Below are 57,671 nucleotides of genomic sequence, written 5' to 3' on the forward strand. Positions count from 1 at the left end.
TTCAGATAAATCATCAACCATGACACAACCCTCACTCACGTTTCGCCCCATGCTGGAAAGTGACCTGGAACAGGTCAATGCCGTGGAGCAACAGTCAGCAGAACACCCCTGGCGAAAAGCACACTTTTCCGCCAGCCTGTCCTCCGGCTATACCTGCGAACTGGCAGTGCTTGATGGCAGAATTGTAGGACACTGCGTCATGATGACGGTAGCCGGCGAAGCCAGCATTCTGATTCTGACGGTGGACAAATCTTTTCAACGGCGAGGTATCGGTCGGCAGCTATTGCAACACATGCTGCAGACAGCAGGACAGTCTGGCTGCAACACCATTCTGCTTGAAGTCCGCCGCTCCAATATCAAAGCCTTCAACCTTTATCTTCATGAAGGCTTCAGCGAGATCGGCATCAGGAAAAACTATTACCCCATGGGCAGGGGTTGGGAAGATGCCATCGTGATGGCAATGGAACCTGATACTTTCCTCAGCTGACAACAACTGACAACAACTGAAAACAACAGCTGCTCTGGAAGCGACTTATTCCTAATAAACTCGTCAAGTTACCGCATTAAACGACAATTGCATCGTATTAGCGCAATGGGTCTTCGTGTGAACGATAAAGTCATCGACCAGGCTTCAAAATCAAACCGGACATCGTAAAAAAAAACTACAAAATACGAGCTTTCCACCCCTGCACAGGGATAAATTGACAGGTATAATCGCGCCCCTGTTTCAGTCACAGCAAGGTCTTAAGCGTTGATTATCTTTACCGTCACCAACAAAACCACCTCTCAAGTCTATGTTGGGTCAACCCGCAATGACCTGGTTGACCAATGGGAAAAAATGGTGGCTGCAGCCGAGCAGAATCTTGACTACCCGCTATACCAGGAGATCCGTGTACACGGCAGGGATGGCTTTGTCGTTGAAGAGTGGGATTTCGTAGAAGACCGCAATGAGCTGAACGCGCTTGAACAGGAAGCCATTGAAACGCTGGGTGCTCGCAGTCTCCGTGGCTATAAAACCAGCACCGTCAAGATCCAGCCTAAAAAGAAAACACGAACCCGCAAGTCCAGCGTGGAAAAAGAGCTTGCCAGCATCTTTGACGAGTTCGACGGCGACATGGATGACTTTGATGAGATTTCTCCAGAGCCGAAAAAGCAGACGGAAGAGAAAACCGCAACACCACAACAGCCCGGCATTGCACAACCAGTGACGCCTGTTTCTGTTGAACGCGTCAGATCACCGGACATCAAACTGGATGTTTCTACCGCACAGGAAAACGCAGCAGAGGCCCGGAAAGAAAAGCTGGTGGCAAAACCGGAAAACGGCTCTCAGGTGAATGCCGTTGTGCAAATGAACAACATCTGTCTCAGCGACGACATTTCGGCCCAGCTTGAAGCCATTCAGGCAGCAGCCAACGCCGTCCTGTCAGGAGACAGCAATGCGGTTGAACTCCTCAACAGCAAACCAGCCGCTCCCGTAACGGTTGAGATCGAAGTGGCTGAACCGCAGCCTGAGCCAGTGAAAGCGGCTGAACCAGAGATCATTATTGAGCTTGACCCACGGGAACAACGCATCCGCGAAGCCATTGAGCGGCACCGCAAAGCCAGGGCCCAGAAGACGTCGGATAGCCAGGCATCCGATCGCCAGCAAATTGAACAACTGCTGGCAGAACTCACCGCAAGAGCCATGGGCATGAATAGCCAGAGCGTGGCTGTCGCTGCCTGATTCCTTATACCGGCATTTTCTTCCCCTGAACGTGCCGGCCACCCTACCTCACATCTATACTTGGGCTATGAACAAGCCCAACGATCGCTCACTTGAACATCTTCAACGAACACTTCCTGACAAACTCCGGGCAGCCTGCCATGTTCTGCAACGATTTGAGCAGAGAATGATTCTGATCAGCCATCGCAGTGATCAAATCGCCTTAAAAATGCAGCAAATCCGGAAAGACATCCAGCAGTCAATGCATGGCCACTCAAATCAATCATAAACCACGCTTCACGCCCATGCTATTACGGCCCATAATATGGGCCGTTTTTATTTGATCACGAGCGCTATGTCCCTACCAACAGTCCAACCCGAAAGGTATGAACAGCAACTGGCCCAAAAGGCCAGCAGCATTTGCAGCGAGTTTGCCGAATTCAATATGCCTGAACTGGAACTTTTCCGCTCCAGGTCGGACCATTACCGGATGAGAGCAGAGTTTCATGTCTGGCATGAGGGCGATCACTGCTACTACCGAATGTTCGACCCAAAAACCAGACAGCCCTTTGAAGTCACCTCTTTTCCCAGTGGCTCCGAAACCATTAACCGGTTAATGATGCCTTTGATGGAGGCCATCATCACCAGCAGCCATCTGAAGAAACGGCTTTTTCAGGTTGAATTTCTCACCACCCAGACAAAGGAAGCCCTGGTGTCACTGATCTATCACCGCCAGCTGGATGATCAGTGGAAGCAGGAAGCGACAGCACTCCAGGAACAGTTTGGCATTGCCATTATTGGACGTGCCCGCAAACAGAAACTGGTGCTGGATAAAGACTATGTCACTGAAACTTTGACCGTGGATGGCAAACCATTCCATTACACCCAAGTAGAAAACAGTTTTACCCAGCCTAATGCCAGTGTTAATGAGCACATGCTTGCCTGGGCCAGTGGCACCGCACGAGCGATTACGTCCGACCGTAGCAGTGATCTGTTAGAGCTCTATTGCGGAAATGGTAATTTCACCTGCGTGCTTGCCAGACATTTTACCCGGGTACTGGCCACTGAAATTGCCAAAACCTCAGTCCATTCGGCCCGGGAAAACTTTAAGCTGAATAATGTAGAGAACGTAGAAATCGCCCGTCTATCCAGTGAGGAGTTGACCCAGGCCATGAACAGGGAACGGGCATTTCGCCGCCTGAGTGAGATCGACCTGGACAGCTATGATTTCTCAACCATTCTGGTGGATCCTCCCAGGGCAGGTCTCGATGAAGGAACAGAAAAGCTGGTGCAGAATTTCGACAATATCCTGTACATTTCCTGCAACCCTGAAACGCTCAGGAAAAATCTGTCAACCATTTGCCAGACCCATAGAATCGAAAAAATCGCCCTTTTTGACCAGTTCCCATACACTCATCATGCTGAAATGGGCGTTCATCTGATTCGGAAATAGTCAGATTTACACTCCCCGGCGGGACTCCTACTTTGATTCTTAGGAAGAAAAAGTTTTAAGGAAGTTCTCCGGGGTAGCCTCACGTGAAAAACAACAAGCTGAAATATCTGCCAGCATCCATCATTTTCTCTGTTTTCTGGCTTTTCTTTGCACCGACTTCTTACAGCAGCGATGCGGACTATATCAAAACTGCGGTATTGTTCGTGGCCTATGACCAGGGTGAAAGCAACGCATTCCTGCGTATTCAGGAAAAACTGAAAAACGCCAATATTCCCTACCGGATATTGGCGATGGGTCGTGCTGCTGAAGTCTTCAAAAATGACCCGGCTCTGATTCCATTCGATAGATTGACCCACAACGAAGCGCTGTATGAAAATCGCGACCATCTGCTGAACCAGAAGCTGGTTTACCAACTCGCTGAAAGCATCTCCACCAAAATTGTCTATACCGGTATGGCAAGTCGGGCACAGGCTCAGATTGCCAATATCTGGGAGAGAAGAGGTGCCAGGGTCATCGCATTTTATGATAATTTTGAGCCAGTTGATTCCATCAGCTATGTACAGCCTTTTTTAGAAGAGCTGAGCTACCTGGACGAGTTCCATGTCCCCAGTAAAACCACCGCGCTTAGCTTTCAGAGCATCGCTGCCTCCCTGGGAGCAGCAGTGACCGTTACCGGACAGCCCGCACTGGAAGACTGGGACAAAGTCTATGATGAGACCGATATTTTCCTATTACGCGACACCCTCAATATACACCCGGAGCAGCCTGTAGTGTTGTTTGCCGGTGATTACAGCAGCAGCTATCCCAAGGCTTTTCAAACCTTTATTGCAGCAACAAGGAAGCTGCCCAACATTCTTTTTCTGGTTTCATATCACCCCAAGTTTGATGGTGAGCTTGAGCGCAGGATCATTGAGGCTCAATCGGACGGCAATGTCCATCTGTTACACCACGGCACTTATTCCACCGCATCACTGAGCACCATTGCCTCTGCGGTTATTGTCCATAAATCATCCGTCGCCCAGCAGGCCATCTACCGGGGCAAGCCGGTCATCTATGTGGCTGATGAAAACTATCAGAACCTGATGCTGACCGAACAGCTGGCCATTCGCGCATCAAACCCGGATCCTTTGGCCGTCATGATTTATGCTCACATCAGGGGCTTCAGGCCACCGGCGGTTGCCGAAAGCCTGGGCATACCGGATGCGCCCAGCAAAACCATAACAAAGCTGATGATTGATGAGCTAAGACGAATGTCTGATTAAAAATAGAGAGTTTTTTGATTCACTGGCTTTATAGAATGTACGCAATGTGATCTACTCAGGAATGATGTGACTCGCATTGAAGGTATACGATGGGTGTCCGAATACCCCATGTACTGATTTTTGTCAGGCTGGCCATTCTCTCTACCATTGTCTTGCTGGCATTGACTGTACTTTGCAACTTGATGGTGGCCAGGGCAACCAATAACGCCCTGTACTCTAACCTGAGCAAGCTCCCCTATAATCAGGTTGGTGTTTTGCTGGGTACCAGCAAATACTCTCGCCTGGGCGGCTTTAATGACCACTACCGGCTCCGGCTGGAAGCAGCCTTCCAACTCTACCAAGCGGGTAAGATTGATTACATTCTCATCAGCGGCGATAACAGCACCCGTTTTTACGATGAACCAAGCACCATAAGGCGTGACCTGCTCAAGAAAGGCGTCCCTGCAGAACGCATATATCGGGATTATGCCGGTTTCAGAACGCTTGATTCCGTTCTCAGGGCACATCATGTTTTTGATTTGGATAGCTTTACTATTATTTCCCAGGCTCCACACAATAAGCGGGCTCTGTATATCGCCATGAATCATGATATTGACGCCATTGCCTTTAATGCTGGCGAGGGCTATGACATTGATATCAGCAATAGAGCCAGAGAGATGCTTGCCAGAGTGCTGGCTGTGCTGGAGGTACATTTTCTCAATACTGGCCCTAAATTCCTTGGCCCGACCATTGAGATTGGTGTTACGCCCCCTACCTGATAAACAATACCGTTTTCATCTATCTACGGGACAAAACACTACCAGCAGAGCCCCTTTGATATTTCACTGTGTGCTACGACAACCTGTTTGATGACGCAGATAACCAAAGGGAACACAGCCCCTAAAGGTCAATATTAAAGAACGAAGATTTTTTAACGTAATTTCTGACTTTCTGCATGGCATTAGGAAACCAGTTGTCCAGGCGACGGGTTTCCCGGCAAATTTCATCCGCCAGACGAGGATTTAGAAAATCATTATAAACAACACCTACTAATGACACATCATGCTGGGTCAGCCTGTCCAGTGCTGTTTTGAATTGTGTTTGTCGAGTCACTCCAGCCATGACGATCATGATTGTTCCATCAACCATGGCACAAATGGACTCTGCGGGAATATTATTACGATTCCTGGCATTTACCGGGGAGGTATCAAAAATCACCGCGTCATAGTTTTCCAGCCAATGCTCCATAAGCTTGCTCATGTTGGTAATACTGCGAAATCCAAGCACATCCGTATCACAAGGAGCCGGCAGTATATCCAGGTTCACATCGTCCGAACGCATAATACAGCCATCAGCAGACTGAGGATTGGGCAACCAGTCGGTATGAATATGCCCGGAAATATCACCCAGTTCAGGGTGCAGCATGTTCACTTCCACCAGTAACGTTCGCTTGCCATCGATTTCACTGCGCTGACTTAACGCATAAGCCAGGGTACTGCAGCCCTCTTCCGCATTGGCGGAAGTAATAGCGACCGAACGCAACCCTTTACCAATACTGTTGCCATATACCTCTTCAATCTCCAGATAGTTAATGGGTAGCTTGATCATGGCGTAAACCATCCCAGATTGGTGAGGAATTGAATTACCGTCAAAACAGCGGCCGCATCAGCAACCAGCCCCATGAGAACATTCCAGTTTGATTGTGATAATTCTGGCACAAAGACCGTATCACCAGCCCTTAACACCGGTAACCGTGAAGCATCCGGGTCTTTCATAAATTCCACCAGATCAAATGTCGCCGTCCGGTTCTCACAACAGGAACTGTTGACTATGAGTATTTTCTCAACATAAGCGGTCTCCTTTGGTCCTTTCGCCTCTGCCAGTAAATCCAGAATGGTCATGTTATTGGTAAATTCATAACGGCCTGAGACAAAAACAGCACCCATAATCCTGACCGTATCTTCAGGTTTTTTCTCAACCCATTTACGTGCTCTGGATGGGAAAAAGATAGAGTCACCGGGTTTCACTTTTGGTAGCAAACTGTCATCACCCGTTTCAAAATATCTCACAAGGTCAAACTTGGTGACTCTGGGAGCTCCCTCATTGCGATGAACGATTCGAATCTGGCTCAGGTCTGCTTCTTCTGAAGGTCCTGAAGTAGCACCGACTATATCCAGAAAGCCCATTTCATTGTTAAAAGCGTAGCGCCCCGGTGTTTTAACAGCACCCATAACGTAGATGGCATTTTCCTTTGGTAACTTAACCCAGCTGGAAGTATTGGCTGATGGGTTCTCCGGCAACTCGGGAATAACGATCGTTGTACCACCCGTCAGTTGAGGCATATCTGACCATGACCCACCAACTTCAATAAACTCCTGCATATTGAACTCAATGATATTCCGCTGATCATTGGGGCCTGGCTTAATAACTTTCACATGGGCGAGGTCTGCTTTATCAGTCGGGCCACCAGCGTTACTGATATAATCCATAAAATCTACCGAAGGTGCCCACTCATAGCGGCCGGGCTTTTTAATAGCCCCGAGTATCTTCAGTGAGTCATCAGTTTCAAGCTTGAGCCAGGACTTATCATCCTCAGGACCTTTTTCGGGGAAAAACACCGCATCGCCCGAGTCAATCGAGGGTATGCTGCTGGTTCGTCCTTCGGTAAAATCCTGAAAGTTAAATGGTACTACTGTACCATTATTTTTCAAAATCCTGACCGAACGAATATCGGCATATTGGGTAGGGCCCCCTGAGCTAGCGAGAATATCCAGAAAACCAACGCCTTCAGATGTTTCGAATGCACCGGGCTTCTGAACCTGTCCCATCACATACACTTTACGCGCGCCACCAGAAACAGAATCAACCTGCTGAGCAACATAGATGGTTGATCCCGGCTCCAACATTGGTAAATCTTCATCTTTTCCACTGTCAAGAAACTTCTTAAGGTCAAACAGCTTGGGCTCTGTACCAGAAAGCAACCGAATCTGTTCAACATTGGCATAGCGGGTAACCCCCCCGCCTTTCAAAATGGCATCCACAACATTAATGCCTTCCTGGTAAGGAAAGCTAACGGGCTTCAGCACTTCACCAAATACCTTGATCACGGTCCTGTCAGAAACAGAATCAAGCGCCTTATCATCTACGGCTCTGGGCTCTCCGTGCACACTGCTCAAACCAGGTGAGGTAGGCACAAAAATCTCATCCAGAGACTTTATCTCCGGAAGAACAGAGGGGTCCCCGGTATCCAGATAGCGTTTAAAGTTAAAGACGTTTTTCTTACCATCCCTTCTCAACTGAAGCCTATCCAGCTGGGCACCATCAACGAAGCCCCCTGCCTCGGTAATCGCCATTTGGATATTACCGGTACTGGGCAGTTCGACCTCACCCGGGTTGTTGACAAAACCCAATACAGTGATCAGTAGCCGTTTTTCCTTCAAATGAATGGTCAGTTTATCAAGCCCGAGAAACACATCGGACAACGCCGTATAAATGGCTTTATCTGCAGCCCTTAACGTAAGGTCGGCTACTTTCAACTGCCCTACTTCAGGCAGGTGGATAGTCCCATCTCTGCCAATAAGGAAGTTCGTATTAAACCCCTCTTCCCCCGGCAGCCCTATAACCAGAATATCCCCTGACTGCAACTGATAATGTACAGGGTCTCTCGTCCGCCCTGATGATTTATCAACCTCAACGCCTGATACGTCAGCTACTTCCGGGGTAGCCACCTCCGCAGTCGCCGATTCTGGCCCCGTCAGAACAGTCTCCTCTTCGCTTACCGGTGCAGCCAACATGTGAGCTTCTATGCCAGCGCTTTGATTGTTTTTCAAACCAGGTTGAGGTGAAACTTCTTTTTTACTGCCCGTCTGCTTCTGCGGATCAACTGTTTTTTCAGGAGTTTTCTCCCGTAAAGAAATCAGCACAGCATCATCGGCTTCCAGCTGCCATTCCCCTGACTGTGCGGCTGGCACTTTAATATGCTGGCTGTTCCTGATCAGGGTAAAATCTGCATCAACATCAGTATCGTCAAAAAAAGTGTGGTACGAATTAAGACTGGTTAACAATGAGTCAATGGGAAAAGGGTACTTCCCGGGATTTTGGATATCACCGAGGATGGCAATGTTGATCAAACGTTCCGGGGCAATATAGTTTATGCTCTCTACATTATAAGATTCACCAGTTTTACTGAGTATTTCAGAGGAAGCAGCCTCTTCATCCATTCCCATCAAATTGAGAACCATTCCATCAGGAAAAGTGACTGCCACCGCCTCATCAACTCGAAGAAGCGGCACAGATTCTCCACCATCACTCAGCTTTATGAGGAACACTCCACCTTTTTCGATGGGTGCATTGGCAAGTACTCCGCCAGAATAGACGACGAATAACAGGAGAACTGCCAGAGTCTGCAATAGCCTGCTGCAAATACCTGTGCAATGGAGAGTCTTCATTGAGGCACCCGCATAAACAGCCATAAATTTACAGGTCTTGGCCAGTCTGAAAGCCCCAGAACAGAGTCTTTCGACCGTAATGGTTTGTGGCCCTCTTGAATCAGCCCTGAAGCATACTGTAAAGGGCATCCGCCATCTTCAGCCATCGCCTCCATGATCAAACGAACCTTTTCCAGGGCCACAAATGATTCACTGAGTTGATGACTGGCATCGCCCAGAAGGTCACCATCAATCTCATGCCTGATAAGCCGATGCTTATCATTGATTAAGCTCATCTGCCCGGGAAGGCAATATTCACCACCAGCGTCTTTGAGCTCAATATATCTGGATTGGCTGATATTCAATAACTTAATCACATGAGACCGGTTAATATCCCTGATATTGCGTTTTTCATCAACTGTAAGGCTAAAATCACGGTCAGCATGAAATGGCCATAGAAATGAGCATGAGGAGAGTAAAGGAAATAAAAAACAAACAAACAGATACCCGGCAGATTTACCACCCGATATCAAAATAGAAAAAAATAAAAATAATTTATTTTTTCGACAGATACTCTTCAATACTCTCATATTGCTTGATCGTCTGGTTAATCCTGAGCATTGTCAATAACTCGTCAGGCTTTCCATTAACACCAAGCAATCCAAGATTTCTGCTCTCAGTCTTTAGACGCTTATAAAGAAAAACCAGCGCACCGATGCCTGAAGAATCAAGTTCATTAACAGAACTCATATCAACAAGGACATCTCCTGCACACTCTTTAATTAAATGATCAAAGTGACCTCTAACCTCATTCACTGTCTCTGCATTGAATTTGTTATGCAATTCAATAATATCACAGCTGCTGGCTTGATAAGTCGCGTAATCCATTACCTGTTACTCCCAACTTCAATACTTCTTATTATTTACCTGATAAAAGTAAAACATAATTTTACACAACACACATTCAATTAGATTAGACAAAAGAACAGAGATGCATTCTGTAAAAGTCATATTTTAAAGAAAAGAGCAAAAGATCATGAAATAGTCTCGGGAATTAAAAAATAATTAAAATTTCATTTTTTTATAAAACACAAATCTGAGCAAACCCTATAGTTAATTCGTAAGGCTGTAAAAAATACCAACCAGACAACACGCCTTAATGCATTCAGACATGAAGCTGTATCCAAATAACTCTGAATCGATGGCTAATTATTAAAGTTATTTTTATGGATACCCAGAAGGGCGTGCATTCTGCAGAACACTTATCCATCAAACTGCTTAAAGCGGTCCTTCTCTGTGCCTGCACATTAGGCATATTACTAAGCCTTGTGCAGGTGTTTCTGGATGCTCACCTGTCCAGCGCTGATATTGATCGAAAAGCCCGGGAATTGCTGGCAATGATTCATGATCCCGCCAGCAAGGCGGTTGATCGTCTGGATACCGATATGGGACAAGAAGTGCTCAATGGTCTGCTGGAAATGAAGTCGGTGCAGGTGGCAGCAATACGACTGGATGATACGGCAAATCTGGCCAAGGTAGAGAGGCCCATTTTTGCTTCCCGGTACCGCCTCCTTTCTGACTATATTTTTGACTCCATCCGTACCTACCGTCAGCCACTTGAATCAGGGAAAGAACACTTTGGGGAATTGATTCTCTCCATTGATACGGCCTACGAAGGTAAGGCGTTTATTCAAAGATCCGTCGTTGTGGTATTTGCCGGGATAATCAGGGCCATAGCAATGGCTCTGTTGATGTACCTGATCTGCTCAACGTTGCTGACTCGCCCCATGAATCGTTTGATTCGCCATTTATCAAGTATCGATCCTGAAGCACCGGGACAACAGCAGCTGCCTGTGCCTGAAGGTAATGAAAATAATGAGTTAGGTCTCTGGGTCAGAACGGCCAATAAACTGTTAACATCCATTAACTACCATCAAAGTCTGCGTCAAAAAGCAGAAGCCCGTATCATGCGGCTGTCCCAATATGACTACCTGACCAGACTACCAAATCGCCGCACCCTGCAGAACCAGATCAATACCTTTATCCAAAAGGCCACCAACAAGCATGAGAACATCGCTATTCTCTGCCTCGGACTGGATGACTTTAAATCCCTCAATGCCCAGGTCAACTTCAATGCCGCCGAACATATTCTGGTAAAAGTCTCGGATCGCCTTAGAAACTGCATCGGCAATAAAGCCTATATTGGTCGATTAGGTGAAGATCAGTTTGCCATTATCCAATCAAAGATCGAACAGCCCTACGAGGCTGCTGAGATGGCCCAGTCTCTGATCAGGCAGCTTGACAGACCGTTCGAGATTAACAATGAGCAGCTGACCATCAGTGCTACTGTCGGAATAACGCTCTTTCCTGATGATGGTGAGGATGTCGACACCCTCCTGCAGCAGGCTGAATTTGCCATGATCATGGCCAAGTCCAGAAGCCACAACCGCTACCAGTTCTATGTAGCCACGATTGATACCGAAATCCGCCAGCGCAAGCGGTTGGAAATGGACCTCCACCAGGCCCTTGAAAACCACGAACTCAGCCTGGCGTTCCAGCCACAGTTTAACTATCAAAAAGGCGAGCTGGTGGGTGCCGAGGCCTTGCTGCGCTGGAATCACCCGGAGAAAGGGGTGATCTCACCGGATATGTTCATTCCCATGGCAGAACACAGTCTTGATATTATTCCTATTGGTAACTGGGTTCTGGAGAATGCCTGCCAACAGTTAAACAAGTGGCACCTTGACGGTCATCAAAACCTGCGTCTGGCCGTCAACCTCTCGGCCATTCAGCTGCAGGATCAGAATATTGCTGATCGAATCGCTTTTTTACTGAATAAATACCAGATTCCCCCTGAAACCCTGGAGCTTGAGGTGACAGAAACCTCCATTATTGATGACCTGGAAGCATCGAAAGCCCAGCTCCAGAATATGAAAAACATTGGGGTAACACTGGCACTTGATGACTTTGGAACAGGTTACTCCTCGCTGGGTTACCTTAAACAGTTTCCCTTCGACAAAATCAAAATTGATAAATCCTTTGTCGAAGATCTTCCTGATAACCGCGAAAACTGTGGCATCGTTGAAGCGATTGTTCAGATTGGCAAGAGCTTCGGCCTGAAAGTTCTGGCTGAGGGTGTAGAGACTGTTGAACAGGAAACCTACCTGGCTAACAAAGGCTGTCAGGAAGGACAAGGCTATTACTACGGAAAGCCACTGTCCGCCCACGACTTTATCAGCCTCATATCAAGTCAGCGTGCCTTGTCGGGTAATACGCAGGTAGAGGGCGGAGATTATGAAACGCCGGGAGACAATAATGACTGATCATCCCATTGTCATACTCCTGGACTCCCGACAGGCAGGTGGTATCGAGACCCATGTTTACCAACTTGGCAAAGCGCTGAAAAACAGTGGCTGGCCTGCAGAAATCTGGTTTTACCAGCAATATCAGGCTGAACACCCTCTTGAACAGGCCTTAACAGACTCGGCCCTCCGTTTTCGCTACCTCAGCGGCAAGTTGCCCGGGTTGATCTCAGCACTCAAAAACACACAGCCTCTGTTACTTCACACCCATGGGTACAAAGCCGGTATTGTTGGTCGCCTGGCTTCGGTAGTCACAAGGACGCCTGTTGTTTCCACCTTTCATAATGGTGATCCGGGTGAAGGTATGGTCCGGCTATATTCACTGCTTGATCAGCTGAGCAGCCCCATATCTGAAAATATTGCCGTCAGTGATGAGATTGCCAGAAGATGGATCAGTGCTCCCCATCGGATTGATAACTTTGTGGAGGTTCCGGAACATTATCCCCCCTCGGGAACAGCCATCGCCTTTGTTGGCCGGTTGAGTCACGAGAAAGGTCCTGACTTGTTTCTGCAACTGGCCAAGCACCAGCCACATCTCCCCTTCCGGCTCTATGGCAGTGGCCCAATGGAAGAAATGCTGCAAAAGCAGCAGGTCAATAACGTCATGTTCATGGGACAGGTTCAATCCATGGAAGCCCATTGGCGCGATATTGGCCTGTTGTGTATCACCTCCCGCTTTGAAGGGTTGCCCCTGGTGGCGCTTGAAGCCATGGCTCATGGTGTGCCTGTCCTCAGCTTTCCATTGGGCGGACTTCCGGACCTTATTGTGCAGGGCTTCAATGGCTGGACGTCTCCGATTGGCGACCTTAATGCAATGAGCAATTTACTGCTGTTCTGGGACTCACTGCCAGAGGCCGTAAAGTGGCAAATCAGAGAAGCCTGTATTGCGACAGTGATCAATAACTATTCAAGTCAGGCAATCCTGCCAAAGATTCTTGATGTCTACCAGCAAGCCGTGCAGGCAAAAGGGTACGATTGGCCCAATAACCTCATCAAAGAGTCCCCTGCCCATGGCCTGGCTAATAAGAAACAGGATCGCTCTCAAACGGTTGGATAAACTCAATGGAACTTGGACAGAATGTTATCAAAGGATTGAAAGTTGGCGCGATCCTGCGCCTTGTGGCCCAGATTTTCACCTGGCTCAATACACTGATTCTGATCCGCCTGCTGACACCTGATGATTATGGCCTTATGGCCATGACCATGGCTTTTATCGGTATCTTTGCACTGATGGGAGACTTTGGTATCGGCAAAGCGATCATTCAGGCAGAAGAGCTCACCACAGACCGGCTCCGGCAGGCTTGCACGATTAACATTGTTTCCTGTCTGGTCTTTTTCAGCGTTTTCTTTTCCATCGCCCCGGTTATTGCCAGCTTCTTTGATGAACCAAGAGTGACCGTTCTGGTCCGGGCAGTCGCCTGCCAGCACCTTATTATGATCTTTCATACCCTCCCTTATGCCATGGCAAGCCGCAGGATGCTGTTCAAAGAGCGGGAAAAAGTCCAGTTTTATACCGCCCTGATGACCAGCCTTGTCACCATCGCCATGGCTGCCTCCGGTTGCGGCGTATGGTCACTGATTCTGGGGCATCTGTTTATGCGTCTGGCTCTGACCATTGGCTATAACCTAATAGCCCCCTGCTGGGTCCGGCCTGCATTGAGTTTCAGGGGTTTTGCCAAAATGGCAGGATTCAGTGGCATCGCCACCGTTAATGATGTGTTGCGTTATTTCGTCAATGTCTTTGGCAACATCAGCATTGGCCGCCTGCTCAGCAAAGCCGATCTGGGGGTGTTCTCTGTTGCCAGGAATCTGGCCAATCTTCCCAGCGACAAGATCGGCGAACTTCTCAACCACCTTGGGCTTTCATCATTTGCCAAGCTTCAGAATGAACGTAATGTTGCCGGGCAATATCTGCATAAATCAGTTCAGCTTGCCAGTCTGGTACTTTTCCCCATGTATCTCGGTATGTGTGCCATATCGCCTGAATTAATCACTCTGGTCCTCTCCGATAAATGGGCTGCGGCGATTGTGCCATTTCAAATTCTCTGCCTGACCAGCCCATTCCGGATGCTGTCGGAAATGATGGCTACCGGTATAACCGCCATTGGTGAACCGAAAAAAAATAGCCATACCTTACTGTTAACTATTTTGACCCTGCCCATTTTTTTCGTTGGTATCCAATATGGTGTTGAAGGAGCATGTTGGGCCTGGTTAAGCATTAACCTGATCAGTTTCGCTGTTCACCTGAAACTTATGCTGCCAGCATTTGAGCTGAAATCATCGTCTTTCCTGAGCGCTCTTCTACCCAGCTTCTGCAGCGCCATGATTATGCTGGGGGGCTTACTGCTGCTTCGGGATCAATTGACCGGCCAGGTACATGAGGCAGCTCAACTATTTCTGATGATTCTGGCTGGAGTGCTCCTGTTTTCAGCCACTCAGCTGCTGTTCTTTCGTCGCCAGCTCTTTACCACCCTCAAGTACTTAAGGCACTAGGGTGTTTTAAAGATGCGGCTACCCAACCTTGAACGGCTGTTTGTTAATCGCTACCAGACAGTAACCGTCACCGTTTACTGTGCACTTGCGGCACTGCCAAGCCTGATCTTTCCACACCCTATAGCCCTGCTCCCGCTGGCAGTGATCCCGCTGGGGTTGATATTTATTCTTAAAAAACCCTTTGTGGTCTGTTTGATTTTTATCATGTTCTCATTTTTCCGGCTCCATGAGGTTTTTCCTCAGCTGGATCCCATCAAGATCCCGCTGTTAACCGCACTGGGATCCTATTTTGTGCTCGCCTGGCACATTATCCTGACCAAGAAAGTTCAGGTTTACTGGCGTCATGAACACACCATTTTTGCCCGCTTTTTTGGCTGGGTGGTCATTGGTATAGCATTTTCCAGCTATCCCCCCACCGCTTTCGGCAGCTTCACCAGTGTTTATATGAAAATCGGTATCATGGTATTGGCCATCTCGTGGCTGATGACCGAGCACTGGCACTTTAAGCTGGCGCACTTTCTGATCATTTGTTCTGGTCTGGCTGTGGGCGGTGTCACACTGTATAACAATGCCAACGGTATCGGTATGGTCGAGGAAACCCGTGTCACCATTCCGGGTACCAGTCTGGGTGACCCCAACGACCTCTCTCTGGTTCTAAGCTTTCCCATGAGCTATGCCGTGGCCCTGGCAACCACCAAAGGCACCGGCAAGATCAGAACGCTGCTTGGCCTGATTGGTATTGTCATCTTTGTGTCATCTATCATTGCGACGCAAAGCCGTGGCGGCTTACTGGCGACGGTTGCCGTGTTTGGTATCTTTGGTCTTCGCATCATCAAATCAAAATTGCTGCTCATCAGTATTGGCAGCTTTAGCCTGATGATTCTGGTGGCCGCTGCGGGCATCAGCGACCGTAAATCCGGGGGTGCCGCAGAGGAGGGCGTTGATGCATCAGCGATGGGCCGTATCCACGCCTGGGAAGCGGCTTTTAACATGGCCCTCAGAAACCCGATGACCGGCGTTGGTCTATCTCTCTTCCTGGATAATTACTGGGATTACGCAACCCACAGCCGGGCGGAGGGGCAGGCCCACGTTACCCACAGCACCTGGTTTCAGGTCATGTCAGAATCCGGCTTTGTTGGCTTTGGCCTGTTCGGTTTTATGATTTTCACCATTTTCATGTCGATACGCAGCTCCCTGACACGCCTGGATAGAAATAAAGGGTCACCGGAGTACGATCCCCATATGACAGCTATCGCCGTAGGAACCTATGCAGGACTGGTTGGTTTCTGTGTTTCCGGATCTTTTCTGAGTCAGGGCTTTCTCTGGCCAGTCTACATCATTACATCGATCAGTATTGCCATTGCCAACTTTATGGACAATCACTATCCGGCCGAAGAAGAAAACGCAGAGACAGAAAAAGCGTCTATAGTTAATGAATTAGCGGAAACCATACACGGCAAGGGTTTGCCACATGCTAAACAGCCTGAAAGCCCGAATAAAAAACAGTGACTCTGTCGTAGGAAGGGCTCTATTCTCTTTTTTGAAATCCATTCGCAGCATTGAAATGCCAGTAATCAGACCTGCTCATGGCTTAATGTATCAATTGCATAAAATGATTACCGGGGCTTTCAGTAGTCTGATTCGTATTTTCTACTGGACACCGATGTTCAAATCTCAACTTGCCAATGTCCCAAAGAAGCTCTATCTCTACTCAGGCATGCCGCTGCTACTGGGGCCATTAACCATCACCATGGGTGACCATTGTCGGCTGTCCGGCCACACCACCGTCAGTGGCAGAGCTTCAGGCAATAAAAAGCCGGAACTGAAAATAGGCAACAATGTCGGTATCAGTTGGCAAAATGAAATTTTTGTCGGTGACCGGATTGAAATTGGCGATAACGTTCGATTGGCCGTTAAAGTCAGGCTGGTTGGGTATCCCGGGCATCCTGTTGACCCGGCCGCCAGGGCACAGGGAAAGCCGGATACGGATGATCAGGTAGGCAGTATTATTATTCAGGATGATGTATGGCTGGCGGCTGGCGTTACGGTTATGGGGGGTGTAACCATTGGAGCGGGAACCATTGTTGCCACTGGCAGCGTTGTCACCAGGGATTTACCTCCCGGTGTTCTTGCCGGGGGGATTCCAGCCAGGGTCATCAAATCACTGAACTTGCCATCGGAGCGTGACAATGGCTGATCTCATTGTATTTGGCGAAGACTGGGGAGGCTTACCTTCGAGTACCCAGCACCTGATCAGCCATTTAATGAAAAGGCATCGGGTCATCTGGGTAAACTCCATTGGCATGAGGTCGCCGCAGTTTTCGTTAAGGGATATAAAAAGAGTCTGGCAAAAAATGTTGGCCATGTTTAAGCGTAATAGTGAACCCGCGCAAACGCCCTCAGAGCAAATACCCCCAATTATCATCAATCCCAAAGTTCTTCCTTTTCACCGGTTCAAACGGGTGCGTCTACTGAACAAACGACTTTTACTGAAAGACATTAACAGGGCAATAGAGCAGGAAGGATTTGATCAGGTTATTCTCTGGCTCTCACTGCCCACTGCCGTCGATATGGTGGGTAGCCTGAATGAACGGGCTTCTATCTACTACTGTGGTGATGATTTTGAAGGCCTTGATGGCGTTGATCATACCATGGTCAAACCATTAGAACAGGAGCTGGCTGAAAAGGTTGACCTGATTCTTGTGGTCAGCAAAACACTGGCCAGGAAGTTTACTCATCCCAACACCATTATTCTGCCGCACGGTGTTGATTACCCGCTGTTTTCATCACCGGCAGCCAGGCCCCATGATCTTCCGGAAAACGGGCCTATTGCCGGTTTCTACGGCAGTATTTCTGCCTGGCTGGAGACAGATATACTGGCCCAGTCCGCCATTGCCCTGCCCAGCTGGCAATTTGTTTTTATTGGCGATATCAAAACTGATGTTTCATCTCTTCAGGCTCTGCCAAATGTACACTTTCTGGGAGCCAGGCCCCATCATCAGCTGCCCTCCTATATTCAGCACTGGAATGTCGCCATGCTGCCCTTTCGCAACAACAAACAGATAGCGGCCTGTAATCCCCTGAAGTTGAGAGAATATCTTGCCTCGGGTACTCCCATCGCTGCCACTTCTTTTCCTGCGGTTCGAGAGTATGAGAATCTTCTGGCCATTCAGTCACCTAAAGAACCCTTTTCCAGAGTCATTTTGAGGGCCAATGATCTGCGGGAGGAGAAAGCCAGCAGGCAGAACAGGGTCTCAACCGAATCATGGCAGCACAGAGCCACGCAGTTGGAAGCACTGATCAACCACTTATCACGTTAAAAACACACTGTTCATTAAATTAATTCCCTGTTAAAACAGCAGCTACAATTAATAATAATGAAGCATAAATGCTTGTATTTATTATTAGAAAGTGTCATGAAAGCTAACACTATTACCAATCAGGAAAATCAACTACTCACTGAAGGACAAAAAACTGTCAATCAATGACAATTTGCCACTGAGCCAGTTGACTGAAGAGTAATATGAGGCTGATAACAGGGAAGTCACCGTGATTAAGCGATATGAATCCCGCATCCTTGCGGTACTGATGTTTTTCAGTATGTCACTCCTTTACGGATGCAAATCACAACTGAATGTTCAGGCCCTGATGGAAAATGAGCAAACAAGATCAACACAGCAGATTGCCGATGTTATCGCGCGAATGAATGAAACAGAAAACGCATTACCTGTTTCCAAAAATAGGTATCGTCGTCAGTTGTCTATTAATTTCACTCAAAAGGAATTGGAGGTTAATAATCAACATAAACAGGTTATTGATCTCTTTTTTAACTCGTTACCCGAAAGCCAGCATCTCAACATCATTATTTCCGTAGCCCCCTCTTCTGCCGGACAGCCCTTCCAAACACTGAATGACTCCTGGGCAAGGCTACAGAGTCTGAAAGATATACTGGAGCAATACAGCGAAAAAATAGAGCTGGTTTACCAACCTGAGCTGGATCTTGATTCAGCCACCATTCATGCGGTGGGCAATAATATTTCCGGAGGTAAGGGTGTCCAGTGAAATCCTGAGAAACCTCTTCCGACTTCTCAGCGCAGCCTGGCGGCGCCGTTACACTATTTGTGTGCCTATTTTGATCATGCCGGTGATTGGTTTTTTTGCCAGCTTCATGGCCCCCAAATTTTATGAAGCACACACCACCATACTGCTTCAGAATACCACTGAGCTAAATCCCATTCTGGAAGACTTCACCATATCCACAAACCTGGAAGAACGGCAATTAGCACTGAAAATACTCCTTAAGAGTCGCAAGGTATTAAAGGGTGTTGCCAGAGCTGTTGGGTTTATCGACTATAAATCTTCTGAAGAGCAAATAGATGAGGCCATTGATGAACTATCACGTTCACTGTCCATCGTCTTCGGCGGTGACCTGGTCAAAATCTATTATCGAAGTCAAAACAAAACCGATATTAAAGAACTGCTGACCAAAGTGACTGAACACTTCCTTACTCTGGTTCAGGCACCACAAAAATCCTGGCAAGTGGCCTCAACCCAGTTTCTAAAGGATCAGGTAGATCGTCGACACAAGGAGCTTTCTGAGGCAGAGCTGGAACTATCTGATTACAAGGCAAGGTTCGCATTGGAGCTTCCGGAACTCCATAAAGCAAACGTAACCAGACTGGCCGAACTCCGCCAGCTGTTAATGGAAAAAGAGACTGAACTGGTCGGTGCCAAAGCGGCAATGGAAGAGTTCAATGGTAACCTGGCTCAAACCAACCCCGTTATCGGTAAACTTGAAGAACGAATTATTAACACCCGCACCACTCTGAGTATGCTTCGCTCACGTTATACAGAGAGGCACAGCAAAGTTCAGACCCTGGTCAGAGAACTCGATAGATTGCAGGCTGAACGCCAGAGAATGATTGCAGAAAGCAGTCAGTTAAAAACGGAAGATGTTCAACGTCTCTGGAACCTGGCGTCATCAACCCCCTCCGTTTCAATGGATAACACCCAGGGAGGACAAACCACCATACTGGCCTCTCAGCTGCAGGCGGTTCAGGAAGCCAAGGCCAAAGTGAACAGCCTGCAGAACGAAGTGAAAAATATTAAAGATCAAACCGACCAGCTCCAGAGTAAAGTGCAGCAGTTTGCTGATGTAGAGCGGACTCTCGTTGAACTGCAACGTGATTTTGGTATTAAACAGAGACTTTATGATGATTTTCTGAACCGTTATGTCATGGCAAAAGTGACGGAAGACCTGAGCTCTTATCAGGAATCAGAACAGGTTAAAATCATCGACGAGCCCTTCACTCCCAGCAGTCCTAATGCGCTGCCGGCGTCGTTATTTATTGTTGCAGGTATCTTTGCCGGTCTGGGTATCGGTACTGGTCTGGCGGCGATTTCAGAAATATCGGATACCACCTTACGACTTCAGGACAGTATTGAACGCATTGCAGGTGTTCCTGTTCTGGCCAGGATACCATCAATGCCCACAGCACCAACGCTGGTTTACGATCCGGAAAAAGACTGGTTCGACGAGGGGGAGGTATCATCATGACAGCGCCTCTCGTTATAGCACAGATAGTCCAGCACCTTGCCCCGGGCGGTATCGAGACAATGGCTTTAGACATACAGCGAAAAGCCAGAAACCCGGAACATGTTCATATTATCAGTCTTGAAGGAACGCAATCTGAAGCCGTTGAACATTGGCCAAGACTTCAGGGCATGGAAAGGGTTCACTTTCTGGCCAAGCCTCCCGGATTGAGTCTCACGACGGTGACCAGGCTCGCACAACTTTTACGACAACTTAATATTGATGTGGTTCATACCCACCATGTAGGCCCGCTTATCTATGGTGGCATCGCCGCTAAACTGGCCGGATGTGGCCATGTGCATACTGAGCACGATGCCTGGCATCTTAACCAGCAAACACGACGCTGGCTGGTAGCGGCCTGCTTCCACCTGCTTAAACCGACCGTTGCCGCAGATGCAGAACTGGTTGCCGCCAGCATTCGACAGCATATTCCGCTCTTTACACCAGCCGTGGTTCTTAATGGAATTGATACCGATAAATTCCAGCCAGCAGACCAAACCGCAGCCAGAAATAGACTGAATCTCCCCCAGGATGCCGCCATTATTGGTTGTGCGGCACGCTTTACCGAGGTTAAAAGCCATGACCTTTTGATTCATGCCTTTTCCAGACTACCCGACAGTGCACACCTCGCCCTTGCCGGGGGAGGCGAACTTGAACATGAACTCAGAGAGCTAACCAGGCGGCTTAACCTGGAGCAACGGGTACACTTTCTGGGGGTCATTGATGATATGCCCGGCTTTTACCACGCTATTGATATTTTCTGTCTTGCCTCAAAAAAAGAAGGCCTGCCACTCTCGCCGCTGGAAGCCCAGGCTTGCCAGAGAGTGGTTGTCTTGACCGATGTGGGTGGCTGTCGTGAAGCGGTTGATCCACAGAGCGGTATCCTGATCAAGGCTGAAAGTGCACAGGCATTGGAAAACGCCCTCAAAATACAGCTCAGTTCAGGCATCAATAAAGAAAAACAGGCGTCGGCACGCAGCTTTGTGGTTAACCATTGCAACCTGGAGAGAATGATCAGTCAATACGATGACCTGTATTGCGGGAGGCCACTATGATAGAGTGGCTGGCCTTGATTACCTTCTTCATGGCAGGCGTGGTCGTTGTATATCACCATGTTGGTTATCCCATCGCTCTGAAATTGATGACACAGGGACTGGAAAACACACGGCCCAACTTTTATCAACGACACCACCACATCACGCCTCTTGATCACATGCTGCCAAGCATCAGTCTGATCATGCCCGCCTATAATGAAGCAGGCACTATTCAGGAAAAACTCAGAAACCTCGCTGCCCTTGATTACCCGGACTATAAACTGAAAGTGATTCTGGTATGCGATGGCTGTACGGATGGTACAGCCCAGCTGGCAAAGGAGACACTGGCCGAGCCTGAATGCAACCATCTGAACTTATCCGTAGTAGAGAAGCCTGAAAACAGTGGAAAAGTCGCTGTTTTGAATGAAGCCATCAGCCTCTCCCGTTGCAGCGTGGTTGCCCTCTCCGATGTATCATCACTGTTATCAAACGATAGTCTTTTAATCGTTGCGGCTCACTTAAGCAATGAAAACACCGGGGTCATTTGCGGTAGCTACCACTTTTTAAAATCACTCAGTGTTGGTGAGCAGGCTTACTGGCAGTACCAGCGAAGCATTAAAACAAGAGAAAGCTCTCTGGGTGCAACCCTGGGGGTGCATGGTGCATTTTATGCCTTTCGCCGTGAGCTGTTTGACCTGATCCCCGCAGACACGATCAATGATGATTTCACCCTTCCGGTACAAATAACCATGAAGGGCTACCAATGTCTTTATGACCCGAGAATCATCGCCATGGAGCTGGAGCAGGCGTGCAATGAGATGGATTTCCAGCGAAGAAAGCGAATTGCTGCCGGCAATATTCAACAAGCCATTCGTCACGCTGGCTTATTACATCCCAAGTTTGGAAAGATCGCCTTCAACTTTTTTTCCGGTAAGTTTCTGCGCCCATTCATGCCGCTGTTCCTGTTTATGGTACTGGCATCTTCAGCATTACTAGCTCTATCCTACCCTGTTTTTCAGATTATTCTGGCCATTCAGCTGGGCATTTACAGTATCACTGTCTTTTATATTTTCCGTCGATCACAACCAGATCATAAGAAATTGAGAGTGCTTTTTTACCTGGTATCCGGGCACCTGGCCATGGCTATCGGTTTGATTAACTATCTTTCAGGCCAAACCAAAGGCCAATGGAAAAGAGTAACGACTGAAACATAAGGATTTAAACACGTACTTAAGGAGTGTACCCATGAAAGAGTCAACCTACGTCCATCCTCTCGCCTCAATGTGCAAACGATTAATGGATATTCTTATCGCCCTGGCCGGGCTGGCAATCACCCTGCCACTGTTTCCCTTTATCGCGCTGGCCATTCGCCTTGATAGCCCAGGACCGATTATTTATCAGCAGATGCGTATTGGCTATCAGAAGGAAAACTATATTCGCTTATTTATGATGAAAAAATTCAGGACCATGCGCAATGATGCCGAGTCAGGAACAGGCCCTGTCTGGGCTCAAAAAAATGACCCGAGAATTACCAAAGTGGGTAACTTCCTGAGAAAAACCCGTCTTGATGAATTGCCACAACTCTGGAATGTGCTGGTCGGTGATATGGCCATTGTTGGCCCAAGACCTGAACGACCAGGGATGTACAATAAGCTGGAAACGAACATTCCATTTTATAGCGAACGAACGTTTGATGTTGTTCCCGGTATTACCGGTCTAGCCCAGGTCAACATGGGTTATGATGAAACATTGAATGATGTGAGAAATAAAGTTGCCTATGACCACGCCTACGCCTTGGCTTTGAGCAGCCCATGGGAATGGCTGAAAATGGATATTTACGTCATGTTCAAAACCATTTTTGTCATGGTAACCGGCAGGGGGCAGTAGAGCGGTAAGTAGTTGGCCAAATGGAATCGTATATTTCTGGCTAAGTGGGCAGTTGCTATGCAAGACGCAACGTAGGGAGCATAGCCGTAGCTATGTGACCGGAGTTGCAACGCCGCAGAGTGACTGACAACTTAGTCAGAAATATATGATTTCATTTGGTTAACTACTTAATCAGATCTGCTGAAACAAAACACCGGCAATCTCATCCAGGCCTTGCCTTAAGGCCTCCCGGCTATGCACGCCCGGCTGGTGGGTATCAGCCAATGGCATGGTGTGTATATCGCATCGGAGGTTTTCCGGTGGTTCATTCTCCGCAGGCCACAGCAGCACGTCTGGATATACGCCCGTCATGTCACTCATCCATGACAGTTTATCGCTGATGGACATTTTTCCGACAGCCGACACTTCCTGATTAATGTTACCCACAAAGACTTTCAGGGCCTTGCTGTTACCAATACTTTCGGCAACCTCTGGCATCAAGATCGCCGGTAAGATGCTGGTCATGAAACTACCCGGTCCTAAAATAATCATATCGGACTCTTTTATTCTGGCGACTGCTTCATCCGTCGGCTGAATCGCAGGCAGAATCATCAACTTCTCCGGGCACTTCTCCAAAGCATCAATGGTCGTTTCACCGACCACTTCCTGACCACCCACAATAGCACCAAGGCGGGCAGGCTCTTCTGACATGGGTATCAACTCTGCACCGACCTGTAACATCTGGCGAATCAGGTTTATGGCATCCAGTGGGCGAACACACATCTGATCCATTGCCAGTAAAATCAGGTTACCGAGGTTGTGCCCACTGATATCACCGCTATTTTTAAAGCGGTACTCAAAGAGAATCCGAGCAAGGTTTGGGGTATCCGAACACAGCTGGTTAAGGCAATTCCTGAGATCTCCCCAGGCAATACAGCCACTGCCATCCCTGAGTCGTCCCGTTGACCCGCCATCATCCGTAGTTGCAACAACGCCTGACAGGTGCCCACCGAGAAATCCCAGGCTTGCCATGACCCGACCAAGGCCATGCCCACCACCGATGGCAACAATCCGGCGACACTGATAAAGCGTTTTGACAGAATACATGGCAAGTTCTTTTAGACGTATAAAATACGGTCTAGAAGATCATTGTCTGTTAACTGCTCAGCCATTACGAAAATGATCTCCTTTAACCGATATCAGGTTTGTGTTGAACCTATGATGCGTGGTGTTATCAGGAATAAACGTACCTGTTTAATCTTTGACTTTGACTCTGCACGGAACAAATGGCCAAGAACCGGAATATCGCCCAGCAACGGAACTTTGGTAAGCTTTGCTTCATCCTGCTCTTTATAGAAGCCACCGATTAACAGGCTCTCCTGTTCACTGATGATAGCCTGAGTATTAATTGAGCTGTTAGTCACTTCCGGTAGTTTACTCCCGATGTCTTCTGTGCCCTGGCTTCCTGAACCATCCTGAATATTGACGGTCATATGGATACGTCGACCCTGCTCTTCACGAACAATTCTTGGGGTAACCTGAACAACTGTCCCTGAGGTCACCGGGAATAGTTCAGAGTCTTCATTACTGGCAACTGACACATAGAAAGTACTGCTGTTATCGAGAATGGCTTCTATGTTGTCGAGTGTCAGAATAGACGGCCTAGATACAATCTTGACCCTCCCTTCATCAGCCAGTAACTGTAAATTTGCATTAAAGGAGCCAAGTGCACTGGAGACAATGGTTGTATAGTTTGGCGTCGGGGCATTTGGGTAGGGAGTAAAAGATATCTTGGTATCATTTGAGCTGGCAGAATTACTCCAGTCAACGCCAAGCGCTCTCAGGTCCTGTGTATTGATATCAATAATTGAAACACTGATCTCTATCTGCGATGTCGGTTTATCAAGAGAAGCCACCAGTTCTTCATACATTGGCATCTTGGATTCAAGATCATGCACAATGATCGCATTCAGTCGCGGATCAGCATTGATATAGACTTCATCGGCTTCTGCACCGGCATTCAGCGGGTCTCCTGCGGATGATTCAGAGCCATCTTTCATGCCGGGTTCACCGGATCTGCTGACACTCTCTGCCGGAGTCACCGATGGGTTAGGCAATCCCTGTTTGGTCACCTGGGCGACACCGCCACCTTTAATAATTCTGGTCAGAATCGTGGCGACGCCGGGGACTGTCAGTTGCTGACCTCTGAAGCTGAATGACTTATCAGTTGCCCAGGCATATTTGAGCGGAAAAGTGCGAACCGTCAGCTTACTCTTCTGACGCTCCCCCTCTTTCGCATCAAGCAGCAGCGCTGTCTGAGACACCAGCTCGATATAACGGGGAGGCCCGGAAATAAAGACAAGCCCCTCTTTCGGCTGTTCCTTCCAGAAAAAGCGACCGTCCCAGATACCAATCTTTTTCAGGGTTTTCTTCAGCTGCTTTATTGGTAAATAGTTTAAGCTGATAATCTGCTGGCTGGAGGAGCTGCCATCATAAACAAACAGGGTATGCCCATCAAAATACCAGATAAAACCATAGATATTGGCCAGGTGATCCAGGAAATCAACAGGGGTCATAGGACCAATCTTGCCATTAACCTCTCCAACCACCGTATCCGCTATGATGGATGGCATATAATAACTACCTGCAAAATTCTGCAATACTTCCTTCAAACTGTCGCCATTGCCAAAATACGCATACGGGCGCGCACCAAACGCTGCCAGGGCAGGTGATTCGTCATCACCAATGGTACCTTCAAAATCATCAATCGCATCCTGAATGGCATCCTCTGCAGAAAGAACCATACCATTTCCGGATGGTGTATGTTGTCGCATCATGTAGGGGTTGGTTGAAGCTTGATTTGCCTGTTGACGGTCGTCTTTCTGGGCAAAGTTATAATCAAAGTCAGATGTGGCTGCATAATGAGTTTGACTACCATACTGGGAAAAACTCGTCCCTTTCCCGGACAGTTGCCCATCATTTATATATGGCATTAGTCGTGCTCTTTCGGCATCAACAGATGAGCCATCTGGCCTGGGAAACGCCCTGGCATCCAATGGTCTCCCCCAGGAAACAGGGTCCCCGGCGGAATCGGGAAAAACTCTGGCGTCCAGGGCTCTCCCCGGCTCAGCTGAAGGACGGTCAGGCTGTTCCGACACGATGTCGGATGGAAAATAGATAATCTGTCCTACCCGTAAGGCCTGGGTAGTATCCAGTTTGTTATAGCGGGCAAGCTCATTCACCTCAAACCCGTAGCTTCCGGCAATCACTTCCAGAGTCTCGTTGGGACGCACTAAATGTTTTCTGGTTTGTGGCTCTTCAGATGACCAGTTCGCCAGCGCCTGAAAGGTAATCGCCAGTAAAAGGGACAGGATTATCAGGGTATTTCTTATAAAGCCCATCAGACGCGTGCCTCCATGCTCATGTCTGCTCCAGCTTATTCAACAGCCCTTAATGAATAGATGCCTTGTAAAGTCGAGAGTGTCAATAAACGTTCGTTACAAACCAGTTTATCGGAAAACAAACCGGATTCACCAGTATTTCGTCAAAAAAATAATTAACATGAGAAAAATCCATTTATCACTTTGTACACACGCCGATAGAACGAAAGGATTAAATTATCAGGCGGACTTTATCATGGCAGCACCAGTTTCTTTCGGTAACGGTATTTCAGGCATTTCACGGATCGACAGTGCTTTAGTGCACTCAGACTATCCTAAATCAAAATCAAATTTCAGAACCTCCGGTAAAAATGTTGTTTGTCACACTTGGAAGACTCTGGAAATGAACCGAAATTATGAGCGCCTTGAATTTGAGTTTGCGACTAAGGTTTCCGGTCAGAATATCCCTTCAAGCCCGGAGGAGCATTACCGCTTCACACAGGATGCCATGGACTCTTTTTCCGACTTTTTAAAGCAACTGCCTGAGAATAGCGGTCACGCCAAAAGAATGAAAGAAGCTTTGTCAGTCATCGAAAAAGCCAAAGCCGACAGTGAATATTTAATGATGTGCCGTAATGTATTGATTGCCAGCTAAAGGATGAGTGAAATGGATAAGTCATTAAAAACCTGGATGCTGTCACAGGCGTCCTATTATCTTGAATACCAGCAGCCCAGAAAATCCATCGCTCTGTTAGAAGCACTGATGTCAATAGACAAGAAAAACCCCGATATTTATCGCATGCTCAGCTACGCCTACTTACAGGCAGAACGGCCTGAAGAATCCATTCGCGCAGCCGATAATTTTCTAAAATACGCAAAGCCCGGTGGTGATATTCGGGCTATTAAATGGATCAAGGGGCGAGCCCTGCTCAAGAAGAGAAAAGCTGCACTGAGCCGCTGATCTTCAAGACCATAGCCAGCCCCATAGCAGCGGCGCACCTCTCATGGCACAACTGTTACCCGGGCTGAATTTTGGCGGCAGAAATGATCTGGTACTGGCAGGCCTGCTGGTATCCATCATCGGGCTTATTATTCTGCCCATGCCAACCCCCCTGGTGGACTTCCTTATTGCATTGAACATGGGGATTTCCACCATACTTCTGATGACCTCCATCTACCTGAAGTCGCCCCTGGAATTCTCATCCTTTCCGGGGGTGTTGCTGATAACGACCCTCTTCCGTCTGGCTCTGTCCATTACCACTACCCGTCTGATCCTTCTTCAGGCAGATGCCGGTGAGATTGTCTATACCTTCGGTAACTTTGTGGTAGGGGGTAACCTGGTCGTTGGTGTCGTTATCTTCCTTATCATCACCATTGTCCAATTCCTGGTCATCACCAAGGGTTCGGAACGTGTAGCAGAAGTCAGCGCCCGTTTCTCTCTGGACGGTATGCCTGGCAAGCAGATGAGTATCGATGCTGACCTTCGGGCCGGGGCCATCGAAATGGAAGAAGCCCAGCGCCGTCGTGAGCTGGTGACCAAAGAAAGCCAGCTGTTTGGTTCGATGGATGGAGCCATGAAGTTCGTAAAAGGTGATGCCATTGCCGGTTTGATCATCATCTTTGTCAACATTACTGCTGGTGTCGCTATCGGTACCGGTAATGGTATGAGTGGCGGTGAAGCTCTCCAGCTCTACGCCATCTTAACCGTAGGGGATGGACTTATCTCCCAGATACCAGCCCTGCTGATATCCATTACCGCCGGTATTATAGTCACCCGTGTATCCAACGAAGATGCCAAGGACCTTGGTAATGAGATAGGCACTCAGCTTACCGATAAACCAAAGGCCCTAATGGTTGGCGGAGCACTGTTACTCGGCTTTGCCCTGATCCCCGGCTTCCCGACACTGACTTTCATGGCTCTTGCTGCTGCCATTGGTGGCGGTGGCTACTTTCTGATGAGGAAAGTGGAAAAAGCCCGGACAGCTGAGGAAGATGGCGGCATTCCGGCCATGGCCGCAGCAACAGAATCACCCAGTGAGGCCAAATCCAGATTGGATCAGCAGGAAGAGTTCACCCAGACTCTGCCCTTGATTATTGATGTCCCTACCTCTGTTCAGAAAAGCCTGAACACAACCTCCCTGAATGAAGAGCTGCTTAAAGTCCGGAAATCACTGTACATGGATCTCGGGGTTCCCTTTCCCGGTATACATCTGCGGTTTAATGACGCCATGGATGAGAACACCTACAGCATACTGCTGCAGGAAGTTCCCGTCGCATCGGGCTATTTCAAACCAGGCTCGCTGTTCGTGAGAGAGAGTAATGAACATCTGGACATGCTGAAGATCCCTTATGAAGTTGGCGATCCGTTTCTGCCCAGCCTGGACTCTCTCTGGGTCATTGAAGGCCAGCAGGACAAACTTGAGCGCAACAATGTCAACTTTATGGATTCCTCAAAAATCCTGACGTACCACCTGGCACATGTCCTGAAAAAATATGCTGAAGATTTTGTGGGCATTCAGGAAACACGCTACCTGCTGGAAAAAATGGAAAGCAGTTTTGGCGAACTGATTAAGGAAGTCCAAAGGCTGTTACCTGTTAACAAGATCACCGAGATATTCCAGCGCCTGGTATCCGAAGATATTTCCATCAGGAACCTCCGCTCCATCCTGCAATCCCTGGTTGTCTGGGGACACAAGGAGAAAGAGGTGGTTCAGTTAACCGAGTATGTCCGCTCATCATTAAAGCGCTACATCAGCTACAAATACTCTAACGGCAAAAATATGCTGCCAGTATACCTGCTTGACCAGGATGTCGAAGATACCATCCGCTCCGGTATCCGCCAGACTTCAGCAGGCAGCTACCTGGCGCTTGACCCATCGACCTCTGCCCAGTTTGTGGAAAATGTTAAACACTCTGTTGGCAAAATCGGCCATCTTGAGCATAAGCCCGTCCTGATTACTTCGATGGATATACGCCGCTATGTCCGAAAACTTCTGGAGCTGGAAGTGTATGACCTGGCAGTGCTTTCACACCAGGAGTTAACGGAAGAGATTACCGTTCAACCACTGGGCCGTATCTCCCTGTAAGCAAGGTCATAACCGTACCGGAGGTGCTTCTCAATCTGCTGGCAGTTGGTATCAGCCAGTAGATGAGGACGGATGTTTCTGACAATCGCACCTTTAATCAACATCCCCATTAAAATGAATCAGCGGCTTATCACCACCGCAAAAGTTAATTAGCCGATATTTACTTTGAATTTCATTGATTAAATCACTGCTTCGAGGTAGAGAACAGGCGTTATGGACGGATGATGAGTGGAGTGCTCAGTAAGAATTGGCAGGTATGCTTTCTGCGCAAAATCTCCGATAGCAATCAAATCAGCTCTTATTTTTTCTCTCTTACTTTCGTACAGCATAGCTTCTAACCCAGAACGGGGTAGAAGTTATGCTGTACGAAAGAAGGAGAAGCAGAGAAAAAGAACGATTAACGAACTAACGCAAAAACCAGTTGGTCAATAAACTGCTCTTCTTTATAGACATGCTTTTTCATCACACCTTCAAGCTCAAAGCCACACTTCTCCAGCACACGGCGAGAGCCATCATTCCCGGCCTGCACATCAGCAAAAATACGAACCAGCCCCATCTCATCAAATGCATACTGGCACACATAAGAGAGTGCTTCGGTCATAATGCCTTTACCCCAATGATCCTCTGACACCCAAAAGCCAATCTCTGCGCCAAAGCGATGAACATCCAGCTGAACAACAAACCCGATCTCACCAATAGCCTCACCACCACAGTCAATAGCAAAGCGGGTTCTGGTCTCATGCTCCTTGACATGCTGAACCCAGGCTCTCGCATGCTCTATGGTATAAGGGTGTGGAAAAGTATCCCGAAGGTTTCTGGCTATCTTGGCGTTGTTACCATGTTTGGCCAGAGAGATCGCATCGCCATAAAGGAACCTTCTGAGGCAGTAACCATTACCCAAGTCTATATGCATATCATTATCCTGATAGTCAGCTATCAGGTAAAACATCGGCAAAAGTACCATGGGCTTTATTGATATACCTGTAACCCATTGATAGGACTTGATGTGCCGAGGATTATCCAACCAAGCTGAAGTTTAAGTTTATCTAATCCATTTAGCAGGCTTGATTTTGTAAAGGGGACTTCAAGATGAAAGCCCCGAACATCTTTGCAGATGAATTATAATATCAAATATAACTTTTCCTTCAAAACCCGGAAGATTTTATTATTCTTATTTCTTATTAAAGACATTTATATGATTTCATAACAAGAAAACTCCAAACCATCTTTAAAACTCAATGACTCTTACTAAACCAGCACAAACTATTCTAAAGCAATGATGGAAACAAGGGAATTAATAGCCCTGTAATCCTGAATTTTTAGAGGATATCATTCAGCAAGAAATCAAAACAATCGTATGAATATCTTTCTATCAAAAGAGATTCAGACTCATTCATAGACTTACTGCTTGCTTTTTCTCACACTCAGGTGCAAGAAATATTACCTGAACAATAGTACCAATTCATCCAAACCAAAAGAACGTCAACAATCGTTGACAGAAAAATCAAGGTTAGCACCATCAACAAACCTGTTAGTGACTTACATGAAAGCAAATGATTAACTGTGGTCAGTTTTTGGAACCTTAAACCTCGGAAAGCTGTCCAAGATAATAAATTTTAAACAAGGAAATATTATAATGATCAATTCAGCCAGTACTTTCCCCGTTAATCCTTACGGAGTCCAGGAAGTTATCATCAACGAAACTCAACCTGACGACCTCAGTGATTGTGCCAAAACTATTGTTCAGAACCGCATTCGGCAATTATCCTTTGCACTAATAGATCCTGCTGGCAATCGCAGCACTGCGTTATCCACCGAAAGCCTGGCTTCAGCACTGGGCATGTTGTTGGCTGCCATTGATGATGCTGGCGTGAAGGAAAAAATTCTGGGCATGACAAACCAACCCCTTCGATTAACAACCGCACTGGAAAAAGAAATCCACAAACAACTGGGTCAATTCTGCCTGAATTACACTGTCGATAAGAACTCACAGAGTTTTATTGTGAACTATTTTGCTTCAGAGGATCATTGTCATGATAGTAACCTTACTAAAATTTTGTCCAAATATTACAACACAATGAAACTGGAAATTACGGCACATGACAAAGTAGCCGATGTGACTGATACATTCATCAAATCTATAACCAAAGGTCGCATATCCAGCTTGTTCACCCCTGATGAACGTGATGATGTCAACGTCTCTATGGGTAATGTTGTTTGTTTAGAAACGATTTGGGCTGATGCTTTTGATAAATTTAAAACTGCACCCTCCAGATTTAAGTGTTCAGATGGCAAGATAGCCGAAGTCGAAATGATGAAATCTGAACCCATGAATTTAAAATATGCCTTTACAAAGGATTATGCGGCGATCGCAAAACCATTCCAACACGACACCGCAAAGCTTTATTTTGTTGCAATAACACCTGTCAACAGTTCATCAACTGGTATTAATCATCTTGATACTGAAACACTTTACCAACTGATTGACCAATCACTGGAAGCGAAAGAGCAAAAAATCACCTTAAAACTGCCTAAAATGAAAATAGACAGTACTGACACTTCATTACTTAACGAAATTGGCAAGCTCAGTGATATTAAAATAACGGCAGACATGTTATCGAAACTAGGTAAAACAAGGCATGATCATCTGGACATGCGTCAAAAAATTCATGCCATCATTGATGAAGAGGGTGCCGAGGTTGTTTCAACAACAGCCGTTAACAGGAAATACCGGGGGGGTAATTTCGAGCCACCAGAACCATTCAATTTTGACTGCCCCGGCTATATTGCGATTATTGTTAAGGACGATAATGGTAAACATCTGTTGCTTGAATCGATAATCAAGGATGCAAGCTATCTTGTCCCTGCAAGAAGTAAAGAAGTTCAGCCTCCCTCCCTGAGCGCCAGATCTGTGCAAGCTCATCAGGGGAGTACTGTGGATACTGATTCACTTTTCAGACCTGCAAAAAATGACAATGGAGATGAATCTTTAAAAAATTCTGACAAATTATTTCAGGACAATCCGAAACATCTCGTTCAGAACTTTTTAATATCTAAAATAATACAAATGATACTGAACGGCGATAATAAATTGAACATTCTTGGAGCCTATTACTACCAAAATAATCAAAAGCTGCTCATTCAGGTCCAAGATTTTAATCAAGCCCAAATACTCATGCAAAGAATAATTGATTTCACCAAAGCAAGTAATCTAAGCGATCGTGTCAGCGCTGTAGATTTTAATGCTTTGGGAAAACATAATTTTGGAATCTGCACAGTGGTAAATGAGCCGCTCACTACCCAACTGTTAGAAAAATTATTTCACTATAAACGCTCATAGCATTAAAATGATCAATCACATCCTCATCGATGCGAATGGTCATCTGCTTTTTTCAGCTGCTTGGCGTAAGTTTTTTTTCACCCTGACTAAAATCATACTTTGCTCTCATCACGTCAATCTCGCTGTGCTTATGGTCTGGGCTTAAAAGAAAGCAAAGCAGGTAGATAGGGTGCGTGGTCAGGAGCTGGCTATGAAACCACTGACTCGTGGCAAAAAACTGGCAAGCAATGCAGTCAACTATCACAGTGTTTTCAGGGAGCCAGAGAACGAATGAAGGGGCAGCTCCCTCCTTAGCGGGAACCAACCCATAAAATGAGCCAGGCTTAGGCTGACAGAGTAACAGAGCTGGACAAATGTTTTAATCAGCTATCACAACCAGAACAATCCTGCTAATCACTTATCTGGTGGCGTAGTTGATTATTTTCCGCCGTTTACCAACTAACTGCGCTGATTCACTGACTCAATTGGATGTCTGACAATTTGCTTCTAACTTTTTATACAGCATGGCAAGTACGTCCCACTTATACATTGCCCATTCTGGTGAAAGCAGGTATTGCCTTTCCCCGGAACCGGTCAGTCGATGGAACAGTAATCCCTCTGGAGCCCGAACGATCATCTTTGTCAGCACATCCGTGTAGGATTCCATGGATAACTCCCGGACCTGCTCTTTACGCCATTGTCGGGCCAGTTGAGTGCCTTTAACGATGTGAAGTGGGTGAATCTTGATGGCATCAACACCTAAAGCAATAACCCGGTCAAAACTTACCAGACTGTCTTCAGGTTCTTCCCCCGGAAGGCCAACGATCAGATGAGTACACAACTTCAGACCATAGCGTTTGGCTCGGATCACTGCATCTTCATAATCGCTGAAGTTATGGCCTCGGTTAATGGCTTCAAGCGTAGGATCAAAGCTTGATTGAAGGCCCAGTTCCAGCCAGACCTCATACCCCTGCGCCTGATAATCCGACAACAGTTGTAACACCGGATCCGGCACACAGTCAGGCCGGGTTCCCACGGCAAGCCCTATCACACCGGGCTGAGCCAGGGCCTCATCATAATAGCGCCTGAGATCTTCCGGAGCACCGTAGGTATTACTGTAGGACTGAAAATAAGCGATAAACTTTCTGGCACCCGTTCGGGCACTCACCTTTTCCTGAGCCTGTCGAATCTGCTCAGAAATTTCTCCCGCTTTAGTGCTGCCAGGACTGAAGGAAGCGTTATTACAAAACGTACAACCACCAATACCTTTAGTACCATCACGGTTTGGGCAGGTAAACGACGCATTCACCGAAACTTTGTGTACTTTTTCTCCGTACTTCTGCCGAAGGTAACGGCCAAAAGTATTCACGAAGCGGGTCATGTCCATAGCGAGTTATTTCGTTATCAAAAACGCTACAAAATACCGACAGCCCCCTGTTTAGCCTATAGGGAGTTTAACGCATGACTTAATGGCCAATGCTTAGCCTGAATTTTTTTTCATTTTTTCCAAAGCTTCCTGAACGACGGCACGAGCCTCATTTTGACAGGCATCCATTGCATCAGGGTCATCGGGAGCTACACGCCATTCAATTATTCTTTTTGCCAGCTTCCTTGCCATCACACCGACAAGATCATCCAGATACGCCTCATCGAACATAGCCAATGGCATAAACCTTAAATGAACTAACAACTGCTCAGGTTTATCAGGTTCTTTCATATGTATGGCAAAATCGCCGGCATCAGACGTGCTTTGACTGATCGTTAACGTAAAATGCTCACCGCTCATAGTATTCTCCCGGCTGTACTAGTTTCAGTTGTCGGCGGTGATACAGGTGGCTTTACGATCTTCAGACCAGCTGTCAGCTCATTCAGTCAGTAGGCATTATCAAACAAAAAACCGGGCCTTCTACCTTTTTATAATCTCTGTTCATAATCTAAACTGAGCTTTATAAGGATTAAAGCATTAGCTGACAATGCCGCCAGATATGGCGATATTCTCATCAATTATCAGCAGCCAGCTTGCACTGGGCAACGGAGAGCCAGACCATGTCACTTATTACCAATAAGGATGTCGAAAACCTACCCTCTGATAACTCGGGCCAGGTAGGTAATGTCAAACCGGTAGATCGTATTGATCCGATGCAGTCACAGGAGTTTTCAAACCTGGTAAAAAACAAGGAGGACAATAAGCTTGCTGAAACAGCGGTGGAAGATGGAGAGATTACGCCGGAAGAACTTCAGCGACAGATTCGTGAAAACCTGTTTAAAAACGGCTTCAACAAAGCCCTTGATAAAGCCAGGGAAATAGCCAAAGAACTCAGACAGGGATAGCACTCTGACCCGATGTCATTTTTTTGGCCGAAGGTAGTTAAAACGCCCCATTAATAGCTACTTAATATAATCAAAAGTTCTCAATATAATTATATTTAGTAAAGTGATATGGGTGGTCTCTGCGGGTATTCCATACCCTGCAGATGACATTGTGCAGTACAGGGATGTGGCCAGCATGTCAATTCAGCCTTCCAGCATTTTTCCGCTCAGCCCAGGTGGTGATAACAAGCCACTGCAAAGTGTTTTTTTTTCTGAATTAAATCAGTTGGTCCAAGAAATTATTTACCCCGAGTCCGACACGCTGTTTCCTGTTCTACTTACCAAATTAAATACTAATCTGGAGGATATCAAAAACGATCAGGATATGATGCGCTGGATCGATATCAAAAACCGTTTGACAAAGTCTGAATCTTTCATCAAGAAAAGCTTCCTCGATCATTTGACCAGTGCAGACAGTGAACAGCCCGCACCACAAGAAGGTGTCTTAACCCTTGAATTACTCGACAATTCTGAACTTGATCACCAACTCCTCTGGCTTTCTGCAACCAACAATTTTGAGAGCAGTAACAACTCTGAACGTATTTGCCGAATCAAAAGCAGTCTTGAGAGCACCTATCCCCGGCATGACGGTACTTATCCTGCCACCCCGGAGCGCATCTGTGAAAGTTTTGCCATGGCTCTGGAAAGTCTCCATCCAGACCGTGATATTGAACAACAATTATTTTGCTGGTTTGCCAGTCATCTTAATAATGCGGCTGATGAGCTCTGGCTTAAAGTCGACCAGTTAATAATCCATAAAGGGCTGGGACCCAAACATTCATCTCCGGTTGAGCGATTGCAAGCAAACCCAGCCTCCGACCCAACCCATCATCCACTATCTTCATCCCGCCCCACAGATCAAACACAACCAGCGCCTCAGCAGAGTTACTATTCAGATATGGGAAACCCTCAGTTTCTGGATAGTTTTGCTGAGAAGCTAGTATCCCGGCTGGAAGACATGCTGGCAGAAGATGAACTCATCCCTGAGGCCAAAGCTAACCGGGTCAAGGCTATTGATCTGGCCAGTGTCCTCAGCTCACTGCAACTGGATGTTCTTGAGCAGCACGTGTCAATAAGAAACCTGCACACCTCGGTCATAGATGCCCTGGAAATACAAGGCGTTAATTCAAAACTCTCACGCCATCATGAAGACCTTATCAATATGGTCGGCTGGTTGTTTGAGTTCATTCTGGATGATCACAACCTGCCTGATGACGTAAAAAAAACCATAGCCCTATTGCAAATCCCGATTTTAAAACAGGCGATTCTGAACGATGCTTTTTTAACCGATAAAAAGCACCCGGCCCGTCTCTTATTAAATGACTTAACGTCTGCAGGCATGCTGTATTGCCGGGATTCTCAACTGAGCAAGCATGTGCTGCTACTGATTGAGCATACTATACGCACCATCATCTCTGACCACAGTGAAAACCCGGACGTATTTCAGGATTGTCTTGATGGATTTCAAACCAATCTGGATGTCATTCTGGAACCAGAGCCTGAGAGTTCAAAAAGTCATCCTGCTGCACTCAACGAACCACCAGAAGAGGTTCAGGCAACAGACTCCGACGTTGACCATGCCATTGACTTTAAGACAGAAAGTCTCACGGAAGAAGACTCAGAGGAGATAATTCTTTCCTGCGAACAGTCCGGGCTCAGTCTGAAAGAGCTCCAGTCTGAATCCGCCCCAGAGGCAACCGAACCCTCTCAGGAGCTTGAGCTGCTTCCGGATGAACAGACCGAAGTGGCTGATGCTCAGGAGCATTTACCCGCATTTACCCCGGTCATTATTGATGGACTTTACCCGGGCCAGTGGGTTGAGTTTATTGGCGAAGGTGACTCACACCGCCTCAGCTGCAAACTTGCCCGGCTCAGTAAAGACCGTCATCGATATATTTTTGTCAACAGCTCGGGAATGCGTGTTGCGGAGCGCTCTGGAAGTGAACTCAAAAAGGAAATTAAAGACGGTTCTGTCCGTATTATGGAAGAGAATCCCGTGTTCGACCGGGCTATCCAAGCTGTTCTTGAGCGATTCAAAAGACATTTGTAACTCTGCAACGGATGACTATAGCAAGCAGTGAAAAAGGTGAGAACTTTTCAGGCCTGTTTATCGCAACACCGGTAAAAACATACGTTATGGAACAGGCTGCTGACTAAAGCACTGCCGTTTAATGGCGAAAAACTAATTTATCTTTAATTTGTACAGGAAGTTTTTATGATCAATCTGGAAAATTTACATCAAATCACCGACGGTGATGAAGTCCTGCTGGAAGAGTTGTTATCAACGTTTTTTCAGAGCACCCGGGAAGACATCCTGAATTTGAAAGCAGCGGTCAACAATCAGCAAACGCCCCTTATTGTCAACTTTGCCCACCGGATTAAAGGTGGTGCTGCAATCGTCGGGGCGGAGCAACTGGCAATACTTGCCGGAGACCTTGAGCAGTCAGGGCAACAAGTGGAACCGGAACGTTATGACCCTCTTTTTCTTGAACTGCAGGATACGTTTAACAGCATCGAAGCCCTGTATCCCAAACTATAAAGGCCGCTGACTGGTCAAGCTGAACAGCCGAAAGCCAACCACAACGGCAAACGCCATAAAGGGCGCTTCCAGAACACCACCCATAACCTGTAACCACAGTACATTCTCAGGGCTCATCAATAGATAGCTAATAAGGAATTGTGAGAACAGCAGAGTGAACAGCAATACAGTAAAAGGCAGTAATAACAGGGACCACTGCTGCTTCGTCTGATTAAAGCTTGCCTGAATAGCCTCCACTGGAGGCTCACCCTTAAGGGCAACCCGAAACTCCACAAACATCAATTTGTACAGCAGATAAAATCCCGGTATCAGGTAGAGGCTAAACCCAAGCATGACTAATACAAACACGATCAGGTAACTGGTCGCCAACGGAAAATAGATACCCGCCGACTTTATTAAACTGTCATAAAGGCTTAGCTTCTCGCCCTGATCACGACTCTCAATAAAGAAAATCGCTGCCCCCGTTGCCAGCGGTTCTATCAACACTGATGCAAACAGATCTGCAAACCCACCACTTATCTCGCTATTGCCAGCAAAAGACTGTTGGAGGTAAAAGCCTGCAATTTCAGAGGGGATAGCAGACAATAGAAACAAAACCGTCAGGCTCAAGCCATAACGGGCAAAAAAGTATAGCGATTGAACAATAGATTGCATGCAAATTTCACCGGTTAATCAACTTACCAGGGAATCACTGATCCATCATAATTGATGAACTGGCCACTGTTTTTCAAAGAAAGTTGATCAATAACCTTGCGCACGCCCCTGATGGATGTTTCCGTATCAATCGGAGCATTTACGCCCCCCATATCCGTCTGAACCCAGCCCGGATGCAATACACCAACACTGATACCCTTCCCGGCAAGGTCAATAGCCAGACTTTTAGCCACCGCATTCAATGCGGCTTTGGCAGAGCGATAGATATAACTCCCACCTTTCTGATTGTCCCCCATACTGCCCATTTTGCTGGACATCATGATGATTTTTTTCTCATGACTCTGGGCTACTTTTTCCACCAGTGCCTGCGTAACCATCATCGGGGCCACCGAATTAACTCGCAAAACCTCCATCCATGAATCAACAGTCACCTCATCATAAGACAGACCGAAAGGGCCATAAATTCCGGCATTATTGATCAGGATATCAATGGGCTCTTCAATCACATACTGCAGGTTATGGATCATTCCGGGCTGGGTAATATCCAGGGGAACCAGCTCAAACTGATAACCAGCACTGCGTTTCAGCTCCAGCAGTTTCTGCGACTGTTCCGGAGAGCGGCAACAACCATAAACCTTGGCACCCTGCGCAAGATATTGACGACACAGTTCCAGACCCAGCCCCCGGCTAACGCCGGTCACCACCACTATTTTCTGCATGCAGACTCTCCCGGATAAACTGGCAGCTTCCGGTAGAAATAAAGCTGAAGCCGCCGATAAATTATCTTACTCGTAAACAAGGCAAAAAACTTACAAAACATTCTATGATGGCAAACCGGGGATGGAAAAGATGCCTCCAAAAATAACTGGCGACAACCAGACGTCTTATATACCTGCACAAGAGGCTCCCTCCCCTGCTAATAACAAAGCCAGTCATAGAGGACGGGAGGTCAGTGAAACCAGGGCAACTCCCCAATCGGACAGAACTGCTAACGCAACCAGCAATCTGGCCGTTGGCCAACGTCAGGTTGAGTCTTTATCACCTGATCATCTGGAAATGATCAAAGCACTGACAGAACAAGGCCAATGGGGTGGTGTTCTGCCCGCAATTCTTGCTTGTAAAACCACGGACCAACTGGAAAAAGTTCTGGCCGCAATAAAAACAGTCAGTCCTCTGCCCAAAGAGATTCATCAGCAAATATGCAATCACTTTGCGAGACTCTATGCAAAGGGAACCACTACTTACCTAACCGCAGGACTCACATCATGACACTCGAAAACCTGGGCAGTCTCGATCTTATTCTCCAAAAGTCCGATGAACATGACAGCCCGCTGGGTTCCATGATCAGAATGGCGGTGGACAGCTTTATCCAGACACACTCGCTAACCGCGGCGAATCGTAATCAAATGGTCAATAGCATCACCCAGAAAATTCACGAGCAGATCAATCAAGTGATGTTCGAGCAGGAAGAGTTACTGACAAGAGACCCGACATTAGCGGAAAAAATCGCTCAGGCACGCAATCAACGGCGCATCGAGCAAAATTATCTTCAGGAAAAAAGCCAACGCTCTTAACAAGCTTCCTAGTTTTTTATGCCAAAAAAAGGGGCTTACTCAGCCCCCTCATAAAACCTGATCAGACCAGCAATAAAGCAATGGTTGCCAGGCTGAGAATCAACGTACCACCATAACAGGCCATTTTTACCCCAACCCCCGGGTGGAAACCCAGATCGTGAGCACCGTGGTAAATACGGTGAATACAGGCCCAGTAAGAAGGCACCAAAGCCACCATCAGTGCCAGCTTGCCAATCCAGCTCTCCAGAAAGAACGCAGACATTCGCTCATAAGAGAGCGCTTCTGCCGGAATAATTTCCAGAGGCACGCCCAGACCAACCACAAAAATAATGGCCGGAAAGAAAAAGGCGATAGTGGTACCCCCAGCCCCAAACAGACTCCACAACAGAGGTTCGATATGGCGTTTATTACTCATGTTCCCACTCCTATCCCCGTCAAAGTCCCATGGTGGCCGCAGCCAGAATGATGGCAGAAACCACTGCCAGGCCAACGTACATCAATTTGTTAACCACACTGTCTTTTACCATTTTACGAATCTGCTGTGGCAGAACGCGGGGCGTCATATCGAAATAGGTGACGGCATGGTAAATAGTCAGACCCAGGGTAACCACGGTAAACAGAATCATTAACGGGTTGGCCTGGAAGGCAAGCCAGCTATTCCAGGCGGCTTCACCCTTGACCAGCTGCATCAGACCGACAAACAGGTTGATGGCATAGAGGCCATCAAATACACAGGAGGATTCCCGGATCATGTACTGGCGGTAGAAGGGATGATCCATATACCAGGTGCGCTTCATGGGACGCACATAGGGGCGACGACTCATCACTTGTCTCCTTTACGTGGCATCAGGAAAGAGAGCGCCCAATCCTGAGAACCCTGCAGTTTGTTCTGGTTGATGGCAGCGGCCGGGTCAACATTCTTTGGACAAACCTCAGAACAGTAACCCACAAAGGTACAGGACCAGACACCATTCTTGCCCTGAATCACTTCGGTACGCTGTTCATAGCCATCATCACGGCTGTCCAGGTTATAGCGGTGGCCCAGGGCGATCACCGCAGGACCGGTAAACAGTGGGTTCAAGCCCATCTGTGGACACGCGGAGTAGCAGAGCATGCAGTTAATGCACATGGAGAACTGCTTATAAAGGCCCAGCTGCTGAGGCGTCTGTTTATTCACTCCTTCCTCAATCGGCTTCTCCATCGCATTGATGATGTACGGTTTCACTGACTCCAGTTTCTTGATGAAGTCTTCTGAGTCAATCACCAGATCCTTTTCAATCGGGAAGTTAGCCAGTGGCTCAACCCGAATGGGGTTCGGATAGTAATCCCGCAGAAAGGTTTCGCAGCCGAGCTTTGGTGTACCGTTGATCACCATGCCACAGCTGCCACACACCGCCATACGGCAGGACCAGCGGTAAGCCAGGCTGGAATCCAGTTCATCCTTGATATGCTCAAGGGCATCCAGCATGGACCAGGCTTCCACATAAGGAATAGTGAAAGTGCCAAATGTCGGCTTGTCATCGGTTTCCGGGTTATAACGCAGAATCTCGATGGTTATGGTTTTATCACTCATGGGGCCTCCTTACTTCCCTTCACCGTTTTTCTCAGCCGCCGCGCCATAGACGCGCTCTTCTGGCTGGAAGCGGGTTACATTCACGTCTTCATATTCCAGACGAGGCTTGGCATCACCGTTATAGAAGGTGACGGAGTGTTTCAGGAAGTTGACATCATCACGGGCTTCGAAGCCGTCAATACGCTGGTGCGCACCACGGGACTCTTTACGCTCAACACCACCAATGGCCATACACTCAGCAACCATCAGGGAGCTTTGCAGCTCAAAGGCCTGCAGCAGTTCGGTATTGAAGACCTTGCTCTTGTCTTCCACCTTGACGTTTTTGAAGCGCTCACGCAGTTCGGAGATCTTGTCCAGACCGGCCTGCATCTCTTCACCCACCCGGTAAATACCAAAGCTGTCCTCCATGGTTTTCACCATTTCGTGACGCAGGTGCGATGCTTTCTCAGTACCGTTGGCGTTACGCAGACTTTCGATGGCTGCCAGGTGCGCTTTCGCCTGATCCAGCAATTTGCGTTCATCAGACATCACGTTCTGGCTGGCAAAATCCGCCGCACTTTCACCGGCAACCTTACCGAAGACAACGGTCTCTGCCAGAGAGTTGGAACCGAGACGGTTAGCACCGTGCATACCGACGCTGGCACATTCACCGGCAGCGAACAGACCGGCCAGATCGGTGGCACAGTTGATGTCCGCTCTGACACCACCCATGGTGTAATGAACCGCAGGACGAACCGGAATTGGCTGATGAACCGGATCCACTCCCAGGTAGTTTTTCGCCAGGGAACAGATCAGTGGCAGACGCTCAATCAGCTTCTGTTCGCCAAGGTGGCGCAGGTCGAGGTGTACCGCATCACCCAGTGGCGTTTCAATGGTGCGGCCCTTGCGCTGCTCTTGCCAGAAGGCCTGGGACAGCTTGTCACGCGGGCCCAGTTCCATGTATTTGTTCTTTGGTTGACCAACCGGAGTCTCTGGCCCCAGGCCATAATCCTGCAGGTAACGGTAACCATCCTTGTTCAACAGGATACCGCCTTCACCACGACAACCTTCTGTCATCAATACACCGGAGCCTGGCAGGCCGGTTGGGTGGTACTGAACAAACTCCATATCACGCAGCGGTGCGCCAGCACGCAGGGCCATGGCATGACCGTCACCGGTCACAATGGCACCATTGGTATTGAAACGGAAAATACGACCAGAGCCGCCTGTTGCCAGCACCACTGACTTCGCCAGGAATACTTTTGGTTCGCCGGTTTTCACTTCGATAGCAACAACGCCCTGGGCACGGCCATCTTCCATGATCAGGTCAGTGGCAAAATACTCATCGTATCGTTCAATGGATGGGTACTTGGTGGACGTCTGGAACAATGTGTGCAACATGTGGAAGCCAGATTTGTCGGCAGCAAACCAGGTGCGCTCAATCTTCATACCACCAAAAGCACGAACGTTTACGTCACCGTCGTCCTTTCGGTTCCAGGGGCAGCCCCAGTGCTCCAGGCGGATCATCTCTTCAGTGGCGTGGGACACAAAGTAATCCACTACATCCTGATCGCAGAGCCAGTCACCACCGGCCACCGTGTCAACAAAGTGGTTTTCCAGAGAGTCATGATCCTGAATGACACCGGCTGAACCGCCTTCTGCAGCCACCGTATGACTCCGCATAGGGTAGACTTTGGAAATCAATGCCACTTTAAGCTCAGGATTTTTTTCGGCAACGGCAATCGCAGCCCGAAGACCGGCACCTCCGGCACCGACAATGGCTACATCAGCCTTTATGACCTGCATACGCAAACCTCTACCGCCGTTCACCACCATCTCCGGGAAGGTCCCAAACAGAGACAGCCAGCGAACTGGCCAAAATGAATAATAAGAGAAGGGTTAAAAATCTAGAACTGAAGTTTATATAAACCTGAAATTAAAGCCATTGATATAAAACAAAAATAAATCAACATTTCGGAAAACCCGTAATTTCAAGACGACCCAACAGGATCAACCACTATAAACAACCGCTTAAATTACAAGGCACGCAGATTTATTGTTTAATTAACAAAGGTTCACTTTTAATTATTAACTTACACAAAAAAACCTATAGCCTCGAAATAAATTGAGACACAATGATGATACAGCCAAATACAAAACAGGTTGACATCAAAACCGTTCCCCCGGGTGCCCGAAACGGGTTTTCATAGGCCGGTTGCTTTCTTAGTACATAGACCATTGCCGTAGGCAGAAGGATAGCCAGAATGGCCAGAGCAACCGCCGCATAACCCAGGGCGGCGACAAAACCATCCGGAAACATAATGGCAATAATAACCGGTGGGATAAAGGTCACCAGGGCGGTCTGCAGCCGATGAATGCGGGTATCCGCCCTTTGCAATAAGTTGGCAAGATAATCAAACAGCCCAAGGGCAACGCCCAACACGGATGTCAATAACGCCAGATCAGAAAACAGGTACAGAATAGTGTGTACATTTTTATCACTGCTTAATGCTGAAATTAAATGAGCCGTTGCCCCGGTTGACTGACTGATTTGCAGCAATAAGCCCTCGGGCAATACCCCCATCACCGCCACCAGCCACAAGATATAAACCACCAGCGGGATCAGGGTCGCTAACAAAAAAATAAGGGGAATATGCTGCAGCTGCTTCTTTTGATAAATGATAATGCTGGGAATGCCACCATGATAACCGAACGAAGTAAATATCACCGGCAGTGCCGCCAGAACCGATAGATACTCTACCCTCGCCGTATGTATCATGCTCTCATAACGCACCGAAGGTGCCAGTGACATCAGGGCAAGAATAAAAGTAACGATCATCAGGGTGAAAAAGATACGGTTAACAAGATCCACTGCCCGGGTGCTGTAATAAACAAAGGCTCCGGCAATCAGGGCAAAGAATATCACGCACAGTTGAGCGGAAGCTCCGGGAACCACTGCTTGAGCGTACTGCGCCAGTAACGATCCGCCCCCGGCAAAGTAGGCGGACATCAATGCGTAAAAAAGCCCGAGAGGGGCAATGGCAGAGAGCACCTTCCCCATCCGCCCTAATGTTCTGCTGGCCATGGTATACAAATTACAGCCAGGCTTGATGGCAACATTGGCCTCAAAGGCATAAAGGGCAGAGATAACCGCGAAGAATGCCGTCACTGCAAAAATAATCATAACCGGCATCAACCCGGTACTGGCTGATACCAGCGGCAAAGCAAGCATGCCCGCACCGATGGCCGTTCCTGACAAAATTAACGCACTGCCAATTACGGTGGAACGACTGGATTCAGACATAAGCAAGTACCTTTACTGAATATAAATTTCAGTGATAAAGATAGGGGAATTTAATGGAGATACCTGCCTGATTATGTCCTGCCGGACAAGGTAAGCCTCAAACGGAGGTATATACTGCTTATCTCAGCGGCTTCTTCCAACAACAGCTGCCAGGGTACTCTGACAATCTGCAGAGCACTCGCTATTCAGCCTTGTCAGCCATGTCGGCCTCACGACTGCGCGCAGCTAATGATTGGAGACTGTCAAACCGCTTCTGTAATGCCCGTAACTGAACATCAACACTGGCATCAACAACGCCGATTTCACTCTCCATAATACAATCACCGGATGAGAGCCGGGGATCAGCTACAAGATCAATAAAACCAACACCTTTATACTCCGCCAGAATGGTATTCAGGCGCGCCTGAACAGCACTGTACTGAGCAGATGGCACACGGATGGTGACATGTTTCTCATTTCTGACATGTTGCAGGGCATTTTTAACCAGGCTTATGGCCAACTCTTCCTGATCGAATTCACCGATGATTTTTTTCACCCCGGAAAGCAGGATATTCGCAAGGGTATTTTCAATATCTGAAAGATAATTGATCGTCCTGCTGACCACTTTCAACATGTGATCTGTCTGTTCAGCCTTACTTTCCGCCAAACCTTCCTGATACCCGCGTTTTTTTTCCTGCTCATAGGCCTGGCGGGCTTCCTCAGTAATACCGGCAGCCTGCTCCCGGGCTGCCTTAATAATTTCCTGGGCTTCAAGATAAACAACATAGTCGTCTGCCTTGAGCACTTTGCAGGTTGGATCCAGCTCCAGCTGGACATTATTCAGGATAACAGGTGCCGCCACTGTCGATTCACCTCTTTATGAGTTTTTACCAGTAACTTCACACACTGGGCTTTGTCCAGTCCCCCGGCACCTGGTGAACTCAAGGTCTTCTTCCAGCTGCTGGGCATTTTTAATATCAACCGTTGCCGAAAGGCTCCGGGCAAATCAGAAAACGCTGTGGCAATAACCTGTCGGCCATTGAGTTCCAGAAATGCTTTAAATCGATCCAGGTGTTTCCAGTCAATGAGTACACCGGGACCATTTTTTTCTGAAGCACGGCTGATAAACTGCGCTTTTTTCACGGTAAAGCGGTAGGCCTCTTCGCCCAGGCATTTCTCCAGCGCCTTACGCTCATCACGACGAATCACTGACCGGACAGTGGCTTCGTTGAGAATCAGCCCGATGTACAAAGCCAACTGTTCAATTTCTTCGGCACTGGCAAATACTATCCTTTTATCCGGGCGATCAAAGTCATAATCAAACTGCTTGGCGATGCCAAACTTGCTCAGCAGGTAGTTTGACAGACTAAATTGTGCAGGCACACTGGTCTGAAGCGATTTCAGTAACTTGAAATGTTTATCCGATTTAAGCCAGCTAGCATGCACATAACGAACAGGAAAGAAGTTAAACTCAACCATATGATTGAACAGGCTTGTTCCATTATGTTCCTGAAAAACATTGTTACTGTTCATTGGTCATTTCACTCCAACCCCATACACTCCAATGAGTCACCATTTAACGGCACATGCACTGTCCCACAAATAATTGTGGTCTTGAGCAAATCATCCGCTATTTGCGATCACCCTTTTTTTTCTTCGACTTTTTCTTCTGTTCCATCATCCAGAAGAAATAGCCACCGGCTCCCAGGGCCAATAACAGCAAGAGAATCAAAGCATAGACAACAATGCGAATAACCCCTGCAGAACCGGGAGTAACATCGACAAACAGCACAGTCTCTGTTGATGGGCTGTCAAAATTGCCAGAGTTCAGGCGGGTTGCCGGGAACAGGGAAACAGCGATCTTCTCCAGGGAAAGCCCCTCAATACTGTTTGCCACCAGAGTTTTTACTTTCGGCACCAGACCCGCCAGTTCCAGCTCAGGGGTATACTTGATAAACACTGAAGCTGATGAGGGGTAGTTGACATCCGTCAGGCTATCCTGCTCCTGGGGCAATACCACATGAACACGAGCAGTCACGACACCATCAATCATCGACAGTGTGGACGAAAGCTCCTGTGACATGGAATAGGTATAACGGGCCCGCTCTTCTGTCGGGGAAGAAATCAAACCATCTTTAGGAAAAATATCACCGATCGACGAGTATTTTTCTTTCGGAAAACCAAGACTGCTCAAAATCTTGATAGATCTTGCAACATTACCGCTTTCCACCATGATGGTGACAATTTTGTCTTTATCCACCAGCTTCTCAGTGGGAATGTCATTATCAAGAAGGATGGCAAGCATTTCATTACCTTCTTTTTCATCAAGCCCTGAATAAAGCTCGACCTTACACCCCAGCAATAAAACACCGATGAGACACAGTAATGTAACCTTAAAGCTCTGGACAAACCCCTGTTTCATGACGAGCCAACCTTATGCACGTTAAAATATAATTACTCATACATTTAACGGCCAGTTGCGAAGAAAAATTATGATTTACCGAGTATAGTTTTAAAAGAGAGGGGCAATGACGATAGCTGAAGAAAAATCACCTTATTTTCCTTCAGCTTACAGAAAAGAAAAAATTACTGGTTACGTATCAGTGTGCCAGCATATTGAACCTTTCAAAGCCATACGAATAATCCAATAAAATCAGCTGACTAGATAGCCTGATAGACAACCATCTACTCTTTGTCTAAAAATGGTACACAATTCACGGTACACAAATCAGCAATAACTTCACTCTCTATATTATTATCGGCATAACTTCTGAAAACCCCTTTCGCCCTCGTAATAATATGGTTTTTTTTCCTGAGTGCCCCCTAACCTATTGCGGATAACCAAGCTTGGCTTCAACTTTCTACCTCTACCCTGAATTCGAGGCCCCTTACGGAGGCCAGTCGGCCAGATCACCAAGTCTCTTGTTTTTGATACAGCAAAACTCACCCAACTTCGTTCCCCATCAACAAAGGATCATAGACCAGCCTGGTATACCAACGGATTTGCTCTCAGCTCTGACTGCGGTTGTTATTTGCCCCACTTTGCCGCTTGGGTAATAGACGCCGCTTTACATTATCACGGTGGGACCGGCTTTATCTTCCCCCATTTTGACTATTCTGCTTCAGCTGGTCACAACCTCTCCGGATGCCAGAGGCAATCACTGCTTTATCTCCACCAGCGGTAAAAGTCCTGTCATCACTCCCGGGAGATAGGGATCAGCTCACTGCCAAATGCCATCGCCACATCTGAGGATAAAGCACGCCGCAGGCGGGTAAAACCATCCGTTCCAATATGAAACAGCAATTCCCGATAAATCCTGAAGCACTACACCCACGGGAGATACAGAAGAGGTAAAAAAATCATGCCCGCACAATTCTTCGCCTAAAATTGCATGTTACTTAATCATTGTCGTCGAGTCAGTCATGGGCACTGCTGTTCAGAAAAATGTCAGGCAATTCAGTTCTTCTTAACTTGATAAAAAAGGTATCAGAATGCTTCGACAGCATTCCAGATCATCGTCCAAATAAATGCGTGATACCCTTTCCTAACTTTCTGAAATCTGCTTTTGCGATGATGCATCAAAAGTTCGATTCACTATTAGGATTTGATGAAGAGCGGCTTGATGAAATCTGCTGTCATAATCTTGAAAAGCTCTATCACGTAAAAGATGGCAAAGTTCCCTCCGATACCAGAATGAGAGAGGTTGTTGACCCGGTTAATCCACTCGGGTTGAAGACGCCGTTTAAAGAATTTTTTTCTGTCGTTCAGCGCAATGGTGCTCTGCAAGCTTATGCATTCGAATGTGGCAAGTTGAAAGATCTTTATCTGCTTCCTATTGATGGTACGGGTCTCTTTTATTCGGGAACCTGCCGCTGTGATGACTGCTGCATTAAAAACGAGGGCAAAAAAAGTGAAACCTTTTACCACAATATTATGGGTGGCTGTATTGTCCACCCATCCAGAAAAACCGTCATTCCTTTAGCACCGGAAGCAATTTTCCGACAGGATGGTTCCACAAAAAATAATTGTGAAAAAGCAGCAATAAGACGTTTTCTGGCGCAGGCAAAACATGACCATCCACGCCTGAAACTGGTGATTCTTCTGGATGGTCTATATGCGGACAACCCTACCATTGCTCTGATCAGAGAGTATGGCTGGCACTATATCATCGTGGCCAAAGATGGTAACCATGTGTCGCTTATTGAGGCCATGAATGCCCTTTATGACGAAGGCCAGGTTCATCATCACAAAATCGTTGATGAGAAAAATAATACGACTCATAAATTCCGCTACGCCAATAACGTCCCCCTCAATCTTCAGGATGAAACAGAGCGGGTTAATGTTCTGGATTACATTGAAATCGACAAAAAAGGGATCCAGCATGTCTGGTGCTGGGTAACTGATCTTGAATTAACCGATGATACCGTTGAATCCGTGATGCGAGGAGGTCGTTGTAGATGGCGCATTGAAAATGAAACGTTTAATACCCTGAAAAATCAAGGCTATCAACTTGAACACAATTACGGTCATGGCGAAAAACATCTGGCTACGAATTTTGCCTACCTTACTTTTCTCGCATTCCTGGTTGATCAGATTCAGGAATTTTCTTGTCCAAAATTTCAGCAGGCTTTAAATAAACCAAAGAAGCCTACACGAAAGCGATTATGGAGGAAAATCACCAGCTTCTTTCTCACGTTAATGATTGATAGCTGGGACAGTTTGTTTAAAGCCATTGCCCATGGTGCTAAAGCACAAAAGATAGCTTTTGACACATCATGATTTGGCAAGATAGCCAGAATTTTTCAGGGTGATGATAGTTATTTTTCTTAGCACCGAAAGCTGATGGCTCTCCTGTATTTTCAGAAATTATGAATATGTCAGTTTCTGCTTATGGCAGCTGACGTGCATTCATCGGGAGTAGCTGAGCACCAGAAGATCGTGAGATTGAAGGGGAATTGCGTTATACCATGATGGAGATGACAACTGCGTCAGAAGACGATTATCAAGAGTTTGTTGATGTTGTTTTTGAGACTGACTCCGTATAAGACTTTGAAGAGTTTATTTTTGACAAGCGCCGGATGGAAAAATATATAGAAGCTGATTTTTGATGGCGCTTTCGTAGATTGCTGATTACAGTTCCAGAACGTAATCAGCGCATCCAAGAGTATAGAGTTATAGGATACCGAATGCTGGCATATTGATAACGACTGACACAGTAAGTTACTCACTTTCTGGGTGTGATCTCTACTTCAGATATACAAGCCTGTCAAATATCACATTAGTGTTCCCACTCAAGAACTCCAAACCAGACATTACAGCAGATAGTGTATCCTACAAAATTCCCAGTTTCAGATAGTTACCTATGGGCAGCTTTCTGTCTTAAAAGCCACTCTCTATCCTCTTGGCTGATAATAGGCCTTATATTTCCAAATTCATCTTCATAAAGTATTGTGGTTACACACAGGGGATTGGTCGGTACTTTTTGCTTAGCAGGAGTACATCCAAGCGCATGAAATGTATTTATATCAGGTAAGTCGACTTCAATGTTTTTGAATATGTCTTCAAAAAGCTGTGCATTCGGATCAGCAACGATATTGAGGTTAGCTACTTTACGTTGAACCGTGCCGTCAGAGTATTTCACAGAAAACCTGTCTGGTAGCTCATAACGTTTTGCGGTGATGTAATCATTCACAGACAGCTTTTGAAGAATGATTAACTTTTCTTCGTCTGTTCCACCAAGATAGTATGCTTTGCCGGAAAGAGCGTATACAAAACCTGAGTTTGCATCATATATGGCCCATAAATTGAGAACGAGTTCGGCTTGCATCTGGTTGTTGATATCCTTCAGTTTTTAGAGGTCAAAAAAGCAATAATTCTAAATTGATCGGTAGAGAATGGCGGATCATGAGGACATGAACCCTGTTCTGTCAATACCTTGCCGGAGCGCTATGAAATTTCGTATTTCCCAGTCTCGATGTTGACTTTATCTCAGGGTATAATGCCCAATTTATGAACTCATGGATGCGCGGATGGTGCACGAAATAGATGCAATAGACCTTTTCTGCGGGGTTGGCGGCTTAACCAGGGGGCTACTTGATGCAGGTGTTAATGTTCGTGGAGGAGTGGACTGTGATCCTGCCTGCCACTATCCCTATGAGAAAAACAATAAAACCCAGTTTATAGGGGCAAAAATTGAGGACTTGCACGCCGACGAATTACGCTCATTGTATCGAAATAACAAAATTCGTCTATTGGCGGGTTGTGCCCCCTGCCAGCCATTTTCAAAATACAGCCAGGGCAAGGATTCCTCCAAAGATGGAAAATGGGGATTGCTTTATCATTTTTCTGAACTGGTTGAAGCACTCAAGCCAGAGTTGATAACAATGGAAAACGTCCCTGAAGTCGTCAAACACAGTGTCTTTGATGACTTTGTGAGTGCACTTAAAAAGCTTGGTTACTTTATTGACTTCAGGGTGCTGGATTGCAGGCATTATGGCCTGGCGCAGTCACGCCTGCGTTTAGTGCTGGTGGCATCCAAGCTGGGTGAGATTAAAGTTCCAGAACCTACACATAGTGAATCCTCCTTTGTAACAGTCAAAGATACAATAGGTGGTCTGCCTCCGCTTAAGGCTGGAGAACAGCACCCGCATGATCGTCTTCATATTTGCTCTCGTTTATCAGACCTTAACCTGAAAAGAATTCGTCAATCGAAGCCTGGTGGATCTTGGAGAGATTGGGATCCTGAGCTTGTTGCAACCTGTCACCAGAGCGAAAAAGGTAAAACGTACTCAAGCGTGTACGGTCGTATGAGTTGGGAGGAGCCTGCTCCTACTATGACAACTCAGTGCTTTGGATTTGGGAATGGTAGATTTGGGCACCCAGCACAAGACAGAGCAATATCCTTACGTGAGGCAGCGATATTTCAAAGTTTTCCTCCTGACTATGAGTTTGTACACCCTGATAGCCCCGTTTATATTAAGGTCGTTGGACGACTTATCGGTAATGCTGTCCCCGTCAAGCTTGGGCAAGCTATAGGTAAAACACTTATTGAGCATGTTCGCCATATCAACAATCAGATTTAGTAAACGACCTTCGCAGTTTTGTTAAACTCAATACTCAACATTGTTCGTGACCGCAAAAAAATGGCAGAATAAGTTCTATATAGACGACAGATGAATATTTTTTAGTATTTTACCTTGTGGGAAAAGTGCTGTTGGATTTTTAAGAGCGCAGTATGACCAAGAGCTAACTCTGCCTATTTCCCGCATTTATCTCTTTTATCTGATCTTCCTTCGTTCAGCCAATTCCTTGGAAAACCCATGACAGATCAAACCGATATCTATGCCACGCCTGAGCCTGGTCAGCTTGTAGAAGTCCGTAGACGACAATGGATTGTGGCAGATGTCAATGCATCGGAAGCTCATGACTTCCCCGGAGATAAGCAGCATATGGTTTCTCTGAGTTCTATTGAGGAGGATGCAGTTGGCGAGGAGCTAGAGGTCATTTGGGAGATTGAGCCAGGGGCTCACATTATTGAAAGGGCCGGCTTACCAGAAATCACCGGCTTTGACGATTCTGCAAAATTGGAAGCTTTCCTGGATGCGGTTCGTTGGGGGGCAGCAACCAATGCCGACCGTCATTTTCTTCAGGCACCTTTCAGAAGCGGAGTCAGTATTGAGGATTTTCAACTTGATCCATTAGTCAGGGCCATTGAAATGGCGCGAGCCAACCTGCTGATAGCTGACGATGTAGGATTGGGTAAAACCATTGAAGCGGGCCTGGTTATTCAGGAACTGTTGCTGCGACATCGAGCACGAACGGTTCTGGTGGTTTGTCCTGCCTCTCTCCAGGAAAAGTGGCGAGTGGAAATGCAGGAAAAGTTCGGTTTGGAATTTAAAATTGTCGACAGTAACTATGTCAGAGACATCCGCCGGAAGCTTGGAATTCATGCTAACCCATGGACGTCTTTCCCCAGACTGATAACCTCCATGCATTGGGCCAAGTCAGGAGAAGGCCTGAGAACAATGAAAGATATTCTGCCTCCTCATGCAGAATACCCTAGGAAATTCGACATTCTTGTAGTTGATGAGGCTCACCACATAGCGCCTGCAAGCTCAACTCATTACGCAATGGAGAGTCAAAGAACTCGTTACATCCGATCCATTGCACCTCACTTTCAGCACCGGCTTTTTCTCAGTGCAACTCCGCACAATGGCTATACAGAATCCTTCACCTCTCTTTTAGAGCTACTGGATAATCAAAGGTTCGCCCGCACCATTGAACCGGATGAAGAGCAGTTAGCTCAGGTTATGGTCCGGCGGTTAAAAACAGACATCGTAGATGCTGATGGAAACAGGGTTTACCCCGTCAGAAAGCTGCATACACTCGAAGTAGCCTATTCCAGTAGTGAAAGGGACATTCACGCCACGCTTAAGGCGTATTGCGATAGCCGTGCGAAAGCTGCCAGAGAAAATGGCTCAATCAGTGGAACTGAGTTTATTCATAAACTGCTGAAAAAGCGCCTGTTCTCCTCCCCTGCTGCCTTTGCTTCCACTCTGGAAAAGCACATACAGACCATTGAAGGTAAAACCGATCGCACCGAGCGAAATACACTGGATGAGCGTATCTTGAAAAAACGAATCCAGAAAGCACAGGAGGATTTTGCTGACGATGAAGAATATGAAGCTGCCCAGGAAGAAGTTGTAGAAGAGGTTGGTAAACGAGCCTTACCACTGACAGCTGAACAGAAGCTTTTGGTGTCTGAAATGCGTCATTGGGCGCAAGATATGCGCAACCGGGTGGACGCCAAAGCTAATGCTATTCTGGATTGGGTTGATTCTCATCTAAAAACAGATGGTGAGTGGAATAATGAACGAGTCATTCTTTTCACAGAATATCGCACGACCCATCAATGGCTGCACCAGCTGCTCAGTAGCCGTGATCTTGGTGGTGATCGGTTAAATATCATCCATGGCAGCATGGATCATGATGAGAGAGAGAAAATCAAAGCAGCTTTTCAGGCTGATCCTGATGTATCCCCTGTAAGAATCCTCCTGGCAACGGATGCTGCATCGGAAGGTATCGACTTACAAAACCACTGTCGCTATCTGGTCCATGTTGAGATCCCCTGGAACCCCAATGTTATGGAGCAACGCAATGGCCGGATAGATCGACATGGCCAGCGTCATTCTGAAGTTCATATCTGGCATCCGGTAGATAGCCAGTTCGATAAAGATAATGTGAACCGTAACATCAACGTCAACAAACTAGAGGGGCAGTCTGAGTTTCTGATGCGAGCAGTCAGAAAGATTGATGCAATGCGGCAGATGTTAGGCAGTGTGGGGCCGGTGATTGAGCAGCAAATTGAAGAGGCTATGCTCGGCAAGCGGCAGGATCTGGATACCCGGGTGGTAGAAAAAAAGGCTGAGCAGAGTCAAAAGCTGATCAAGTCGGAGCGTCAGCTTAAAGAAAAGATTGCCAACCTGCATGCAAAAATCGTGGAAACTCAGAACGAATTCCATATGAAACCGGAGCGCATCGCAGAAACCGTGAAGACGGCCTTAGCACTGGCGGATAAATCAGCTTTAACTCCTGCCACTCTACCAAATACACCTGAAGGCAGTGTCTATAAAATGCCTCAGCTATCAGGGTCATGGGCCAAATGCTGGGAGGGGCTTCGTCACCCTCATACGGGATCTATTCGCCCCATTACATTTGATCACGCCGTAGCCAAAGGTCGGGATGATGTTGTGCTGGTTCACTTGAATCATCGGCTGGTACAAATGTCATTGCGTTTGCTCCGGGCTGAGGTATGGGCGCATGAGGATGTTAAAAAGCTGCACCGAGTAGCTGTTCGCTCAATCCCGGATGATCAGTTAAATTCGCCAGCCGTTATGGTGGTATCCAGACTTGTCGTGACTGGAGGTAACCATCACAGATTACATGAGGAACTCACCTTCTCAGGTGGTTATATCAAAGATGGGCGATTCGCAAGAGAACGTGGTGTGGGTGTTATTGATACCTGGAACACAAATGCCAGGCCCGCTCCAGTTCTGGATTCAGTCCTGTCTGCCCTGAAAGAGCGCTTTAAAAAGAATGAAGGCTCTATCATTCAAGCTTATGAAGCTCGATCCCGTGAGCGCTTGAAGGGGTTAGAGGGTACTATCACAAATCTGAAGAAAAGAGAAATAAAAAATATTACGGCAGTGCTGGATGAGCTGGAACGCGCCATTAAAGCTGAGCTGAAAAAAGATGACGATCCTGAGCAGTTTTCGTTGTTCTCTGAAGATGAGAAAACGCAGCTACGGAAAGATAATGCCGCGCTAGAAGCCCGTTTGGCCAAAATTCCTGAAGAAAAGGCTCTGGAAGTCGCTGCCATAGAGCAACGATTTGCTGACCTTACCCACAGAACATTTCCTGTCGCCATTATTTTTATGGTGCCAGAATCCATGCTTTCGAGATAAACAGTAGCGAGATAAAACCATGAGTGACTTCAATCAACATGCCGAGTGGCTCTCTCTGCTGGATATCTCCGGGCCGTTTCTGGCAGTACCCGTTTTAAAGAAAGCCTTTCCCCAGGACCTTGATAAGCTTGAGCCAGCCAAGAAGAAAAAGCTCAATCAAGCCTATGAGGAATGGCTCGAAGCCCAGGAAAATGACGATGTTGATCTCGCAAAGATTCACCAGGAATGGATCAACCTGGTTCTGGGAGACATTCTTGAATGGTTCGACGAAGACGAAAATTCACTGGTAGCTGGCGATAACCTGCCAACCGAGCTTAGGCATATCTTACCGGAATATGGCATCACACTAAGGCCGGATTTTGGCTTAGTTGATGACCAAACCAATCAGTGCATGCTGCTGGTTCAAACTTATGCTCCGGGTTATGACCTGCAAGCACCTTCTAAAGGTGATGGTTGGACGGCATCTGCCACTGAAAGAATGGTTCAGCTATGTCGTGCAACAGGTGTCCGCCTTGCTTTAGTAACCAATGGTGAGCAATGGATGCTGATAGATGCTCCAGTGGGTGCGGTCACCACATTTGCCAGCTGGTATGGCCGAATCTGGCAACAGGAACCGGTGACTCTTCGGGCATTTATTTCATTGCTTGGCATAAGGCGCTTCTTTGTTGATGATTCAGAAAAGTTGCCTGCACTACTGGATGAGTCCCTCAAGCATCAGGATGAAGTCACTGACGCCTTGGGTGAGCAGGTCCGTCGGGCAGTAGAGGTGCTGGTTCAGTCGCTGGATCGGGCCGATCAGGACAGAAACCGTGAATTACTGAGAGATGTTCAACCCGCTGAACTTTATGAAGCAGGGTTGACCGTTATGATGCGGCTAGTCTTTTTGTTGTGTGCTGAAGAACGTGAGTTGCTTCTGCTGGGGGATGAGCGATTTGAAGCGCACTACGCAGTATCCACTTTGCGAATGCAGCTAAGAGAAGTCTCCGATGAGGTACTTGAGCGACGCTTGGATGGCTGGTCTCGATTACTGGCTATTTTCAGGGCGGTTTATGGTGGTGTTGAGCATGAAGGTATGCGAATGCCTGCATTAGGTGGCTCATTATTTGACCCTGATCGTTTTCCTTTTCTGGAAGGAAGGGCAAAAGGCTCCTATTGGAAAACCGATCCTGCAAAGCCATTACCTATTGATAACCGAACCGTTCTGCTGTTGCTGGACTCCATACAGCTGTTTCAGGGGCGATCACTGTCATACCGGGCATTGGATGTTGAACAGATCGGTTATGTTTATGAAGGTCTTCTTGAAAGAACAGTAAAAAAAGCGACTGATGTTACCCTTGAACTGGATGCAACCAGAAGTGCTAAAAAACCTTGGATAACGTTGGGAGAGTTAGAGTCAGCACGTCTAGATGGGCAAAAAAGATTTGAAACTCTATTGCAGGAGCGAACAGGCAGCTCTGCCAGCCGTGTTCGTAATGATCTGGCTAAAACTGTTGATGAAACCTCTTCAGACAAGCTGCTGACTGCCTGTAATGGCGATGAGCAGTTAAGAGACAGACTGCTTACTGTTTTTCATTTGCTTCAAACAGACCGCTGGGGATATCCGCTGGTCTACCCCAAAGGTGCCTATATGGTAGCCATGGGGGCTGACCGCAGAGAAACCGGTTCCCACTATACGCCGAAGTCTTTGACAGAAGCCATTGTCAAAGAAACACTGGAGCCTGTGGCTTATATTGGGCCAGCCGAGGGTAAAGAGCGGCAAGACTGGGTGCTTAAACCCGCTGCAGAACTGCTGGATCTAAAAATTTGTGACCTTGCCATGGGCTCTGGTGCTTTTCTGGTACAAGTCTGCCGTTGGTTATCCGAGCGTTTGGTTGAAGCCTGGGACCTGGCTGAGAAATCAGGTAGAGCTATTTCTTCTGAAGGTGAAGTATTGGATACACTGGGCAAAAAAGAGCCACTTTCAGCACAAGCAGAGGAAAGGCTGCTAACTGCCCGCAGGCTAATTGCTGAACGCTGCCTTTACGGTGTCGATATGAACCCGCTGGCAGTTGAACTGGCAAAGCTCTCCATCTGGCTAATTACGCTGGCTAAGGGTCGTCCATTTGGTTTTCTGGATCACAACCTGCGACATGGCGATAGCTTGCTGGGCATACAGAATCTGGATCAATTGCTCCACCTCAATATGGACACGGCTAATGGTCAACGGCAGTTGTTTGCTCAGAAGATTGAGCAGGCTGTTCATGAAGCGATTGAATTGAGGAAAACCCTACGCTTACGGC

The 57,671-nt window shown here is 47.2% G+C and carries 50 protein-coding genes (1 of these 50 only partly in view); 30 read left to right on the forward strand and 20 right to left on the reverse strand.

Features of this window, described 5'->3' with window-relative positions; genetic code table 11:
• The first annotated feature begins 19 nt into the window (after positions 1–19).
• From rimI to ACO6UX_RS16630, 6 genes are all read left to right on the forward strand, one after another.
• Positions 20–487, forward strand: coding sequence for a ribosomal protein S18-alanine N-acetyltransferase (rimI, locus tag ACO6UX_RS16605; RefSeq protein ID WP_422449452.1), 468 nt, complete (start codon positions 20–22; stop codon positions 485–487).
• Between the two features lie 264 nt (positions 488–751).
• Entirely contained in the window at positions 752–1,723 is a 972-nt protein-coding gene (locus ACO6UX_RS16610) for a GIY-YIG nuclease family protein (protein WP_422449454.1), read from the forward strand.
• Between the two features lie 67 nt (positions 1,724–1,790).
• On the forward strand, positions 1,791–1,991 hold the full coding sequence (locus tag ACO6UX_RS16615; protein WP_422449456.1) for a hypothetical protein: 201 nt from the start codon (positions 1,791–1,793) through the stop codon (positions 1,989–1,991).
• A 66-nt stretch (positions 1,992–2,057) separates the two neighbouring features.
• Positions 2,058–3,155, forward strand: a complete 1,098-nt coding sequence (trmA, locus tag ACO6UX_RS16620; RefSeq protein WP_422449458.1) for a tRNA (uridine(54)-C5)-methyltransferase TrmA — start codon at positions 2,058–2,060, stop codon at positions 3,153–3,155.
• Between the two features lie 83 nt (positions 3,156–3,238).
• Positions 3,239–4,417 (forward strand): hypothetical protein, encoded by a 1,179-nt coding sequence (locus ACO6UX_RS16625; protein ID WP_422449460.1) that lies wholly within the window; start codon positions 3,239–3,241, stop codon positions 4,415–4,417.
• Between the two features lie 89 nt (positions 4,418–4,506).
• Complete coding sequence (locus ACO6UX_RS16630) at positions 4,507–5,175, forward strand: SanA/YdcF family protein (RefSeq protein ID WP_422449462.1); 669 nt, start codon at positions 4,507–4,509, stop codon at positions 5,173–5,175.
• Positions 5,176–5,296: 121 nt separating this feature from the next.
• Here the strand turns inward: ACO6UX_RS16630 and ACO6UX_RS16635 are convergent, their stop codons facing one another.
• From ACO6UX_RS16635 to ACO6UX_RS16650, 4 genes are all read right to left on the reverse strand, one after another.
• Positions 5,297–6,004: a CpsD/CapB family tyrosine-protein kinase gene (locus tag ACO6UX_RS16635; protein ID WP_101744791.1), complete on the reverse strand. Its 708-nt coding sequence runs from the start codon at positions 6,002–6,004 to the stop codon at positions 5,297–5,299.
• Positions 6,001–8,844: an SLBB domain-containing protein gene (locus ACO6UX_RS16640; protein ID WP_422449464.1), complete on the reverse strand. Its 2,844-nt coding sequence runs from the start codon at positions 8,842–8,844 to the stop codon at positions 6,001–6,003. The genes ACO6UX_RS16635 and ACO6UX_RS16640 overlap by 4 nt, the downstream gene beginning before the upstream one ends.
• Entirely contained in the window at positions 8,841–9,188 is a 348-nt protein-coding gene (locus ACO6UX_RS16645) for a hypothetical protein (protein WP_422449466.1), read from the reverse strand. The genes ACO6UX_RS16640 and ACO6UX_RS16645 overlap by 4 nt, the downstream gene beginning before the upstream one ends.
• A 190-nt stretch (positions 9,189–9,378) precedes the next feature.
• Positions 9,379–9,711 carry an STAS domain-containing protein gene (locus ACO6UX_RS16650; RefSeq protein ID WP_209199922.1) on the reverse strand — a complete coding sequence of 111 codons (333 nt, stop codon included), beginning with the start codon at positions 9,709–9,711 and terminating at the stop codon, positions 9,379–9,381.
• Between the two features lie 338 nt (positions 9,712–10,049).
• Between ACO6UX_RS16650 and ACO6UX_RS16655 the strand changes: the two genes are divergently transcribed.
• The 11 genes from ACO6UX_RS16655 (at position 10,050) to ACO6UX_RS16705 (ending at position 23,192) form a co-directional block, all read left to right on the forward strand.
• Positions 10,050–12,146: a putative bifunctional diguanylate cyclase/phosphodiesterase gene (locus tag ACO6UX_RS16655; RefSeq protein ID WP_422449469.1), complete on the forward strand. Its 2,097-nt coding sequence runs from the start codon at positions 10,050–10,052 to the stop codon at positions 12,144–12,146.
• Positions 12,139–13,242, forward strand: coding sequence for a glycosyltransferase family 4 protein (locus ACO6UX_RS16660; protein WP_422449471.1), 1,104 nt, complete (start codon positions 12,139–12,141; stop codon positions 13,240–13,242). Before ACO6UX_RS16655 ends, ACO6UX_RS16660 begins: the two co-directional genes overlap by 8 nt.
• A 5-nt stretch (positions 13,243–13,247) precedes the next feature.
• Positions 13,248–14,678, forward strand: a complete 1,431-nt coding sequence (locus ACO6UX_RS16665) for a lipopolysaccharide biosynthesis protein (protein ID WP_422449473.1) — start codon at positions 13,248–13,250, stop codon at positions 14,676–14,678.
• 12 nt (positions 14,679–14,690) lie between these two features.
• Entirely contained in the window at positions 14,691–16,187 is a 1,497-nt protein-coding gene (locus tag ACO6UX_RS16670; RefSeq protein WP_422449475.1) for an O-antigen ligase family protein, read from the forward strand.
• Entirely contained in the window at positions 16,150–16,875 is a 726-nt protein-coding gene (locus ACO6UX_RS16675; protein WP_422449477.1) for an acyltransferase, read from the forward strand. The genes ACO6UX_RS16670 and ACO6UX_RS16675 overlap by 38 nt, the downstream gene beginning before the upstream one ends.
• Positions 16,868–17,998: a glycosyltransferase gene (locus ACO6UX_RS16680; protein WP_422449479.1), complete on the forward strand. Its 1,131-nt coding sequence runs from the start codon at positions 16,868–16,870 to the stop codon at positions 17,996–17,998. Before ACO6UX_RS16675 ends, ACO6UX_RS16680 begins: the two co-directional genes overlap by 8 nt.
• A 229-nt stretch (positions 17,999–18,227) precedes the next feature.
• The gene (locus ACO6UX_RS16685; protein ID WP_422449481.1) at positions 18,228–18,740 is read left to right on the forward strand and encodes a hypothetical protein; all 513 of its coding nucleotides are present in this window, start codon (positions 18,228–18,230) and stop codon (positions 18,738–18,740) included.
• Positions 18,730–20,235, forward strand: coding sequence for a GumC family protein (locus tag ACO6UX_RS16690; RefSeq protein ID WP_422449483.1), 1,506 nt, complete (start codon positions 18,730–18,732; stop codon positions 20,233–20,235). The genes ACO6UX_RS16685 and ACO6UX_RS16690 overlap by 11 nt, the downstream gene beginning before the upstream one ends.
• Complete coding sequence (locus ACO6UX_RS16695; RefSeq protein WP_422449485.1) at positions 20,232–21,326, forward strand: glycosyltransferase; 1,095 nt, start codon at positions 20,232–20,234, stop codon at positions 21,324–21,326. Before ACO6UX_RS16690 ends, ACO6UX_RS16695 begins: the two co-directional genes overlap by 4 nt.
• Positions 21,323–22,519 carry a glycosyltransferase family 2 protein gene (locus tag ACO6UX_RS16700; protein ID WP_422449487.1) on the forward strand — a complete coding sequence of 399 codons (1,197 nt, stop codon included), beginning with the start codon at positions 21,323–21,325 and terminating at the stop codon, positions 22,517–22,519. The genes ACO6UX_RS16695 and ACO6UX_RS16700 overlap by 4 nt, the downstream gene beginning before the upstream one ends.
• 31 nt (positions 22,520–22,550) lie before the next feature.
• Entirely contained in the window at positions 22,551–23,192 is a 642-nt protein-coding gene (locus ACO6UX_RS16705) for a sugar transferase (protein ID WP_269673307.1), read from the forward strand.
• A gap of 171 nt (positions 23,193–23,363) precedes the next feature.
• Here ACO6UX_RS16705 and yvcK read toward each other — a convergent pair whose 3' ends face one another.
• Both yvcK and sctC read right to left on the reverse strand, forming a co-directional pair.
• Entirely contained in the window at positions 23,364–24,278 is a 915-nt protein-coding gene (gene yvcK / locus ACO6UX_RS16710) for a uridine diphosphate-N-acetylglucosamine-binding protein YvcK (protein WP_422449489.1), read from the reverse strand.
• A 92-nt stretch (positions 24,279–24,370) separates the two neighbouring features.
• A complete protein-coding gene (gene sctC / locus ACO6UX_RS16715) occupies positions 24,371–26,572 on the reverse strand; it encodes a type III secretion system outer membrane ring subunit SctC (RefSeq protein WP_422449491.1) in 2,202 nt (733 codons plus the stop codon).
• A gap of 160 nt (positions 26,573–26,732) precedes the next feature.
• Between sctC and ACO6UX_RS16720 the strand changes: the two genes are divergently transcribed.
• From ACO6UX_RS16720 to sctV, 3 genes are read left to right on the forward strand one after another with little or no spacing between them, the layout of a single operon-like run.
• A complete protein-coding gene (locus tag ACO6UX_RS16720) occupies positions 26,733–27,206 on the forward strand; it encodes a hypothetical protein (protein WP_422449493.1) in 474 nt (157 codons plus the stop codon).
• A gap of 12 nt (positions 27,207–27,218) precedes the next feature.
• The gene (locus tag ACO6UX_RS16725) at positions 27,219–27,512 is read left to right on the forward strand and encodes a hypothetical protein (protein WP_269673303.1); all 294 of its coding nucleotides are present in this window, start codon (positions 27,219–27,221) and stop codon (positions 27,510–27,512) included.
• Between the two features lie 43 nt (positions 27,513–27,555).
• Entirely contained in the window at positions 27,556–29,637 is a 2,082-nt protein-coding gene (gene sctV, locus ACO6UX_RS16730; RefSeq protein WP_101744773.1) for a type III secretion system export apparatus subunit SctV, read from the forward strand.
• A 397-nt stretch (positions 29,638–30,034) separates the two neighbouring features.
• Here sctV and ACO6UX_RS16735 read toward each other — a convergent pair whose 3' ends face one another.
• Positions 30,035–30,550 carry a GNAT family N-acetyltransferase gene (locus ACO6UX_RS16735; protein ID WP_163369423.1) on the reverse strand — a complete coding sequence of 172 codons (516 nt, stop codon included), beginning with the start codon at positions 30,548–30,550 and terminating at the stop codon, positions 30,035–30,037.
• A 723-nt stretch (positions 30,551–31,273) separates the two neighbouring features.
• Between ACO6UX_RS16735 and ACO6UX_RS16740 the strand changes: the two genes are divergently transcribed.
• Positions 31,274–32,977: a serpin family protein gene (locus ACO6UX_RS16740; RefSeq protein WP_422449496.1), complete on the forward strand. Its 1,704-nt coding sequence runs from the start codon at positions 31,274–31,276 to the stop codon at positions 32,975–32,977.
• A 460-nt stretch (positions 32,978–33,437) separates the two neighbouring features.
• Here ACO6UX_RS16740 and ACO6UX_RS16745 read toward each other — a convergent pair whose 3' ends face one another.
• Together ACO6UX_RS16745 and ACO6UX_RS16750 are read right to left on the reverse strand one after the other, a co-directional pair.
• A complete protein-coding gene (locus ACO6UX_RS16745) occupies positions 33,438–34,343 on the reverse strand; it encodes a TIGR01212 family radical SAM protein (RefSeq protein ID WP_422449498.1) in 906 nt (301 codons plus the stop codon).
• A 93-nt stretch (positions 34,344–34,436) separates the two neighbouring features.
• The gene (locus tag ACO6UX_RS16750) at positions 34,437–34,742 is read right to left on the reverse strand and encodes a hypothetical protein (protein ID WP_163369420.1); all 306 of its coding nucleotides are present in this window, start codon (positions 34,740–34,742) and stop codon (positions 34,437–34,439) included.
• Between the two features lie 260 nt (positions 34,743–35,002).
• On the opposite strand from ACO6UX_RS16750, the gene ACO6UX_RS16755 reads away from it, so the two are divergent.
• The 3 genes from ACO6UX_RS16755 (at position 35,003) to ACO6UX_RS16765 (ending at position 37,865) form a co-directional block, all read left to right on the forward strand.
• Positions 35,003–35,287, forward strand: coding sequence for a hypothetical protein (locus ACO6UX_RS16755; protein ID WP_101744768.1), 285 nt, complete (start codon positions 35,003–35,005; stop codon positions 35,285–35,287).
• A gap of 175 nt (positions 35,288–35,462) precedes the next feature.
• Entirely contained in the window at positions 35,463–37,376 is a 1,914-nt protein-coding gene (locus ACO6UX_RS16760) for a DUF1631 family protein (RefSeq protein WP_422449500.1), read from the forward strand.
• Positions 37,377–37,541: 165 nt separating this feature from the next.
• Positions 37,542–37,865, forward strand: coding sequence for an Hpt domain-containing protein (locus ACO6UX_RS16765; protein WP_209199942.1), 324 nt, complete (start codon positions 37,542–37,544; stop codon positions 37,863–37,865).
• Here the strand turns inward: ACO6UX_RS16765 and ACO6UX_RS16770 are convergent.
• Together ACO6UX_RS16770 and ACO6UX_RS16775 are read right to left on the reverse strand one after the other, a co-directional pair.
• A complete protein-coding gene (locus tag ACO6UX_RS16770; RefSeq protein WP_422449503.1) occupies positions 37,860–38,519 on the reverse strand; it encodes a hypothetical protein in 660 nt (219 codons plus the stop codon). The genes ACO6UX_RS16765 and ACO6UX_RS16770 overlap by 6 nt on opposite strands.
• A gap of 23 nt (positions 38,520–38,542) precedes the next feature.
• Positions 38,543–39,238 carry an SDR family oxidoreductase gene (locus ACO6UX_RS16775; RefSeq protein WP_422449505.1) on the reverse strand — a complete coding sequence of 232 codons (696 nt, stop codon included), beginning with the start codon at positions 39,236–39,238 and terminating at the stop codon, positions 38,543–38,545.
• 130 nt (positions 39,239–39,368) lie between these two features.
• Between ACO6UX_RS16775 and ACO6UX_RS16780 the strand changes: the two genes are divergently transcribed.
• Positions 39,369–39,788 (forward strand): hypothetical protein, encoded by a 420-nt coding sequence (locus ACO6UX_RS16780; RefSeq protein WP_422449507.1) that lies wholly within the window; start codon positions 39,369–39,371, stop codon positions 39,786–39,788.
• On the forward strand, positions 39,785–40,093 hold the full coding sequence (locus ACO6UX_RS16785) for a hypothetical protein (protein ID WP_422449509.1): 309 nt from the start codon (positions 39,785–39,787) through the stop codon (positions 40,091–40,093). Before ACO6UX_RS16780 ends, ACO6UX_RS16785 begins: the two co-directional genes overlap by 4 nt.
• A gap of 61 nt (positions 40,094–40,154) precedes the next feature.
• On the opposite strand, the gene frdD is transcribed toward ACO6UX_RS16785, so the two are convergent.
• From frdD to sctJ, 8 genes are all read right to left on the reverse strand, one after another.
• Complete coding sequence (frdD, locus tag ACO6UX_RS16790; RefSeq protein ID WP_422449511.1) at positions 40,155–40,508, reverse strand: fumarate reductase subunit FrdD; 354 nt, start codon at positions 40,506–40,508, stop codon at positions 40,155–40,157.
• 19 nt (positions 40,509–40,527) lie between these two features.
• Positions 40,528–40,917: a fumarate reductase subunit C gene (locus tag ACO6UX_RS16795; RefSeq protein ID WP_101745957.1), complete on the reverse strand. Its 390-nt coding sequence runs from the start codon at positions 40,915–40,917 to the stop codon at positions 40,528–40,530.
• Positions 40,917–41,666: a succinate dehydrogenase/fumarate reductase iron-sulfur subunit gene (locus ACO6UX_RS16800; protein ID WP_422449513.1), complete on the reverse strand. Its 750-nt coding sequence runs from the start codon at positions 41,664–41,666 to the stop codon at positions 40,917–40,919. Before ACO6UX_RS16800 ends, ACO6UX_RS16795 begins: the two co-directional genes overlap by 1 nt.
• A 9-nt stretch (positions 41,667–41,675) precedes the next feature.
• Positions 41,676–43,475, reverse strand: a complete 1,800-nt coding sequence (gene frdA, locus ACO6UX_RS16805) for a fumarate reductase (quinol) flavoprotein subunit (protein ID WP_422449515.1) — start codon at positions 43,473–43,475, stop codon at positions 41,676–41,678.
• Between the two features lie 277 nt (positions 43,476–43,752).
• On the reverse strand, positions 43,753–44,949 hold the full coding sequence (locus ACO6UX_RS16810) for an amino acid permease (protein WP_422449517.1): 1,197 nt from the start codon (positions 44,947–44,949) through the stop codon (positions 43,753–43,755).
• A gap of 181 nt (positions 44,950–45,130) precedes the next feature.
• The gene (locus ACO6UX_RS16815; RefSeq protein ID WP_209199951.1) at positions 45,131–45,790 is read right to left on the reverse strand and encodes an HrpE/YscL family type III secretion apparatus protein; all 660 of its coding nucleotides are present in this window, start codon (positions 45,788–45,790) and stop codon (positions 45,131–45,133) included.
• Positions 45,769–46,461, reverse strand: coding sequence for a SctK family type III secretion system sorting platform protein (locus ACO6UX_RS16820; protein ID WP_422449519.1), 693 nt, complete (start codon positions 46,459–46,461; stop codon positions 45,769–45,771). Before ACO6UX_RS16820 ends, ACO6UX_RS16815 begins: the two co-directional genes overlap by 22 nt.
• A gap of 97 nt (positions 46,462–46,558) precedes the next feature.
• The gene (sctJ, locus tag ACO6UX_RS16825; protein WP_101745963.1) at positions 46,559–47,350 is read right to left on the reverse strand and encodes a type III secretion system inner membrane ring lipoprotein SctJ; all 792 of its coding nucleotides are present in this window, start codon (positions 47,348–47,350) and stop codon (positions 46,559–46,561) included.
• A gap of 1,149 nt (positions 47,351–48,499) precedes the next feature.
• On the opposite strand from sctJ, the gene ACO6UX_RS16830 reads away from it, so the two are divergent.
• A complete protein-coding gene (locus tag ACO6UX_RS16830; protein WP_422449521.1) occupies positions 48,500–49,708 on the forward strand; it encodes a transposase in 1,209 nt (402 codons plus the stop codon).
• 577 nt (positions 49,709–50,285) lie between these two features.
• Here ACO6UX_RS16830 and ACO6UX_RS16835 read toward each other — a convergent pair.
• Entirely contained in the window at positions 50,286–50,756 is a 471-nt protein-coding gene (locus ACO6UX_RS16835; RefSeq protein WP_422449523.1) for a hypothetical protein, read from the reverse strand.
• Between the two features lie 202 nt (positions 50,757–50,958).
• Here ACO6UX_RS16835 and ACO6UX_RS16840 point away from each other — a divergent pair, with 202 nt between their 5' ends.
• The 3 genes from ACO6UX_RS16840 to ACO6UX_RS16850 all read left to right on the forward strand — a co-directional run.
• A complete protein-coding gene (locus tag ACO6UX_RS16840) occupies positions 50,959–52,011 on the forward strand; it encodes a DNA cytosine methyltransferase (protein ID WP_422449525.1) in 1,053 nt (350 codons plus the stop codon).
• Between the two features lie 237 nt (positions 52,012–52,248).
• Positions 52,249–55,392, forward strand: a complete 3,144-nt coding sequence (drmD, locus tag ACO6UX_RS16845) for a DISARM system SNF2-like helicase DrmD (protein WP_422449527.1) — start codon at positions 52,249–52,251, stop codon at positions 55,390–55,392.
• Between the two features lie 19 nt (positions 55,393–55,411).
• Positions 55,412–57,671 carry the 5' portion of an Eco57I restriction-modification methylase domain-containing protein gene (locus tag ACO6UX_RS16850; protein ID WP_422449528.1) on the forward strand. It continues 2,072 nt past the right edge of the window, so 2,260 of the gene's 4,332 nt are visible here — the first part of the coding sequence; the start codon lies at positions 55,412–55,414; its stop codon lies off the right edge, out of view.

This window comes from Endozoicomonas sp. ALB091, from assembly GCF_049310265.1.
In the GTDB taxonomy this organism is placed as follows: domain Bacteria; phylum Pseudomonadota; class Gammaproteobacteria; order Pseudomonadales; family Endozoicomonadaceae; genus Endozoicomonas.

Excerpts from the sequence above, each read along its gene's own strand:
- ACO6UX_RS16800 (WP_422449513.1), bottom strand. The coding sequence starts at position 41,666 with ATGAGTGATAAAACCATAACCATCGAGATTCTGCGTTATAACCCGGAA.
- frdD (WP_422449511.1), bottom strand. The coding sequence starts at position 40,508 with ATGAGTAATAAACGCCATATCGAACCTCTGTTGTGGAGTCTGTTTGGG.
- ACO6UX_RS16760 (WP_422449500.1), top strand. The coding sequence starts at position 35,463 with ATGTCAATTCAGCCTTCCAGCATTTTTCCGCTCAGCCCAGGTGGTGAT.
- sctV (WP_101744773.1), top strand. The coding sequence starts at position 27,556 with ATGGCACAACTGTTACCCGGGCTGAATTTTGGCGGCAGAAATGATCTG.
- ACO6UX_RS16695 (WP_422449485.1), top strand. The coding sequence starts at position 20,232 with ATGACAGCGCCTCTCGTTATAGCACAGATAGTCCAGCACCTTGCCCCG.
- ACO6UX_RS16750 (WP_163369420.1), bottom strand. The coding sequence starts at position 34,742 with ATGAGCGGTGAGCATTTTACGTTAACGATCAGTCAAAGCACGTCTGAT.
- ACO6UX_RS16650 (WP_209199922.1), bottom strand. The coding sequence starts at position 9,711 with ATGGATTACGCGACTTATCAAGCCAGCAGCTGTGATATTATTGAATTG.
- ACO6UX_RS16700 (WP_422449487.1), top strand. The coding sequence starts at position 21,323 with ATGATAGAGTGGCTGGCCTTGATTACCTTCTTCATGGCAGGCGTGGTC.
- ACO6UX_RS16665 (WP_422449473.1), top strand. The coding sequence starts at position 13,248 with ATGGAACTTGGACAGAATGTTATCAAAGGATTGAAAGTTGGCGCGATC.
- sctC (WP_422449491.1), bottom strand. The coding sequence starts at position 26,572 with ATGGGCTTTATAAGAAATACCCTGATAATCCTGTCCCTTTTACTGGCG.
- ACO6UX_RS16635 (WP_101744791.1), bottom strand. The coding sequence starts at position 6,004 with ATGATCAAGCTACCCATTAACTATCTGGAGATTGAAGAGGTATATGGC.
- ACO6UX_RS16820 (WP_422449519.1), bottom strand. The coding sequence starts at position 46,461 with ATGAACAGTAACAATGTTTTTCAGGAACATAATGGAACAAGCCTGTTC.
- yvcK (WP_422449489.1), bottom strand. The coding sequence starts at position 24,278 with ATGTATTCTGTCAAAACGCTTTATCAGTGTCGCCGGATTGTTGCCATC.
- ACO6UX_RS16660 (WP_422449471.1), top strand. The coding sequence starts at position 12,139 with ATGACTGATCATCCCATTGTCATACTCCTGGACTCCCGACAGGCAGGT.
- ACO6UX_RS16615 (WP_422449456.1), top strand. The coding sequence starts at position 1,791 with ATGAACAAGCCCAACGATCGCTCACTTGAACATCTTCAACGAACACTT.
- ACO6UX_RS16720 (WP_422449493.1), top strand. The coding sequence starts at position 26,733 with ATGAGAAAAATCCATTTATCACTTTGTACACACGCCGATAGAACGAAA.
- ACO6UX_RS16735 (WP_163369423.1), bottom strand. The coding sequence starts at position 30,550 with ATGCATATAGACTTGGGTAATGGTTACTGCCTCAGAAGGTTCCTTTAT.
- ACO6UX_RS16840 (WP_422449525.1), top strand. The coding sequence starts at position 50,959 with ATGGTGCACGAAATAGATGCAATAGACCTTTTCTGCGGGGTTGGCGGC.
- trmA (WP_422449458.1), top strand. The coding sequence starts at position 2,058 with ATGTCCCTACCAACAGTCCAACCCGAAAGGTATGAACAGCAACTGGCC.
- ACO6UX_RS16740 (WP_422449496.1), top strand. The coding sequence starts at position 31,274 with ATGATCAATTCAGCCAGTACTTTCCCCGTTAATCCTTACGGAGTCCAG.
- ACO6UX_RS16670 (WP_422449475.1), top strand. The coding sequence starts at position 14,691 with ATGCGGCTACCCAACCTTGAACGGCTGTTTGTTAATCGCTACCAGACA.
- ACO6UX_RS16835 (WP_422449523.1), bottom strand. The coding sequence starts at position 50,756 with ATGCAAGCCGAACTCGTTCTCAATTTATGGGCCATATATGATGCAAAC.
- drmD (WP_422449527.1), top strand. The coding sequence starts at position 52,249 with ATGACAGATCAAACCGATATCTATGCCACGCCTGAGCCTGGTCAGCTT.
- ACO6UX_RS16770 (WP_422449503.1), bottom strand. The coding sequence starts at position 38,519 with ATGCAATCTATTGTTCAATCGCTATACTTTTTTGCCCGTTATGGCTTG.
- ACO6UX_RS16755 (WP_101744768.1), top strand. The coding sequence starts at position 35,003 with ATGTCACTTATTACCAATAAGGATGTCGAAAACCTACCCTCTGATAAC.
- ACO6UX_RS16630 (WP_422449462.1), top strand. The coding sequence starts at position 4,507 with ATGGGTGTCCGAATACCCCATGTACTGATTTTTGTCAGGCTGGCCATT.
- ACO6UX_RS16780 (WP_422449507.1), top strand. The coding sequence starts at position 39,369 with ATGCCTCCAAAAATAACTGGCGACAACCAGACGTCTTATATACCTGCA.
- ACO6UX_RS16775 (WP_422449505.1), bottom strand. The coding sequence starts at position 39,238 with ATGCAGAAAATAGTGGTGGTGACCGGCGTTAGCCGGGGGCTGGGTCTG.
- ACO6UX_RS16675 (WP_422449477.1), top strand. The coding sequence starts at position 16,150 with ATGCTAAACAGCCTGAAAGCCCGAATAAAAAACAGTGACTCTGTCGTA.
- ACO6UX_RS16795 (WP_101745957.1), bottom strand. The coding sequence starts at position 40,917 with ATGAGTCGTCGCCCCTATGTGCGTCCCATGAAGCGCACCTGGTATATG.
- ACO6UX_RS16705 (WP_269673307.1), top strand. The coding sequence starts at position 22,551 with ATGAAAGAGTCAACCTACGTCCATCCTCTCGCCTCAATGTGCAAACGA.
- ACO6UX_RS16765 (WP_209199942.1), top strand. The coding sequence starts at position 37,542 with ATGATCAATCTGGAAAATTTACATCAAATCACCGACGGTGATGAAGTC.
- ACO6UX_RS16745 (WP_422449498.1), bottom strand. The coding sequence starts at position 34,343 with ATGGACATGACCCGCTTCGTGAATACTTTTGGCCGTTACCTTCGGCAG.
- ACO6UX_RS16830 (WP_422449521.1), top strand. The coding sequence starts at position 48,500 with ATGATGCATCAAAAGTTCGATTCACTATTAGGATTTGATGAAGAGCGG.
- ACO6UX_RS16640 (WP_422449464.1), bottom strand. The coding sequence starts at position 8,844 with ATGAAGACTCTCCATTGCACAGGTATTTGCAGCAGGCTATTGCAGACT.
- ACO6UX_RS16680 (WP_422449479.1), top strand. The coding sequence starts at position 16,868 with ATGGCTGATCTCATTGTATTTGGCGAAGACTGGGGAGGCTTACCTTCG.
- ACO6UX_RS16725 (WP_269673303.1), top strand. The coding sequence starts at position 27,219 with ATGGATAAGTCATTAAAAACCTGGATGCTGTCACAGGCGTCCTATTAT.
- sctJ (WP_101745963.1), bottom strand. The coding sequence starts at position 47,350 with ATGAAACAGGGGTTTGTCCAGAGCTTTAAGGTTACATTACTGTGTCTC.
- ACO6UX_RS16785 (WP_422449509.1), top strand. The coding sequence starts at position 39,785 with ATGACACTCGAAAACCTGGGCAGTCTCGATCTTATTCTCCAAAAGTCC.
- ACO6UX_RS16655 (WP_422449469.1), top strand. The coding sequence starts at position 10,050 with ATGGATACCCAGAAGGGCGTGCATTCTGCAGAACACTTATCCATCAAA.
- rimI (WP_422449452.1), top strand. The coding sequence starts at position 20 with ATGACACAACCCTCACTCACGTTTCGCCCCATGCTGGAAAGTGACCTG.
- ACO6UX_RS16810 (WP_422449517.1), bottom strand. The coding sequence starts at position 44,949 with ATGTCTGAATCCAGTCGTTCCACCGTAATTGGCAGTGCGTTAATTTTG.